Source organism: Streptomyces sp. NPDC000075 (assembly GCF_040301925.1).
In the GTDB taxonomy this organism is placed as follows: Bacteria; Actinomycetota; Actinomycetes; order Streptomycetales; family Streptomycetaceae; genus Streptomyces; species Streptomyces polychromogenes.
On sequence record NZ_JBEPFL010000007.1, the window covers coordinates 54,757 to 109,980 of the forward strand.

The window sequence follows — 55,224 nt, forward strand, 5'->3', positions numbered from 1 at the left end:
GAGCCCACCGACCAGGACTACGGCTCGCGGGACTACATGGCCCGGGACGCCGAGGGCAACGTCTGGAGCTTCGGCACGTACGCCCCCCAGCTGTGAGTCCGCGTCCGTGCCCGCACCCCGGCGGGGCGCGGGCACGGCGCGGCTCAGGCGCCGCCGGTGTGGACCTGGAACGCGGCCCGCCGGACCGCCTTGGCCAGGGCCGGGTCGGGGTGGGCGGCGGCCAGCGCGACCAGGACCTGCACGGTGCGCGGGTGGCCGACGGCGCGGACCTCGTCGAGCAGCCGGGGCACTGTGGTGCGGACCGCGGAGTCGAGGTGGCGGGCGAGCAGCTCGGCCTCGCCGTGGTCGGCGATGGCGGCCGCCGTGTCCACCCAGAGCCAGGTCGACTCCTCGGGCGTGAGGACGTCCTGGGCCTCGTCCGGGTCCACCCCGTCGTGCTCGGCGAGCCAGAGCAGGGCGTAGGGCCGCAGGGCGGGCTCCCGTACGGCCGCGCGCACCTCGGGCTCGGCGGGGGCGCCGACCACGCGCAGGGCCTCGAAGGCGAGGCCCCGCAGGAGGGCGTCCTCGCCCCGGGCGGCGTGCAGCAGCTCACTGACGGCGTGGCCGACGGGCCGGGCGGCGAGCCAGGCCCGGTACTCGGCGCGGGCCGGTCCGGGGGTGAGCCGGGCGCAGCCGTGCAGCATGGCGGCGGCGGACTGCTCGATGTTGCCGGCCGGGCTCTGGGCGGCGACGCAGATCTGCTCCAGCTTGACCCAGACGGCCCAGCTGCCGAGGGGGGTCAGGGTGGCCTGCGCGGGGCCGAGGGTGACGGCGTCGACGGCGGCGAGTCCGCCCAGCGCCCAGCGCAGCAGCCGGGCGAGCGGGAGGGGGCGCGGTTCCGCGGCGGCGGTGGCCTGGGCGGGCTCCGCGTCGTAGGGGACCTCGCAGCGCTCGTCGCGCAGTTCGGTGACCCGCTGCCCCAGGAGGTCCAGCAGGTCCGGCACGGTCACCGGGCCGGCCGACAGCTGGAGCAGGGAGAGCAGCTGGGGCATCGCCTCGACGACCTCGGCGACGGCCGAGGGGGTGATGTCGGCGGGGGCCGGGTGGACGAGGGACCAGGCGTCGAAGAGGGCGACCCACCCGCGCAGCACGGCGGTGTCGTCCCGGTCCCAGGCCCGCAGCCGCCAGCCGGGGCGGGCCTGGCCGCCGTGCACCTCGACGAGGCCGGAGAGCCGGGCGCGGTCCCAGCCGACGCGGATCTGGCCGTGCGTCAGGCCCAGCTCCGCGGAGGCCTTTTCGACGTCGACGGCGGGCAGGGCGCCCGCCGGTGCGGGACGGCCGCCGCCGGCCGCGCCGAGGTTCAGCTCGGCCCAGCGGGCCAGCCGTACGGCGTCGGCCAGGGAGGCGCGGGCGCGGTTCGCCAGGTCCGCCGGGGCGGGGGTGCCCGCCGGGGGCCGGGTGGCCGGCCGGGTTCGCCGGTCGGTCACCGCCTTGCGCGCCGTGGCGACGGAGCGCGGGGAGACGAGTCGGAGTCTGGAGTCGCGAGCCAACTGCTCATCAGGCTTTCGGGACGTCACGGAAGCAGTCTCGCCCGTCACTGGCCGAAAGCCCAAACGGAACGGGTCATTTCCACAGGTCACGGGGTGGAGGAACCGGGACAGACCACCCACCGTGTCCCGTCCGCCACACCGCCTTCACTCCAGCGCCACAAGACGCCTCCCGGAACCCCTTTTCCGTGGAGCCCCGCCCGCCCCTCGCGTTTCACCCGGACGGGCTACATCAGCGGGGTCAGGAAGCGCCGCAGGGCCTCCTCGTAGCGGGCCGGGTCGGCGTTCCACATCGCCCCGTGCGCGGCGTCCCGGACGGTGTGCAGGGTGACCAGGTCGGGCCGGGCGGCGGCGATCCGGCGGGAGGGCTCCCAGGGGGCGAGGGTGTCGTCGGGGCCGTGGAAGATCAGGACGGGGACGCGGAGCCCGCCCGGGTCCGCGAACGGTGCCCGGTGGTCCGCGCGCAGCCCGGCGCGGCCCTCCGCGGCCCGGACGGCGACGGGGAGGAGGGGGGCCGGGGTGCGGCGGGCGGCGGCGAGGTTGCGCAGGGTGGTGTGCCAGTCGAGGACGGGCGAGTCGAGGACCAGGCCGCAGATCCGGCCGGCCAGGGCGGAGCGCTCGGCGGCGCGCACGGCCATGGCGGCCCCGGTGGACCAGCCGTGCAGGACGATGCGCCGGGCCCCGTAGCGCAGGGCGTAGCGGATGGCGGCGTCCAGGTCGCGCCACTCGGACTCGCCGAGGTGGCCGATGCCGTCGGGTGGGGCGGGGGCGCCGAGGTCGCCGCGGTAGGCCAGGGAGAGGACCGGGAGCTTCAGGCGGTTCAGGGAGGGCATGACGACCATCGGGTGTTCCCGGCCGGCGCCGAGGCCGTGGACGGTGATCACCCAGGTCTGGCGGCCCCCGGGGACGAACCAGGCGGGGAGCGGGCCGAGCTCGCCGGGGACGTCCACGTCGGCGTGGTCCAGGCCGAGGGCGGTGCGCGGGTTGCCCGAGTACACCTGCGGGGTGAGGGTGACGCGGGTGCCGGGTTCGAGGGCGCCGTGGCTGACGCGCAGGAGGCGGCGTACGACGGTGGCCGGGTCGTGCGGGACGCCGTCGAGGACGGGGCCGACGGCGGCGTGCACGCCGGGAGCGATCAGCCCGTGGACGCCGGGGCGCAGGGAGGCCAGCGAACGGGTGAGGACGATCCTGCCGTCCGTGGCGGAGTGGACGCTCAGCCGGGCCGCCCCGGGCAGGGGGCGGCCGGGTTCGGGCCGCAGGGCGGCGTCGGCGGCGTACCGGCCGGCCAGGGCCGCGGCCGCTCCGGCGCCGATCAGGGTCGTGGTGACGGCAGCGGCCGTCGCGGTGGCGGTACGCACCGCTCCAGTGTCGTGGCGAGGGGGCGGGGCGGCCACCGGAGGGCTCCGCCGGCTCCGGACCGGCCGCCGACCGGAGTTCGAGTGACGGGCCGTGGCGGGTGGGGCCCCAGGGGGCGGAGTGATCTACCTCTCTTTCACCGCCGCCGGGGGTCCGCGATCGGGCCCCGGGACCCCGTCGACGGGTTCCGTTTACCCGTCCCTGACGTGCATGAATGGCGATAACTACGAAAGAATCGGGACGAAGGCCCTGATGGGAGGCCCACCGGGGACACCACCCCGCCCAAGCCAGTTCATCTTCCGTTCACCCAGGTTGCCTACGGTCGCCGAGCCACTGACGCCAAACAGAAGCCTGGGTAAATGGAGCACATAACGCTTCTCCTCGGGATCGTGATCATCACCGCTCTCGTGTTCGACTTCACGAACGGTTTCCACGACACAGCCAACGCGATGGCGACCACCATCTCGACCGGCGCCCTCAAGCCCAAGGTCGCGGTGGCCATGTCCGCCGTGCTCAACCTCGTCGGCGCGTTCATGTCCGTGGAGGTCGCCAAGACGATCTCCAAGGGGCTCGTCAACGAACAGGGCATCCAGCCCGAAGTGATCTTCGCCGCGCTCGTCGGCGCGATCCTCTGGAACCTGGTCACCTGGCTGGTCGGCCTGCCCTCCAGCTCCTCGCACGCCCTGATGGGCGGCCTGATCGGCGCCGCGGTCGCCTCGGCCGGCCTCGGCGCGGTCAACGGCAGCGTCGTCGTCACCAAGGTCCTCATCCCGGCGGTGGCCGCCCCGATCGTGGCCGGTGTGGCCGCGATGCTGGCGACCAAGGTCACGTACAAGCTGAACGGCAAGATCGGGCAGAAGACCTCCGCCAAGGGCTACAAGGCGGGTCAGATCGCCTCCGCCGGTCTCGTCTCCCTCGCGCACGGCACCAACGACGCGCAGAAGACGATGGGCATCATCACCCTGGCCCTGGTCGCCGGCGGCGCCCTCGCCCCCGGCTCGAACCCCCCGGTCTGGGTCATCGTCTCCGCCGGCATGGCGATCGCGATGGGCACCTACCTGGGCGGCTGGCGCATCATCCGCACCATGGGCAGCGGCCTGACCGACCTGCACCCGCAGCAGGGTTTCGCCGCCCAGACCTCGGCCGCGAGCGTCATCCTGGCCTCCTCCAACCTCGGCTTCTCCCTCTCCACCACCCACGCCTGCTCCGGCGCGGTGATGGGCGCGGGCCTGGGCCGCAAGGGCGGTGTGGTCCGCTGGTCCACCGCCACCCGCATGTTCGTCGCGTGGGGCCTGACCCTGCCGGCCGCCGCCCTGGTCTCCGCCGGCGCCGAGCTGGTCATGCGCACGGGTGACGTCGGCGTCGTCGCCGTCACGGTGTTCCTCGTCGCCTCCTGCGTGGCCATCTGGCTGATCTCGCGCCGCCAGGTCGTCGACCACACCAACGTCAACGAGGCCGCCGCCGACGAGGCCGAGCAGCCCGGCGTGGTCACCACCGCCATCGCGGCCGTGGCCGTCCCCCCGGCCGCCGGCACCACCGCCGCGGTGACCGACGAGGACCTCAAGGCCACCATCCCGGCCGCCACGGCGACCCCGACGGCTCCGGCCGCCGCGGTCTGATCCCGAGAACGACAGAGGTATCGGCAGTATGAAGATCGACTGGGCAGCACTCGGCTCCGTCTTCGGGGTCAGCCTCTCCGCGACCGTCGCCCTCGTGGCCCTGTTCAGCCTGGGCCTGGTGGGCCTCTCCAAGCACGAGGCCGCCACCGAGCAGGGCGGCACCGCCGCCCTGGCCCGCAGCGGCGCCTACGCCTGCTTCGCGCTCTGCGCGGCGGCAGTGGCCTACGCGATCTACCTGATCGTCAGCTGAGACCCACCCCGTCTCCGCGCGGCGACACCGCGTACGAAGACTCCCCCCGGGAATCCCCGGGGGGAGTTTTCGCGTACCCGCCGCGTGCCCGCACCGCACCCGCGGCCCCCGGCCGCCCCCTGGTCGCCCCCCGTCCCACCGCAGGTCAACGGTAAGTTGACGGGCGTTCGCGGGGCGTGGTGGACTGCCCGAGCCAATACGGCGGCATGGAGAGGAAGTCCGGTGCGAATCCGGCGCGGTCCCGCCACTGTCACCGGGGAACGCACGCGGCGCGTGCGCCCCGGGAGCCAGGAACTCTCGCCACCGGACACGTCGAACCAGGGCGCGGACCCTGAGTGAGGACATACCTGCCACCATGCGTGCCGACCGCGTCTTCGCGTACGGCGTCACGGCGGGGCTGATCGGCGACCGGATCCTCGGGGATCCTCGCCGGGGGCACCCCGTGGCCGCCTTCGGACGAGCCGCCGCCGCCGTGGAGCGCGCCCTGTGGCGCGACGACCGCGCCCGGGGCGTCCTGCACACCCTCGTATGCGCCGGCGGGGCCGCCGCCGTCGGAGCGCTGGGCGCGCGCGCCGTGCGCTCCCGGCCCGCGGCCGCCCGCGTCGCCCTGACCGCTGCCGCCACCTGGGCCGTCGTCGGCGGCACCAGCCTCGGCCGGGAGGCCCGCGCCATCGGCGGCGCGCTCACCGCCGGGGACACCGAGGTGGCCCGCGAGCGCCTGCCCCACCTGTGCGGACGCGACCCGCAGGCCCTGGACGGTCAGCAGATGGCCCGGGCCGTCGTGGAGTCCGTCGCGGAGAACACCTCCGACGCCGTGGTCGGGGCCCTGGTGTGGGGGGCCGTCGCCGGGGTGCCCGGGCTGCTGGCCTTCCGCGCCGTGAACACCCTGGACGCCATGGTCGGCCACAAGTCGCCCCGTTACCTGCGCTACGGCTGGGCCTCCGCCCGGCTCGACGACCTCGCCGGCTGGCCCGGGGCCCGGCTCACCGCCCTCGCCGCCGTGGCCGCCGGCCCCGACCGGCGGGGCGCCGTACGGGCCTGGCGCGCCGACGCCGCCGCCCACCCCAGCCCCAACGCCGGCCCCGTCGAGGCCTCCTTCGCCGGTGCGCTCGGCGTCCGGCTGGGCGGCACCCTGTCCTACGCGGGACGGGTCGAGCACCGGGCCGTGCTCAACGGGGAGCGGGGGCGGCCGGTGGAGGTCGCGGACATCGAACGGGCGGTACGGCTCTCGCGACGGGTGACCTGGCTGGCGCTGGGCGCCTGCGTGGTGGTCCGGTGCGCGGTGGCGGCGACGTCGAAGAGGAAGAGGGGTCGGGCATGAGCGGCACGAGGCGCGGCGGCGGACTGCTGGTCGCGGGTACCACCTCCGACGCGGGCAAGAGCGTCGTCACGGCGGGCATCTGCCGCTGGCTGGCCCGCCGGGGGGTGAAGGTGGCCCCGTTCAAGGCGCAGAACATGTCGCTGAACTCGTTCGTGACCCGCGAGGGCGCGGAGATCGGCCGCGCCCAGGCGATGCAGGCCCAGGCCGCCCGGGTGGAGCCGACCGCGCTGATGAACCCGGTCCTGCTCAAGCCGGGTGGCGACCGCAGCAGCCAGGTGGTGCTGCTGGGCAAGCCGGTGGGCGAGATGAGCGCCCGCGGCTACCACGGCGGCCGCCAGGAGCAGTTGCTCGGCGTGGTCACGGACTGCCTGGAGCGGCTGCGGGGCACGTATGACGCCGTGATCTGCGAGGGGGCGGGCAGTCCGGCCGAGATCAACCTGCGCCGGACCGACATCGTGAACATGGGCATCGCGCGGGCCGCGCGGTTCCCGGTGGTGGTGGTCGGCGACATCGACCGGGGCGGGGTCTTCGCCTCCTTCTTCGGGACGACGGCGCTGCTGTCGCCCGAGGACCAGTCGCTGATCGCCGGCTACCTGGTCAACAAGTTCCGCGGGGACGTGTCCCTGCTGGAGCCGGGCATGGAGATGCTGCGGTCCCTCACCGGCCGGGGAACGTACGGCGTCCTCCCGTTCCAGCACGGGCTGGGCATCGACGAGGAGGACGGGCTGAGGGTCTCCCTGCGAGGCGCGGTCCGCGAGTCGGTGGTGGCCCCGCCGGTCGGTGAGGACGTGCTGCGGGTCGCGGTGTGCGCGGTGCCGCTGATGTCGAACTTCACCGACGTCGACGCGCTCGCGGCGGAACCGGGCGTGGTCGTGCGGTTCGTGGACCGGGCCGAGGAACTGGCCGACGCGGACCTGGTCGTCGTCCCCGGCACGCGCGGCACGGTGAAGGCGCTGGCGTGGCTGCGGGAGCGGGGGCTGGCCGACGCGCTGGCCCGGCGCGCCGCCGAGGGGCGTCCGGTCCTCGGCATCTGCGGCGGGTTCCAGGCGCTGGGCGAGCACATCGAGGACGAGGTCGAGTCGAAGGCCGGCTCGGTGGCGGGGCTGGGGCTGCTGCCGGTACGGGTGCGCTTCGCGGTGGAGAAGACCCTGGCGCGGCCGGAGGGTTCGGCGCTGGGCGAGGAGGTCTCGGGCTACGAGATCCACCACGGGGTGGCCGAGGTCCTGGGCGGCGAGCCGTTCCTGGACGGGTGCCGGGTGGGGTCGGTGTGGGGCACGCACTGGCACGGCTCGCTGGAGTCGGACGGCTTCCGCCGCGCGTTCCTGCGCGAGGTGGCCGCGGCTGCGGGGCGCCGCTTCGTCCCGGCGCCGGACACGTCGTTCGCCGCCCTGCGGGAGGAGCAGCTGGACCTGCTGGGCGACCTGATCGAGGAACACGCGGACACGGATGCGCTGCTGCGGCTGATCGAGTCCGGCGCCCCGGCGGGGCTGCCGTTCCTCCCCCCGGGCGCCCCGTGACGGCCCCGGCCCCGCGGGGCTGCTCCCCCGCCCGCCCTTCCACCGTTCACCGGGGCGGAGCCCCGGCTCCCGCCGCCGACCGCACGCACACCCGAGGAGTGAGCAACCCATGAGCACGCCCTACCCGTTCACCGCAGTGGTCGGCCAGGCCGACCTGCGGCTGGCGCTCCTGCTCAACGCCGTGAGCCCGGCGGTCGGCGGTGTGCTCGTGCGCGGTGAGAAGGGCACCGCCAAGTCGACCGCCGTGCGCGCGCTCTCGGCCCTGCTCCCCCACGTGGACGTCGTCCCCGGCTGCCGGTTCTCGTGCGCGCCCGCCGCGCCCGACCCGGCCTGCCCGGACGGCCCGCACGAGCCCGGTCCCGGCGCCGAGCGCCCCGCCCGGATGGTCGAGCTGCCCGTCGGCGCCTCCGAGGACCGGCTCGTCGGCGCCCTCGACATCGAACGCGCCCTCGCCGAGGGCGTGAAGGCCTTCGAGCCCGGCCTGCTGGCCGACGCGCACCGCGGGATCCTCTACGTCGACGAGGTCAACCTCCTCCACGACCACCTGATCGACCTCCTCCTCGACGCGGCCGCGATGGGCGCCTCGTACGTGGAGCGCGAGGGCGTGTCCGTGCGCCACGCGGCCCGTTTCCTCCTCGTCGGCACCATGAACCCCGAGGAGGGCGAGCTGCGCCCGCAGCTGCTCGACCGGTTCGGGCTGACCGTGGAGGTCGCGGCCTCCCGGGAACCCGCCCAGCGCGTCGAGGTGGTGCGCCGCCGTCTCGCGTACGAGGACGACCCGGCGGGCTTCGCCGCCCGCTGGGCCGGGGACGAGAGCGAGATCCGCTCCCGGGTCGTGGCCGCGCGGGCGCTGCTGCCGCAGGTGGCGCTCGGGGACACCGCGCTGCTCCAGATCGCCGCCACCTGCGCCGGCTTCGAGGTCGACGGCATGCGCGCCGACATCGTGATGGCCCGTACGGCGACCGCTCTGGCGGCGTGGGCGGGGCGGACCTCCGTCCTGAAGGAGGACGTCCGGCAGGCGGCCCTGCTGGCGCTGCCGCACCGCCGCCGGCGCAACCCCTTCGACGCGCCCGGACTGGACGAGGACAAGCTCGACGAGATCCTGGACGGCTTCCCCGACGAGGAGCCGGAGCCCGAGCCCGACCCGGAGCCGCAGGGCCCGGACGACAACGGCGGCGGCCCCGACGGCGGCGATGGCGGCGGCGACGGCGGCGGGGACGGCGGCGGGGTGCCCCCGCAGGGGGGCGGCCCCGAGACCGGGCACGCGCCCGACGCGCCGCAGCCGCAGGAGAGCCCGGAGGCCCAGCCCTCCGCCCCGCAGGGCGGGGCCGGAGGGGCCGAGCAGGCCGCCGTGGCGGCCGCCGAGCCCTTCCGCACCAAGATGCTGAGCGTGCCCGGCCTCGGTGAGGGCGCGGCCGGCCGGCGTTCCCGGGCCCGTACCGCGCACGGCCGCACCACCGGCGCCCAGCGCCCCCGGGGGCAGCTGACGAAGCTGCACCTGGCGGCGACCGTGCACGCCGCCGCCCCGCACCAGAAGGCGCGCGGGCGCTCCGGCCCGGGGCTCGTCGTGCGCAAGGACGACCTGCGGCAGGCGACCCGGGAGGGCCGCGAGGGCAACCTGGTGCTGTTCTGCGTCGACGCCTCCGGCTCGATGGCGGCCCGGCAGCGGATGAGCGCCGTCAAGGGCGCGGTGCTCTCCCTGCTGCTCGACGCCTACCAGCGCCGGGACAAGGTCGGCCTGATCACCTTCCGCGGTGCGGGCGCCGAGCTGGCGCTGCCGCCCACCTCCTCGGTGGACGCGGCCGCGGCCCGGCTGGAGAAGCTGCCGACCGGCGGCCGCACCCCCCTCGGCGCGGGGCTGCTCAAGGCGCACGAGGTGCTGCGGATCGAGCGGCTGCGGGACCCCTCGCGCCGCCCGCTGCTGGTGGTCGTCACCGACGGGCGGGCCACCTCGGCCGGGGCCGTCGGCGGCGACCCGCGCGAACTGTCGGGGCGCAGCGCCCGGCTGCTGGCCGCCGAGGGGGTCGCCTCGGTGGTCGTGGACTGCGAGTCCGGGCCGGTGCGGCTGGGCCTCGCGGGGGCGCTGGCCGCCGATCTGGGCGCGCCCGCCGTGACCCTCGACGGGCTGCGGGCCGACTCGCTGGCCGGGCTCGTCAAGAACGTACGTACCGCAGTGACCCACGAGACCCCCAGGAGGGCCGCCTAATGCCGCAGGGACAGCCGACCGTCGTTCCCGACGACGGACTCACGACGCGTCAGCGCCGCAACCGCCCGCTCGTCTTCGTCCACACCGGCCCGGGCAAGGGCAAGTCGACGGCCGCGTTCGGGCTGGCGCTGCGCGCCTGGAACCAGGGCTGGCCGATCGGGGTGTTCCAGTTCGTCAAGTCGGCGAAGTGGAAGGTCGGCGAGGAGAACGCGCTGAAGGTGCTGGGCGCCTCCGGTGAGGGCGGCTCCGTCGTCTGGCACAAGATGGGCGAGGGCTGGTCCTGGGTCCAGCGCGACGCGCAGCTCGACAACGAGCAGGCGGCGAAGGAGGGCTGGGAGCAGGTCAAGCGCGATCTGGCGGCCGAGACGCACCGGCTGTACGTGCTCGACGAGTTCGCGTACCCGATGCACTGGGGCTGGATCGACGTGGACGAGGTGATCGAGGTGCTCCGGGGCCGCCCCGGCACCCAGCACGTGGTCATCACCGGCCGCAACGCCCCCGAGAAGCTGGTGGAGTTCGCGGACCTGGTCACCGAGATGACCAAGGTCAAGCACCCGATGGACGCCGGCCAGAAGGGCCAGAAGGGCATCGAGTGGTGATCTCGTCCACTGTGCCGCGGCTGGTCATCGCCGCGCCGTCCTCCGGCAGCGGCAAGACCACCGTGGCGACGGGCCTGATGGCGGCCTTCGCGGAGCGCGGCCTGGCCGTGTCCCCGCACAAGGCCGGGCCCGACTACATCGACCCCGGCTACCACGCGCTGGCCACGGGCCGGCCGGGGCGCAACCTCGACGCGTTCATGTGCGGGCCGGAGCTGGTGGCCTCGCTGTTCGCGCACGGGGCCGCCGGGTGCGACCTCGCGGTGGTCGAGGGCGTGATGGGGCTCTACGACGGGGCCGCGGGGCGGGGCGAGCTGGCGTCGACGGCGCAGGTGGCGAAGTTGCTGCGGGCGCCGGTGGTGCTGGTGGTCGACGCGTCCTCGCAGTCCCGGTCGGTGGCGGCGCTGGTGCACGGCTTCGCCTCGTTCGACCCGCAGGTGCGGCTCGGCGGGGTGATCCTGAACAAGGTGGGCTCCGACCGGCACGAGGCGATGCTCCGGGAGGCCCTGGAGGAGGCCGGCATGCCGGTCCTCGGCGTCCTGCGGCGGGCTCCGCAGGTGGCGACCCCGTCCCGGCACCTGGGCCTGGTCCCGGTGGCGGAACGGCGCGCCGACGCGCTGGCGGCGGTGGCGGCCCTGGCGGACCAGGTCCGCCAGGGCTGCGACCTGGACGCCCTGCTGGCGCTGGCCCGTACGGCCCCGCCGCTGGCGTGCGAGGCGTGGTCGCCCGGTCCGGCCTCGTCCGGGGGTGCCCCCAACGGGAAGGGGCGGGGTGGGGGGCCTCTCATCGCCGTGGCCGGAGGCCCCGCGTTCACGTTCTCGTACGCCGAGCACGCGGAACTGCTGCGCGCCGCCGGCGCGGAGGTCGTCACGTTCGATCCGCTGAACGACGAGGCGCTCCCGCCCGGCACCGCCGGCCTCGTGATCGGCGGCGGGTTCCCCGAGGTCTACGCCCCGGAGCTGTCGGCCAACGAGCCGCTCCGCGCGGCCGTCGCCGCCTTCGCCGCGGCCGGCGGCCCGGTCGCGGCGGAGTGCGCCGGGCTGCTCTACCTGGCGCGGTCGCTGGACGGGAAGCCCATGTGCGGGGTGCTCGACGCCGACGCCCGGATGTCGGAGCGGCTCACGCTCGGCTACCGGGAGGCGGTGGCGGTGTCGGACAGCCCGCTCGCGGCCACCGGCACCCGGCTGCGGGGCCACGAGTTCCACCGGACGGTGGTCGAGCCGGGCGCCGGGGCCCGTCCGGCCTGGGGGTTCACGCACCCCGAGCGCCGCGTCGAGGGCTTCGTCCAAGGGAACGTGCACGCCAGCTACCTGCACACGCACTGGGCGGCGCAGCCGTCCGTGGCCTCCCGGTTCGCCTCGGCCGCGGCGGACTTCGCGGCGGCCGCAGCGGCCCGCCCGTGACCCCGCAGGGGCCGGTCCGCTCAGTCCGCGAGCCCGACCACCAGCCAGATCCCGGCCACCCCGCCCACCGTGCACATCAGCGTGGACAGGGCGGGGTGCCGGTGGTGCGCCTCGGGCAGGATCTCGGCCGCCGCCAGGTACAGCAGCACCCCGCCGAAGAATCCGAGGTACGCCCCGAGGGGTTCCTCCGGAAGGGTGAACAGCCCGGTGGACGCGGCGCCCACGACGGGGGCCGCGGCGTCGGCGAAGAGCATCATCAGGGCCTTGCGGCGGGCGTTCCCGTACAGCCGGGTGAGGGTGTACGTGTTGAACCCGTCGGCGAAGTCGTGGGTGATGACGGCGAGCGCGACGGCCACGCCCATCCCGCCGCCGACCTGGAAGGCGACGCCGAGGGCGACCCCGTCGGCGAGGCTGTGGCCGACCATCGCCGCGGCGGCGGTGAGCCCGACCTGCGGGACGCGGCCACCGTGGTCGTGCCCGTGACCCGCGCCGTTGCTCCCGCCGTGCGCGGCCTGCCGCACCGCGAGCAGGCGTTCCACGACATGGGCCACGAGGAAGCCGGCCACGAACAGCAGCAGGGCGAGCGGGACGCCGAAGACCTCCCGGCCGGCGGCGTGGAGGGCCTCCGGGAGCAGGTCCAGGCCGACGACGCCGAGCATCAGCCCGCCGGCCAGCCCCAGTACGAGGTGGCGGCGGTCGGTGACGCGCTGGGCCGTCCACCCGCCCGCCAGCGTCATCAGGAACGCGCCCAGAGCCACGATCAGCGCCATGTGCCCCTGGATACCTACTGGCGGCGCCTCGCGCACTTCCGCCGCGCGGGCGGCGGGGGTCACGGTGATGACGACAGACGACAGACGACGGACACCAGTACGGAGGGAGGACCCCGGTGGGCGAGTACGTGACACGGCTGGTGGTCGGGGTCGGCGGACGCGCGGGGGTTTCCGTGGCGGAGGTCTGCGCGCTGATCGAGGAGACCCTGCGCGGGGCCGGGCTGACCGCCGGGGCGGTGACGGCGCTGGCGACGGTGGACTCGAAGACGCCGGAGCCGGGGATCGCGGGCGCGGCGGAACGTTTCGGCGTGCCGTTGGTGGGCTACCCCGCCGAGGAGCTCGCGCGGATCGCCGTCCCGCACCCCTCACCGGCCGTGCGGGAGGCCACCGGGACGGCCTCGGTCGCGGAGGCGGCGGCGCTCGCGGGGGGCGGGGAGCTCCTCGTGCCCAAGCGGCGTTCGATGGCGGCGACCTGCGCGGTGGCCACCGTCGAGGAGCACGACCTGCGCCACCACGGGGACGCGGAGGTGGCCGACGCGGGCGACGGGCTCGTGGACCTCGCGGTGAACGTACGGTCGGACACGCCGCCGGCGTGGCTCAAGGAGCGGATCGCGGCCTCCCTCGGGGACCTCGCGGCGTACCCGGACGGCCGGGCGGCGCGGGCCGCCGTGGCCCGGCGGCACGGGCTGCCGGCCGAGCGGGTGCTGCTGACGGCGGGGGCGGCGGAGGCGTTCGTGCTGATCGCGCGGGCGCTGGACGCGCAGCGGCCGGTGGTGGTGCACCCGCAGTTCACCGAGCCGGAGGCGGCCCTGCGGGACGCCGGGCACCGGGTGGAGCGGGTGGTGCTGCGGGCCGAGGACGGGTTCCGGCTGGACCCGGCGGCGGTGCCGGAGGAGGCGGACCTGGTGGTGGTGGGCAACCCCACCAACCCGACGTCGGTCCTGCACCCGGCGGCGACGCTGGCCGCGCTGGCCCGGCCGGGACGGACCCTGGTCGTGGACGAGGCGTTCATGGACGCGGTGCCGGGCGAGCGGGAGGCTCTGGCCGGACGGATGGACGTGCCGGGGCTGGTGGTGCTGCGGAGCCTGACGAAGACGTGGGGGCTGGCGGGGCTGCGGATCGGCTACGTGCTGGCCGAGCCGGAGGTGATCGCGAAGCTGGCGGCGGCGCAGCCGCTGTGGCCGGTGTCGACGCCGGCGCTGGTGGCGGCGGAGGCCTGTGTGTCGCCCGAGGCGCTGGAGGAGGCGGAGGCGGCGGCCCGGCGGATCGCGGTGGACCGGGCGCACCTGCTGGCGGGGCTGGCGGAGTTCGAGGAGGTCACGGTCTCGGGGGTGGCGGAGGGACCGTTCGTGCTGGTCCGGATCCCCGGCGCGGCGGAGGTCCGCACGCGGCTGCGGGCGCTGGGCTTCGCGGTGCGCAGGGGGGACACGTTCCCGGGGCTGGACGCGTCGTGGCTGCGGCTGGCGGTACGGGACCGGGCGACGACGGGCCGCCTCCTCCAGGCCCTGGACCACGCCCTCGCGCTGGCCGCGCCGTAACGGGGGGCGGGGTTTCCCGGGGGCTCCCCCCCCGGAGGGCGCGCGCGGCGGGCCGCGCCTAGGGCGTCTCTTTCGGATCTTGCCGGTAAAGCCCGCGTCGTTCGGTGCCGTGCATCGGCGCCTTGGCTGGGCGCCGGAGTACTGGACGTACTTGGCGCCCGGCCAAGGCGGCGAGGTGCGGTGCCGGGCGGCGCGGGTCTGGGGGTACCTCCCAGCGGTAGCTGGGGGAGCAAGGTCCGGAAGAGACGGCCTAGCATGGCGGGGCAGGTCGATCGGCAAACGGGGGACGGGACATGAGGGCGGCGACGCGCGTAACCATGGGGCTGCTGGTCGTGGGGGTGGTCGGCGGCGCGGTGTACGCGGTACCCACCCTGCTCGACAAGGGCACGGCCACCACCGAGCAGCGCCTCCAGGGCGAGCGGAACCCGGGCGGGAAGGCCGTCCCGGACGGGAAGCCGTTCACGCTCGTCGCGACCGGCGACATCATCCCGTACCCGTCCATCATCCAGCGGGCCGCGGACGACGCCGGCGGCGACGGGTACGACTTCCGGAAGATACTCGCCGGCGTCAAGCCCCTCGTGTCCGCCGCCGACCTGGCGATATGCCACCACGAGATACCGTACGGAAAGCCCGGCGGCCCCTACACCGGCTACCCCGCCTTCAAGGCCCCCCACCAACTGGCCGACGCCCTCAAGGACGCCGGGTACGACAGTTGTTCCACCGCCTCGAACCACACCCTCGACGACGGTTTCGACGGGCTCTCCCGCACCCTGGACCACCTCGACCGCGTCGGCCTCAAGCACGTGGGGTCGGCCCGCCGGGCCGAGGAGGCCAAGGCCCCGGCGCTGCTCTCCGCCGGCGGGGCGAAGGTCGCCCAGCTGGACTACACGTACGGCACGAACGGGATCCCGCTCCCGGCCGACAAGCCCTGGGCCGTGAACCTCATCGACCAGGGGCGGATCATCGCCGACGCCCGCGCGGCCCGGGCGGCCGGCGCGCACGTCGTCGTCCTCAGCGTCCACTGGGGCACCGAGTGGCAGACCGCGCCCGACCAGCAGCAGAAGGAGCTGGCGCAGGCGCTGACCGCCTCGCGCGGGGCGGACGGCCTCCCCGACGTCGATCTGATCCTCGGCACGCACAACCACGTCCCGCAGCCCTACGAGAAGATCAACGGCACCTGGGTCGTCTACGGCATGGGCGACCAGATCGCCAGCTTCTACGAGACGGAGAAGGCGCGCGGCAACATGTCGTCCGTCCCCCGCTTCACCTTCGCCCCGGCGGCCGCGCATCCGGGCCGCTGGGAGGTGGTCAAGGCCGAATACCTCACCCAGTACTCGGACATGGGGCCGCCGTTCCGCGTCGTCTGCGCCTCCTGTGCGGAGGCGGACGGCGCCGGCGCGCCGGCCGCCAAGCGGGCCGAGTACGCCCGGGTGGACAAGGAGGTCACCTCGGCCGTGACCTCGCGGGGCGCGACCGGTCAGGGACTGACCCGCGCGACCCGCTGACCGGGACCCGCACCGGGCCCGGGGTCCCGTCAGGAGGCGCGGCGCCGACGGGTCAGGACGAGGGCTCCCGCGCCGGCGCCGAGGAGGAGCAGCGCGCCGCCCGCGACCCACGGGGTGAGCGGACCGGCCCCGGTCTCGGCGAGGTTGGCCTGGGTCGAGCCGGAGACGACGGCGGTCTGCGGCTTCACGTCCGGCTTCACGTCCGGCTTCGCCGGGGGCTTGGCGGCGGTCTTCGGGGACACGCAGTGCGCCTCCGCCAGGACGACCTCGCCCTCGACCTGGGCCACGCCCAGGTTCAGCGGGTTCACCGACACCTTCAGGCGGAGCGCGGCCGCGGCGGCGGTGGTGGAGGTGGTCTGCGTACCGGAGAGCTCCAGGGAGACCAGGCCGACGCCCGGGACCTCGACCTTGGTGGGGCCGCCGGCCGTCAGGGTGACCTTCTTGCCGAGCGCGGTGACGGTGCCGAGGACGTCGGAGGTGGCGACCGGCTGCCTGCCGGGCTCGCAGACGGCCTTGGAGGTGACCTTCTCCACCTCGATGAGGGAGAGCAGCGGAAGGCCCGGGACGTGCACCCGGGCGTGGGCGAGGTTGGCCTCGGCCCGGGCGCCGGTCTCGTCGGCGGTGGCCTTGGCGGTGGCGACGTCCGCCTTGAGGACGTTCACCGGCTGTCCCTGCTCGGCTCCGTCGAGGGTCACGGTGAGGGCCGTCTTCTCGGCCGCGGCGGGCGCGCTGACCTCGTTGAGGGTGGCCTTCAGCGGTACGTGCACGGCCTTGTTGAGCAGGCCCACGTCCAGTCCGGTGCGCAGGACGACGGCTCCGGAGCCGCCCCGGTCCGCGCTGCCGCCGTCCGTGGCGAGGGCGGGGGGCGCGGCGAGCAGGGCCACCGCCCCCGTGGCGAGCAGAACGGCCGCGGGCAGGCGGAAGGTGTTGCTGTTCAAGGTGGTGGAACCCCCGGTGAGATGGGTGCCGTCGCGGCGCCAATGGGGGACATCGCGCGGCCGACGGCTTCGACGCTCGAAATCTTTACGCACTGTGAGTGAACGGACAGCCACCTGCCGTGAGTTCACCCCAACGGGTGGTTTCCATGCGTGTATTCGATTTGTCGCGCCTCACACGGCACATGAGTTCCCTCATGTCTCATAACCGCCGTCGCCACCACCGCATTTCGGCCGTCTCCAACGACTGACGGGGCCGTCGCGTCACGGCCCGTCAACCCCGTGCGGCCGGGCCGGTCAGGCGCGGACCGCCCCGTCCACGACCACCCGTTCCGGCCGCGCCAGCACCCGTACGTCCTCGCGCGGGTCGGAGCCGTAGACCACCAGGTCGGCGGGGGCGCCCTCGGCCAGGCCGGGCCGGCCGAGCCAGGCGCGGGCCGCCCAGGCCGTGGCCGAGAGGGCGTCGAGGGCCGGGATCCCGGCCTTCACGAGCTCCTGCACCTCGGCGGCGACCAGGCCGTGCGGCAGCGAACCGCCCGCGTCCGTGCCGACGTAGACCCCGACGCCCGCGTCCCAGGCCGCGCGGACGGTGTCGTAGCGGCGCTCGTGGAGCCTGCGCATGTGCGCCGACCAGCGGGGGAACTTGGCCTCGCCGCCCGCCGCCAGGTTCGGGAAGGTGGCGATGTTGACGAGGGTGGGGACGATCGCGACCCCGCGCTCGGCGAAGAGGGGGATGGTGTCCTCGGTGAGCCCGGTGGCGTGCTCGACGCAGTCGATGCCCGCCTCGACGAGGTCGCGCAGCGAGTCCTCCGCGAAGCAGTGCGCGGTGACCCGGGCGCCCAGCCGGTGCGCCTCGGCGATGGCCGCCTCCACTTCGGCGCGCGGCCAGCAGGCCGTCAGGTCGCCGGCCTCGCGGTCGATCCAGTCGCCGACGAGCTTGACCCAGCCGTCGCCGCGCCGGGCCTCTCGGGCCACGTACTCGACGAGCTGCGGCGGCTCGATCTCGTGGGCGTAGTTGCGGATGTAGCGGCGGGTCCGGGCGATGTGCCGGCCCGCGCGGATGATCTTCGGGAGGTCCTCGCGGTCGTCGATCCAGCGGGTGTCGGAGGGGGAGCCCGCGTCGCGGATGAGGAGGGTGCCGGCGTCCCGGTCGGTGAGGGCCTGCCGCTCGGCCGTCGCGGCGTCGACCGGGCCGTGGGCGTCGAGGCCGACGTGGCAGTGCGCGTCGACCAGTCCCGGCAGGACCCAGCCGGTGACCGTGGTGACCTCGCGGGCGGCGGCCGGCCGCTCGTAGGAGATCCGTCCGCCGACGACCCAGAGCTCGTCGCGGACCTCGTGGGGCCCGACGAGCACGCGTCCCTTCACATGGAGCACACCATCGTGATCACTCATGTCCGCACTGTACGTGCGCGCTGGGTAGGCTCGGCCGGAGACCCCGGACGAAGAGAGCACCGCCGTGACCCACCCCCTGCTGGACCTTCCGCCGCTGACCGCCGAGCGCTTCGCCGCCGTCGAGCGGGGGGTCGCGCGGCTGCTGGACACCCGGCACGACGTGGTGATCACCCAGGGCGAGGCCCTGCTGCCGCTGGAGGGCTGCATCCGCTCGGGGGCGCGGCCCGGTTCGACGGCGCTGAACGTCGTCACCGGCCCGTACGGGACCACGTTCGGCAACTGGCTGCGCGACGCCGGGGCGGAGGTGGTGGACCTGGCGGTGCCCTTCGACACGGCGGTGAGCGGCGAGCAGGTGGCCCGCGCGCTGGCGGAGCACCCGCAGATCGACTTCGTCTCGCTGGTGCACGCCGAGGCGGCCACCGGCAACACCAACCCGGTCGCGGAGATCGGCGAGGCCGTACGGGCCCACGGGGCGCTGTTCATGCTGGACGCGGTGGCCTCGGTGGGTGCCGAGCCGCTGCTGCCGGACGCGTGGGGCGTGGACCTGTGCGTGATCGGCGGGCAGAAGGCCATGGGCGGCCCGGCGGGGGTCTCGGCGGTGTCGGTGAGCGAGCGGGCGTGGGAGCGGTTCGCGGCCAACCCGGCCGCGCCCCGGCGCTCGTACCTCTCCCTGCTGGACTGGAAGGAGCGCTGGATCGACGGGGGCCGCAGGACGCTCCCGCACGCCCCGGCGCAGCTGGAGATGCTGGCGCTGGAGGCCTGCCTGGACCGGATCGCGGAGGAGGGCCTGGCCGGCGTGCACGGCCGGCACGCGGCGGCGGCCCGGGCCACCCGGGCGGGCGCGGCCGCGCTCGGCCTGGCCCCGTGGGTCGGGGATCCGGCGCAGGCCGCCCCGGTGGCGACCACGCTGCGCGTGCCGGACGCCTCGGCCGTGGTGGCCAAGGCCCTGGCGGCGGACGCTTCGGCCCCGCTCGCGGCGGGCGGCGGGGCGCTCGCCCAGGAGATGGTGCGGGTCAACCACTACGGCCCGGCGGCCTCGCGGGAGGCGGTGGCGGCGTCGCTGCGCGCCCTGGCGTCGGCCCTGTCGGCGGACCCCGAGGCGGCGGTGGAGGCGGCCTCGGCGGCCTGGCGGTAGGCCGGTTCCGAAAGGGACGGCCTAGCTCCAGTCGATGTCCGCCAGGCTCTCCAACGGCTGCCGCTCCTCCAGCGACTCCGGGACCACGAGGGTGTCGGCGGCGGTCATCACGGCGGGGAAGCGGATGTGGGCCTGCTTCTGGATCTCGTCGACCTTGACCTGGAACACGCGGAACTCGTCCAGTTCGAGGGACTCGGGGAGGACCAGGTTCTGCGCCAGCAGGAACGCCTTGGCCTTGAACGTGCCCTGTTCGGAGAAGGCGATGACCTTCCAGAACGCGCGGGGGATCCGCACGCCGCGGAACTCCCGGTCGTCGTCCTGGAAGACCGGCCCGCCGAAGACGCTCACCTTGAGGTGGTCGACGTCGACGTCCTCGAACACCGCGTCCTCCAGCCTTCCCCAGAGGCCGTTGCGCTTGCTCTGGTTGAAGTCGTCCATCTGCGGAGTGATGTTGGTGTAGAAGAAGGAGTCGTGGTTGGCCTTCTGGGCCTCGGGCAGCGGACCCCAGCAGAGGTCGGCGCGGCGGGCGATGTGGCCGCGGTCGAGCCGGTTGGCGGCGCCCTTGTACAGGGCGTTGTCGACCTGGTCGCCGGCCGGCACGCGCGGGTCCTTGACGAAGTCGATCCCCTTGCGGTTCAGGGCCTTGAGCGCACCGCCGTCTATGTTCCAGGCCACCCAGATCGCGAAGCGCCGCGGCTTGCTCAGCGCCAGTGAGAAGTGGGTGTACGGGATCACCTCGGAGCCGTCGATCCGTACGGCGGTGTCCTTGATCGAGGGGTTGAGCGAGGGGGTGGGCACCGGCACGGAGAGGAACCCGGGGTCGTACCCGGCGGTCAGGGACTCCGGGGAGGCCACGGCCGGCGGGTCCAGGGTGATCTTCAGCTGTTCGAAGACGGCGCGCGGGAAGCAGGCCAGCGCCCGGTCCACGGGGTCGGACTCGTCCTCGCCGCCGAAGTGCAGGCCGGCCAGTACGTCCGAGGGCCGGCCGGACCGCGTCTTGAACATCCAGGCCGAACCGGAGTCGCCGTGCGTACTGATCTCCCCGCCGGCTGCGGGGTGGCGGGGGTCCGGGCCGATCTCGAAGCACTCGATCTCCTTGGTCCCGATCAGCGGACCGTAGGGGACGCGGACCTTGGCGAACGGGCGGGTGACGATGCCGTGCGTGACGCCGGTGGTACGGCCGGACTTGACGACCTTGTCGTCGATGTGCGGCTCCCCCAGCTGCTTGGGTGTGACGCCGAGGCCGAGGATGCCGGGGTCGACGCCGCGTTCGGTGATGGTCGAGACGGCGCAGTCGCCGGCGGTGCCGAGGTGGGCGCGGCGCAGGACGCCGAGGCGGTTGGCGGCGAACCGGCTGTCGTCGTCCGTTCCCGGCTGGATGACCTCGTCGCCCGTCGTGCCGTCGCGGCCGTTCAGCACGTGCCAGTTGCTGAGCATGCAGGTGGCGCCGTCGTTCTTGTCGAAGACGACGCAGCCTAGGGTGCCCGCGTGCAGGTGGACGCTGCTGACGCTCACTCCGGGGCGGACCGGGTCGACGCGCTTCTGCCGCTCCGGGGTCTGCGCCTCGGGAACGACGAGGAAGTGCGGCTGGTAGCTGCGTTCGATCACGTCGGTGCGCAGGGTCCGGCCGCCGCCGAGGTCGATGACCGGGGGGATCTGCGTGGTGTTCAGGGGGGCCATGCCCTCCGGGGTCACCTTGGCGTCGACGGTGAACTGGAGGGTGAGTTCCTTGGTCCGCCTGCCCTTCGTCTCCCGGTAGCCGATGCCGATCGAGGAGATGTTGGGGTCCTTGAGGAAACCGGACCCGTGGGTGCGGATGTACTGCTTGGCCGAGGCGAGGAGCTGTTCCTGGCCGTCCGCCGTGGCGGCGGCCCCGGAGGCGGCGGACGTGCGCTTTCTGGCGGACATCGGGGTCTCCTTCCGCAAAGGAGTCGTTTCCCCGAGCTGGTTGAAACCGAAGCGAACTGGCGCGCCGCGAACGGGTGGAGGCGCCCGCCCCGCGCGCGCACGTCCAGCCTACGGCCGGGCCGCGCGACGGGCGCGCCGAGCGGGCCGGGCCGTACGGTCACGGCCGCGGGGCGCCCGGTACGGGAGGTACGCGGGCGCCCCGGGGCACGGGCGACGGGTCAGGCCTGCGGGACGGCGCAGGCCCCGTCGGGCTCGCAGGCCTCGGCGCCGGCAGCCAGTTCGGGCAGTTCGCGTCCGGCCCAGGCCTGCTCCAGGGCCTGCGTGAACACCTCGGCGGGCTGGCCGCCGGAGATGCCGTAGCGGCGGTCGAGGACGAAGAACGGGACGGCGTTGGCACCCAGTTCGGCCGCCTCGCGCTCGTCGGCCCGGACCTCGGCGGCGTAGGCGGAGTCGTCGGCGAGGACGGCGCGGGCCTCGGCCTCGTCCAGTCCGGCCTCCACCGCGAGGGCGAGCAGCACCTCCGCGTCGAAGACGGACCGCTCCTCGGCGAAGTTGGCCCGGAAGGCGAGGTCGAGGAGTTCCACCTGCCGGCCCCGGGCGGCGGCCAGGTGCAGGAGGCGGTGGATGTCGAAGGTGTTGCCGTGGTCGCGGCCGTCGGTCCGGTACTCCAGCCCCTCGGCGCGGGCACTGGCGGCGACGTGCTCCTCCATGCCGCGCGCCTCCTCCAGCGTGCGGCCGTACTTGCGGGCGAGCATCTCCAGGACCGGCGCGGTGACGCCCTTGGCGCTGCCCGGGTCGAGCTCGAAGGAGCGGTAGACGACCTCCACCTCGTCGCGGTGCGCGAACTCGGCCAGGCCCTTGGTGAAACGGGCCTTTCCGATGTAGCACCAGGGGCAGGCGATGTCGCTCCAAATCTCGACGCGCATGATCCTTCTTCTCTCCGGGTTCCGGGTGGGGGTGGGGCGGGGTTTCGCCGGGCGAAACGGTTTGTGGTTCAACCATTCACCGGACCGTCTCATTCCCCGGACGCCGCCGATTCTCCGGAGGCCCCTCAATCCCCCGAGGCCTCCCCCACCTCCAGCCACAGCGTGCGGTGGGAGCCGGCGGGGACGGCCGAGGGGTCGGGGCGCCAGCCGTGGGAGGCGTAGAAGGCCTGGGCGCGCAGGTTGTGCTCGTAGACCTCCAGGCGGACCCGCTCCACGCCGGCCCGGCGCCAGGCGGCGAGGCAGGCGGCGTGCAGGGCGGCCCCGGTGCCCCGGCGCCAGTGGGCGGGGTCCACGTGGAGCTGGGTGAGGGTGGTCTCGCCGCCGGCGGTGAGGAAGGCGGCCACCCCGGTGATCTCCCCGTCCCGCTCGGCGCAGAAGACCCGGCCCTCCGTCTCGGACCGGTTCACCGCGCGGGTCCAGCCCTCGCGGGAGCGGGCCAGTTCGGCCTCGCCCGCGTAGGCCTGCTCGGGGATGCGGCCCCGGTAGTAGGTGGCGCGCGCCCGGGTGTGCAGGGCGGCGATGGCGTCCAGGTCTTCGGGGAGTGCGGTCCTGATCATGGGAAGGGGAACGCGCCGGGAACCCCGTCGGTTCCCGGCGCGCGGCGGCCCTTCAGGCGGTGGCTACTTCTTCAGCCACGCCGCCATCATCTTCTGGGCGATGGGAGCGGCGAGCTTGCCGCCGCCGATCTCGGAGCGGTCGGTGTCCGAGTTCTCGATCATGACGGCCACGGCGATCTGCTTGCCGCCCGCCTTTCCGTAGGAGGTGAACCAGGCCAGCGGCGGGATGTTGTTGTTCACACCGCGCTGGGCGGTGCCCGTCTTGCCGCCGACCTCGGCGCCCGCCACCTGCGCGGGCTTGCCGCCGCCGTCGGTGGCGACGGTGCGCATGGCGTCCTGGAGCATCGAGGCGGTCCTGGCGCTCATGACCTGCTGGCTCTTGGGCTCCTTGAAGCTCTCCAGCACGGTGCCGCCCGAGTCGGTCACCTCGGAGACCATGTGCGGGGCGACGAGCTTGCCGCCGTTCTCGATGGCGGAGGTCACCATGGCCATCTGGAGCGGGGTGGCCTGGACGTCGAACTGGCCGATACCCGTCTGCGCGACCTGGTCGACGGAGAGCTTCTTCGTCGGGTACTTGCTCGGCGGGTTGGTGCGGACCGGGGTGTCGATCTGGGTGTTGAAGCCGAGCTTCTCGGCCATGGCCCGCATCTTGTCCTGGCCGAGCTTGGAGGCCAGCTCCGCGAAGACGTTGTTGCAGGACAGCTTGAGGGCGGTGCGGGCGGAGACGTTGTTGCAGGCCTCGTCGCCCGCCTCGCTGGGCAGCTTCGTCCGGGTGCCGGGGATGGTGTAGTTCCCGGGGACCCCGGTCGGCTGGTCGATGCTCGAGACGAGCCCGTTCTCGATCGCCGCGGCCAGGGTCACCAGCTTGAAGGTGGAGCCGGGGGCCTGGGGCTTGCGCAGGGCCACGTTCTCCATGGCCTTGCCCTTGTCGGCGGAGAGCTCGTCCCAGGCGGCCTGGTCGCCGGCGCCCGAGATCCGGCCCGGGTCGTAGGAGGGGTTGTTGACCACGGCGAGGATCTGCCCGGTCGCCGGGTCGATGGCCACGGCGGCCCCCTGCTTGCCGTCGAGGGCGTCGTAGGCGGCCTTCTGCACGTCCTTGTCGATGGTGGTCAGCACGTTGCCCGGGTCGGCCCGCTTGTTGGTGAGGATGTCCATCACCGTCTTCAGCCGGCTGTCGGAGCCGTTGAGGACGTTCTTGTAGACGCCCTCCAGCATGCTCGTGCCGAAGGCCTGGGAGCTGTAGCCGGTGATCGGCGCGTAGAGGGGGCCGTCGGTGTAGGTGCGCTTGTACCCGAAGTCCTTGCCGGCCGTCTTCGTCGATCCGGTGATCGCCGTCCCGCCCACGATGATGTTGCCCAGCGGGTTCTCGTACTGCCCGATGAGGTTGCGGCGGTTGTTCTTGTCGTCTGCGAGGGCCTGGCCTTGGTACGCCTGCACCCAGGTGACCCGCACCAAGAGGGCCAGCACCAGAAGCAGACAGAAGACCGACGCACGCCTGATCGTCTTGTTCATCTCCCGGAAGGACGTCCCGGTGGCCCCGGACGTTCCGCTCTGCCCCGATTGTGGCGGGGTTCTCAGGCTTTCTTCATGAGGAAGCCCCCTTCATAAGCGGCGATGACGGCCTGGGTGCGGTCGCGGGAGCCCGTTTTGGCGAGGACGGCGGCCACGTGCGTCTTGACGGTCTGCGGGCCGACGCCGAGGTGCTCGCTCATCTCGTGGTTGGACAGTCCCGTGGCCATCAGGCGCAGGACGTCGGCCTCCCGGTCGGTGAGCCGGGCCGCCCAGGCGGGGGGCGGCGGGGCGGCCGCGGTGTGGGCGGCGGCCAGGGTACGGACGGCCGCCGGGAAGAGGAGGGAGTCGCCGCGGGCGACGAGCCGGACGGCGCCGATCAGCTCGTCCGGGTCGGCGCGCTTGAGGAGGAAGCCGGCCGCGCCGGCCCGCAGCGCGTCGTAGACGTAGGCGTCGTTCTCGAAGGTGGTGACGACGACGATCCTGGGCGGGCCGGCCATGGTGGCGAGGATCTGCTCGGTGGCCCGGATGCCGTCGATCTCGGGCATCCGCACGTCCATCAGGACGACGTCGGGGGCCAGGGAGCGCACCAGGGAGACGGCTTCGGCGCCGGTGGCGGCCTCGCCGACCACCTCCAGGTCGGCCTCGGCGTCCAGGATGACCCGCAGGGCGGTGCGGACCATCCGCTCGTCGTCGGCGATGACCACGCGCAGCGGCGGCCGGCTCATCGCCCGCCGCCCGTGACCGGGGCGGCGCCCAGCGGCAGGACCGCCCGCAGCCGCCAGTGCTCGCCGTGGGGGCCGGCCTCGACGCGGCCGCCGAGGAGGGCGGCCCGCTCGGCGGCGCCGTGCAGCCCGCGGCCGCCGGTGGTGCGCCGCGCGCCGTCGTGGGCGGGCGGGGGCTGGGCGGGCGGGTTGGTCATGGTGATCTCCAGTTCGCGGTGGCCTTCGGACGTGTGGACGCGGAGCAGCAGGGTGATGGGGCCGGCGCCGTGGCGCAGGGCGTTGCTCAGGCCCTCCTGGACGATCCGGTACGCCTCGCGGGAGGCGATCGCCGGGAGCTGCGTCCAGTCCCCGGAGGGGCCGGGGTCCTGCTCGGCGGTGAGGACGGTGCCGCCGGCCCGGGTGCGGGCCAGCAGTCCGTCGAGGTCGCCGGCCAGGGTCGGGGCGGGCATGGCGTCGGCGCGGGCGGGGTCGCCGTCGCGCAGCAGGCCGAGGACGGCGTCGAGCTCGCCGACGGTGCGCCGGGTGGTCTCCTCGATCGCGGCGAGCGCCTCACGGACGAACTCGGGGTCCCGGTCGAGGACCCGCCGGGCGGCCCCCGCCTGGAGGGTGACGGCGCTCAGGGCGTGCCCCACGGCGTCGTGCAGCTCGCGGGCCAGCCGGTTGCGGACGGCGAGGTCGGCGGCCCGTTCCTCGGCGGCGGCCAGCCGGTCGGCAGCGGTGGGCCCGAGCAGCACGGGTGCGAGCCGGGCCAGCAGGGCCCCCGCCCCGGCGCAGACGGCGGCGAGCGCGGTCAGCAGCGCGGCCCCGATCAGGGGGGAGAGCCAGGGTTCGGCCCAGGCGCCGAACCCGCCCGCGCCCCACACCGAGGCCCGCAGGGCCCCGGAGAACGGCAGGACGATCAGGACCAGCCCCAGGGGCGGCACCGCGAGGGTCATCCCGCTGACCACGGCCCCGATGCCCAGGTGCAGGGTCCACCAGGCCGAGGCCCGCCAGCGGGCCCCCCAGGACCGGGCCGGGCCGTCCGCGAGCAGGTCCCCCGGCACCCCGGTCAGGACCCGTACGGCCGTCACCGACAGCGGCCGGACCAGCCCGAACACCCCGGTCACCGCGATCAGGGGCAGCGAGACCGCGTAGGACAGCAGGGTCAGTGGGAAGGAGGCCAGCACGTTGACCCCGCCGGCCGCCGCGCCCACCCCGACCTGGGCGAGCAGCAGGTACGGCATGAGCAGGGCCCCGCCGAGTATCAGGTGCACCCACCGCAGCCGGGCCCGCGCCCCCACCAGCAGCCCGGTCCCCCGCCGCAGCGACGCCCCCGGCCGCACCGCCCGGACTCCACCGGCCCGGCCCACGGCCGCCCCCTTTCCCCCGTCCATGCCTCCCCCGTCCACGCCTCTCCCCCGTCAGCGCCCCGGCCCCGTCAGCGCCCCGGCTCCGCCGGTCCCCGCGCGGCCTCCCCGGCTCAGCCCTCCGCCCGGGAGCGGAGGTGGCGGACGAGGACGGCCCCGGCCAGCAGCCCGGTGATCATCTGGTCAGCGTAGGCCAGGAAGAAGACGGTGGTGGAAGGTTCGCCCTCGCCGAGGTTCACGCCCAGGACGGCTATCAGGGTCCACGCCCCCCAGGCCAGCGCGGCCGACGAGCCGATCCAGGTGAGGGCCAGCGGCCACCTCGCCCGGCCCGCTCCGCCCCGGGCCAGCAGCACGGCCCCCGTGACGGCGGCGAAGGCGCATATCGCGTGCGCCGCGCTGACCACGCCGGTCTCCGCCGAGTACGCCGCCGCCCGCTCGGCGGGCAGTCCGGCCGTCCCGCCGAAGGCCCAGTACAGCTGGACCGCTCCGGCCACCGCGCCCGCCAGCGCCGCGGCTCCCGCCACCACCCCCGTGGGCGACGGGAGCCCCGGCCCGAGCGCGCCCTGCAGGCGCCTGCCCCAGCGCTCCCGCGCATAAGGGACGAACAGTCCGGCCAGGGCTATCGCCTGGATGATGAAGCCGGTGTAGACGACCGCGAACACCCAGGAGTCGAGGAAGGGTTCCCGGGCCGCCCGGGCCGCCTCGCCGGCGCCCAGGCCCAGGGCCTTGACGACGAGCTGGGCCGGGTAGCCGAGGACGATCGGGGTGAGCAGCCCCGTGGCCGTGAACACCGGCAGCGTCAGCAGCCAGCCGGGCACGCGTCTGCCCCACGGCCGGGTGAGCACCAGCACCAGGAGGATCACGCAGGCGTCCATCGCGAGCGTGATCGCGTTGCCCACGGTCAGGGCCGTCCCGGCCCTCAGCAGGACGCTGCCCTCCGGTATCCCGATCCGGCTCCCGGCCAGCCAGGCCGCCTTGATGGTCAGGTAGGGCAGGGTGGCGGCGAGGGCGGTGGCCCGCAGGACGCGCCGCCCGGTCCCCAGCGGGAGGACCGGCGGCCGCGCCGTGCTCATCGGGTGCGTCGCGTGGACGGCTCGTGTGCTCATGGGTCAACGGTCCCGTGCACGGCTCCGCGCCACCTCCCCCGCGAAGGTGAACCGCCTCCCCCGCGTGGGGGAGGCGCACCCGGCGCGTCACATGCGCCGCGTCACCACCGACAGCCGGTCCCGCGCCTCGAACAGCGCCGCCTTGATCGTCCGCTCGTGGTCCTCCGTCAGCCGGGCCACCGGGACCGAGCAGCTCACCGCGTCCCGGGCCGGCGTCCGGTACGGGACGGCCACCCCGAAGCAGCGCAGTCCGAGGGTGTTCTCCTCCCGGTCCACGGCGTAGCCCTGCTCCCGGACCAGCGCCAGCTCCTCCACCAGCCGCTCCCGGTCGGTGATGGTGTGCTCCGTGACGGCCTCCAGCCGCTTCGGCAGCAGCGCGCGCACCTCGTCGTCGGTGTGCGTGGCCAGCAGTGCCTTGCCCAGGGCGGTCGAGTGGACGGGCAGCCGCCGCCCGACCCGGGTGAAGGGGCGCAGGTAGTGCCGGGAGGGCCGGGTGGCCAGGTAGACGACGCTGGTCCCGTCGAGCCGGGCCAGGTGGATGGTCTCGGTGGTGTCGTCGGAGAGCCGGTCCAGGCTGGGCCGGGCCGCCGCGACGACCTCGTCCCCGTCGATGTAGGAGCTGCCGACGAGCAGGGCCCGGACGCCGATGCCGTAGCGGGTCCCGGTGGCGTCGGTCTCCACCCAGCCCAGGTTCACCAGGGTGCGCAGCAGCATGTAGAGGCTGGACTTGGGCAGGGAGAGGTCGCTCTGGATGTCGGCGAGGCTGTGCAGTCCCGGGTGCGCCGCGAAGTGCTCCAGCAGCAGGACGGTGCGCACGGCCGACTTGACCGGCGGCGCCGTCGGAGGGAGTCCCGGCCCGGCCGGTGCGGGAGGGCCGGCCGTCCCGGCCGTCTCAGCTGTCGTCATGCGCCTGCTTCCCCTCTGGTCGGCTCTGATGCCTCTTGTCACCCGGTGGACGCGGAACCTAGAGTCCGCAGCAGAAGTGATCATTCATCCACCGGAACGGCGTTCAGAATACTGAACGATCCGAGGAGGAGCGGGCCATGACGGCGAATCCAGTCTGGAGTGTGGACCCCCGCACCGGGAAGCAGCGCGAACGGGTTGCGGTGGAAGCCACAGCCTCGGACGTGGACCGGGCCGTGCGGGCGGCCCACGCCGTGCGCGGCGCCCTGGCGGACGCGGGCGCCCGCGCCGCCTTCCTGCGGGCCGCCGCCGATCTGCTCGACGGGGCGGCCGCGCGGGTCGTGGAGGCCGCCGACGCCGAGACGGCGCTGGGCACCGCCCGGCTCACCGGCGAGCTCGCCCGCACCACCGGCCAGCTGCGGTCCTTCGCCGACGTGGTCGAGGAGGGCGCCTACCTCGACGTCCGGATCGACCGGGCCGACCCCTCCCTCACCCCGCCGCGCCCCGAACTGCGCCGCTACAAGGTGCCGCTGGGGGTGGTCGCCGTCTACGCCGCCTCCAACTTCCCGCTGGCCTTCTCGGTGCCCGGCGGGGACACGGCGAGCGCCCTCGCCGCCGGCTGCCCCGTGGTGGTCAAGGCCCACCCCGACCACCCCGCCACCTCCGAGCTGTGCGGTGCGCTGCTGCGCCGGGCGGCCGTGGCGAGCGGGCTGCCGGAGGAGGTGGTGACGGTGGTCCACGGGTTCGGCGCGGGCCTGGAGCTGATCCGCCACCCGCTGGTCGCCGCGGCCGGGTTCACCGGCTCCGTCCGGGGCGGGCGGGCCCTGTTCGACGCGGCCGCCGCCCGTCCGGTGCCCATCCCCTTCCACGGCGAGCTCGGCTCCCTCAACCCCGTCGTGGTCACCCCGGCGGCCGCCGCCGAGCGCGCCGAGGAGATCGGCTCCGGGCTCGCCGCCTCCGTCACGCTGGGCGTCGGACAGTTCTGCGTGAAGCCCGGCCTGGTCCTGGTCCCCGAGGGCGCGGACGGCGACCTGCTCACGGCCGCGCTCGCCAAGGGGCTCGGGCAGACCGGACCGGGGGTGCTGCTCGACCACCGGATGCGGGACGCCTTCGTCGCCGGGGTCCGCGAGCGGGCCGCGCTCCCCGGGGTCACCGCCCCCGTCGTCGCGGGCGCCGCCGGGGAGCACACCGTCCGCGCGGGCCACCTGAGCGTCGCGGCGGCCCGGCTGCTGGAGGGCGGCCCGTACGAGGTGCTCCTGGAGGAGTGCTTCGGCCCGGTGACCGTCGTCGTCCGCTACTCCGGCCCCGACGAGGCCGCCGCCGTGCTGGACCGGCTCGAAGGCAACCTGAGCGCCACGCTCCAGCTGTCGCGGGCCGAGACCGAGGGCGCCCCCGGCCCCGCGGCCGCACTGATCTCGCAGGTCACCCGGCTGGCGGGGCGGATCGTGGTGAACGGCTGGCCCACCGGCGTCGCGGTGGCCCCCGCCCAGCACCACGGCGGCCCCTACCCGGCGGCCACCTCGCACTCCACCTCCGTCGGCGGCACGGCGATCGAGCGCTGGCTGCGCCCGGTGGCGTACCAGTCGGTCCCGGACGCGCTGCTCCCGCCGGAGCTGCGCGAGGCCAACCCGCTGGCCCTCCCCCGCCGGGTCACCGGCGGCTGAGCGGGCCCGCCGGAGGGCGGGGCGGCGGGGGCGGCGCGGGTAATCGCGTTGCCGCCCCCGCCCCCGGCGGGGCAGGCTGGGCCCCATGGGGCGGGCACAGGGATTCTCGTACGGGGTACACGGCGACGGCACGGTCGTCATCACGCACCGGGGCCGCACCGCGGCCACCCTGCGGGGCGGCCGGGCGCAGCGGTTCCTCGCCGAGGCGGAGTCCGGGGACGCCCAGCTGGTGATGGCCCGCTGGACCGGTTCCTACAAGTTCGGCAACGAGCGCACGGCCCGCGAGCACCCGCGCAACCGGCGCTGAAAACACGCCGAGGGTAAGGGAACGGCAAAGCGGCGCCGGTCGTTCTCCCGGCATGACCGCTATGACCCCTGGTTCCAACCTGCCGCTCAACACCACCCGCGTGACGGTGGACGTGGCCGCCCCGGTCCGGCTCGACGTGTCGGGCCTGCTGCTCGCGGCGGACGGCAAGGTGCGCTCCGACGCCGACTTCATCTTCTACAACCAGCCCTCCGGCCCCGGTGTCAGCTACCGGTCCGGCGGCGGGGCGGCGCCGGACTCGATCACCGTGGACACCGCCGCGCTGCCGCCCGGCATCGAGCGGATCGTGGTCACGGCCAGCCCCGACGCGGCCGGGCAGAGCTTCCAGGGCATCGAGCCCACCGCCACCGTGCGGGACGCGGCCGGCGGCGCGGTGATCGCCACCTTCACCCCGCCCCGGCTCGGGACGGAGACGGCCCTGGTGGTCGTCGAGGTGTACCGGCGCGGCGGCGTGTGGAAGGTGCGCGCGGTCGGCCAGGGGTACGCCAACGGGCTCGCGGGCATCGCCACCGACTTCGGGGTCTCCGTCGACGAGGAACCGGCCGCCGCGCCCGTGCCCGCAGCGCCCGTGCCCGCTCCGGTCGCGCCGCCGGCTCCGGCCGCCGTCACCCCGCCTCCCATGCCCCCGGCGCCCCCGGCCGCGCCCTCCGCTCCCCCGGCCACGGGGAAGATCAACCTCGACAAGGGCCGAGTCAGCCTGCGGAAGAACCAGACGGTCTCCCTCGTCAAGGGCGGCCGCCCGCTGCTCTCGCAGGTCAAGATGGGTCTGGGCTGGGAGCCCGCGTTCGGCGGGCGGGACATCGACCTCGACGCGTCGGTCATCGCGTACGGCCCGCAGCGCGACTTCGTCGACGCCTGCTACTTCGGCAAGCTCTCGATCCTGGGCGGCTCGGTCAAGCACTCGGGCGACAACCTCACCGGCGAGGGCGCCGGGGACGACGAGGTGATCGTCGTCGACCTCGGGCGGCTGCCCGCCGAGGTCAGCGGCCTGGTCTTCACGGTCAACTCCTTCTCCGGCCAGAAGTTCACCGAGGTCGCCAAGGCCTACTGCCGGCTCATCGACGCCGCGACCGACGAGGAGCTGGTGCGCTTCGACCTGACCGGCGCCGAGCCCCAGACCGGCGTGATGATGGCCAAGCTGATCAAGCAGTTCTCCGGCGAGTGGGAGATGACGGCCATGGGCGACTTTGTGAAGTCCCGCACAGTGCGCGGGATGGTCAAGCCGGCCTCCCAGGCACTCTGAGCAGGTGGGCGGGCCTGTGCCGCCGCCGGTCACCCGGGCCCGGGCGGCCCGGGTGACCGATGCCACGCGTAATGCGGAGGTGGCTGTCAGTGGCCACCCGTAGCCTTGGGGGCATGCAGACTTCACTCCGCCCCGCGGGTCCCGCCCGCCCGTCCGCCGCCGAGGCGAACGAGGCGATACGGCACCTCGTCGAGACCTGGGCGGACGGGGAGTGGCCCTCGGAGGCGTACGAGTTCCTCCTGGAGGAGTGGGCCGCGGCCTCCCGCGCGGAGATGGCCACGGCCTGGTAGACCCCGCCGGCGCGCTGCCGGCCCCCGTCAGCGCGGGGTGCGCCGCCACGGGCCGGTGATCGCCAGCATGATGCCCGGCTCCTGGATGTTGGCGTACAGGGTGTGCCCGTCCGGGGAGAAGCAGACCCCGGTGAACTCGGAGTACTCCGGCTTCTCCGGCGTGCCGATGTTCAGTTCGTTGCGCGCCAGCGGGTAGACGCGGCCCGACTCGGTGGCCCCGAGCAGGTGTTGCAGCCCGTTCCCGTCCTCGGCGATGACCAGGCCCCCGTACGGGGAGACGGTGATGTTGTCGGGGCCGTCGTAGCCGCCCTCGGCGTCCGGGGTGGCGTTCACCCCGATGAGGACGACGAGCCGGATCGTGCGCCGCTTGGGGTCGTAGAACCACACCTGCCCGTCGTGCGCGGCGCCCGGGCTCTCCTCACGGGCGTAGGAGGAGACGAAGTAGGCGCCGCCGTCGGCCCACCACATGCCCTCCAGCTTGCGCGCCCGGGTCACGGCGCCCGCCGCGAACTGCTTGCGCACCGAGAGGCTGCGGGCGTCGCGGTCGGTGACCTCCACCCAGTCGACCCCGTACACGGTCCCGGTCTTCGTGGCGCGCGAGAGGTCGTCCACGAACTGCCCGGCCTTGTCGAAGCACTTGGCGGCCGCCAGCACCCCGGCGTCCGGCGCGAGGGTGCGCAGCCGCCCCCGGCCGTGCCGGAAGCCCTCCGGCGGGGTCCAGCGGTAGAGCAGCCCGTTGGGGCCCGAGGCGTCCTCGGTCAGGTAGGCGTGGCCGTGGCGCGGGTCGATGACGACGGCCTCGTGGGCGTAGCGCCCGAAGGCCTTGACCGGCCGGGGGTCGCGGCCCGCGCGCCGGTCGTGGGGGTCCACCTCGAAGACGTAGCCGTGGTCCTTGGTCATGCCGTTCTTGCCGGCCAGGTCCTCGGTCTCCTCGCAGGTCAGCCAGGTGCCCCACGGGGTCGCCCCGCCCGCGCAGTTGGTGGAGGTGCCGGCGATGCCCACCCATTCGGCGACCTCGCCGCCGCGCCGGACCTCGACGACGGTGCAGCCGCCGGAGGCGGCCGGGTCGTAGACGAGGCCCTCGGCCAGCGGGACGGGGTGGGCCCAGTTCGCCCGCGGCCCCTTCAGCTCGTGGTTGTTGACGAGGAGGGTGACGCCGCGGGCCCCCTCGAAGGCGGCCGTGCCGTCGTGGTTGGACGGGGTGCTCTCGCCGGAGTCGAGGGTGGTGACACCGCTGTGGGTGATCACCCGGTAGGCGAACCCGGCGGGCAGCGCGAGGAGTCCGTGCGGGTCCGGCAGGAGCGGGCCGTAGCCGGGGGTCTGGGGCCGCCCGTGCCCCTGTGCCGCGTCGGCCGCGCCGGGGCCCGGGTCGTCGGCGGCCAGGGCCCCGGGTGCGGTGGCGAGGGCGCCGACCGTTCCGGTGAGCGCGACGCCCGCGCCGGCGAGGGCCGTGCGGGCGGTGAAGTCTCTGCGGCTGAGGGGCATCGGATCTCCTGGAGTGGGGAGGTGGTGCGCCTGACGTACGGTCGTCGGCGCACACGCTCCCGGCCGTACGTGAACGGCGGCTGACTTCCCCGCGAACACGGACCGGCCCCTTGCCGCCGGACGGAATGGCGAACTCCGCCAGCGGAAAAGGCCTGTTACGACCCCCCTCCGCAGCCGCGCCCCACGCTCTCCCCCGGCGCGTACCGGGTCAGGGCTGCCGGGACCGGGCCTTGAACGCGGCCTTGCGGGCCTCCTTCGCGGCCTTCTTGTCCGGATGCAGCCGGCCCATGGCCTCCAGCACGTAGGCGGTCGCCGGGTGCTCGACCCGCCACACCTGGTCGAAGAAGCCGGTGTGGTGCTCCGTCAGGCTGCGCATGAGCAGCGGCAGCTCCTCGGTCTCCCCGTCGGCGGCGAGCTGAGCCGCGATGGTGTCCACCGTCAGCCAGAACACCATCTCCTGGTCCGGGGCCGGTACGTCCGCCGCCCCGTGCTCCGCCAGCCAGACCCGGGCGAGCCCGCCCAGCTGGGGGTCGTCCAGCACGGCCCGCACCGCCGGCTCGGCCTCCGGCCCGGCGGGGGTGAGGGCCTGCTGGCAGCGCAGCCGGCGCAGCGGGGCGGCCTCGTCGTCGCCCCGGGCCGCGGCCAGCAGCTCGGCGACGGCGACGGGCAGCTCCCGGCCGGCCAGCCACTGCTCGATCTCGGCCTGGGCGGCGTCCTCCGGGTAGAAGGAGACCGCGTCGAGCAGCGCGTCCGCGCCCTTGCCGGCCAGTTCGCCGATGGCGGGGGCCTCGACCCCGGCCTCCAGCATGCGGGCGCGGACGCCGTACAGGCCGAGCGGGGTCAGCCGGACCATCCCGTAGCGGGTGATGTCCTCGTCGTCCTCCGCCTGGCCCGGGCCACCGGCGGCGGCGTCCGCGTCGGCGAGGTCGTCGGCCTCCGCCATCAGCGCCTCGTCGACGGGGTGGTAGTCGACGAGCCCGATCGGCTCCAGCTGCCGGAACTGGTCGTCGAGGCGCATCATCGCGTCCGAGACCTGCTCCAGGACGGCGTCGGAGGGGTCGCCCATGTCGTCCGACATGATCATCGAGGCGGCGAGCACGGGCAGCGGCACCCGGCCGTCGCCCGGGGCGCCCTCGGAGACGCTGAGCAGGTAGAGGTTGGCGAGCACCCCGTCGAGGAAGTCGGCCTCGCGCTGCGGGTTCCAGTCGAGCCGGTCGAAGTCGATCTCGCCGCCCGCGTCCAGGGCGTCGACGAGCTCGTCCAGGTCGGGTACGGCGGCGTCCGCGAGGACGGTGTCCAGGGCCGCCAGCCACAGGTCGAGCACGTCGGCGGGCGCGCCGCCGGCCAGCAGGGGGAGGTCCTCGCCGGGCGCGGCGGTGCCGTACTCGGGCTCGGCGCCGTCCGCGCCGTCGCCGCTGTCCTCCTCCGGTTCCGTCACGTCGACCAGGCCGGTGTCCACGGCGACCCGCCAGGCCTGGCTCGCGTACACCGGCGAGTCCTCGTCGGCGGGGTCGAGGCCGAGCTCCTCGGCGGCCGCGGGCAGCTGGTCGGCGACGAGTTCGCCGCCGACGTCGACCCGGGTGCCGGGTCCGGCCCAGCGGGCGAGGCGTACGGCGCGGGCGAACAGCGGGGCGACGAGGGCGTCGCGGGCCAGCTCCGCATCGGAGTGCAGCCGTACCGGCGGCAGCGTGGAGTGCGGCTCTGCGGACATGGGGTGGTTCTCCTCGGACGGGCGCGCGGGACGGCGGGGCGAATCGGGACGGAGTACAACGGAGCGGAACGGCCGCGGTGGGACCGGAGGCGGTCGCGGAAGGACCGTCAGATCTCTTGCGGCGACCAAGCGTAGACGCATCCGGCGCCGCCCCGTCGGAGCGGAACCGTCAGTTCATCCCACAGTCAGCTGTCGTATTTCCTGGAGACCTTGACAACTTCGCTGGTCAAGCAGGAGATTGACGCGCGTAGACGTTAAGGGACCGTCAAATCCCACCCCCCTCTTCCTCCACACACCGGAGTTCCCTCACATGCGCTCATCGCATCCCCGTTCCGCCGCCGTCGCCGCCGTCGTCGCCGCCGCGCTGGCCTCCGGCCTGCTCGCGGGCACGGCCGACGCGGCGGAAGGCGCCGTGTCCGCCGATCCGGTACGCATCCACGACATCCAGGGCACCACCCGGATATCCCCGCTGAACGGCAAGGCCGTCGCCGACGTCCAGGGCATCGTCACGGGCGTGCGCACCTATGGCTCGCGCGGCTTCTGGATCCAGGACCCCGACGCCGACGACGACCCCGCCACGAGCGAGGGCGTCTTCGTCTTCACCAACTCCGTCCCGACCGTGGCCGTCGGCGACGCCGTGAAGGTCTCGGGCACCGTCGGCGAGTACGTCCCGGGCGGGGCCGCCTCCGGCAACCAGTCGGTCACCCAGATCGCCAAGCCCACCGTGACCGTGGTCTCCTCCGGCAACGCGCTGCCCGAGGCCACCGTCGTCGACGAGTACTCCGTCCCGGCGGAGTACGCCCCGGCCGGCGACCCGGCCGCCGGCGGCAGCATCAACGGCCTGGCCCTGGAGCCCTCGCGCTACGCCCTGGACTACTACGAGTCCCTGGAGGGCATGAACGTCCGGATCGGCAACTCCCGCGTGGTCGGCGCCACCGACCCGCACGCGGAGATGTGGGTGACGGTGAAGGGCTGGGAGAACACCCTCAAGCGCGGCGGCACGCTCTACGGCTCCTACGAGTCCCAGAACACCGGCCGCCTCCAGGTCCAGCAGCTCGCGCCGCTCGCGCAGCAGCCCTTCCCGGTGGCCAACGTCGGCGACCGGCTGACCGGCACCACCGAGGGCCCCCTCGACTTCAACCAGTTCGGCGGCTACACCCTGGTGGCCCGCACCCTCGGCACGGTCAAGGCGGGCACCCTCGCCCCCGAGAAGACCAAGGCCCAGTCGCCCGGCGAGCTCGCGGTGGCCACGTACAACGTCGAGAACCTCGACCCGGGCGACCCGCAGGAGAAGTTCGACAACCTGGCCAAGGCGGTCGTCCAGAACCTGGCCTCGCCCGACATCGTCGCCCTGGAGGAGATCCAGGACGACAACGGCGCCAAGAACGACGGCACCGTCTCGGCCGAGGAGACCGTCAAGAAGTTCACCGCGGCCATCACGGCGGCGGGCGGCCCGGCCTACCAGTGGCGGTACATCAGCCCCGAGAACAACAAGGACGGCGGCGAGCCCGGCGGCAACATCCGCCAGGTGTTCCTCTTCAACCCCGCCCGGGTCTCCTTCACCGACCGCGCGGCCGGCGACGCGCTGACCGCGACCGGTGTGGCCAAGGAGAACGGCAAGGCCGCCCTGACCCACTCCCCCGGCCGGATCGACCCGGCGAACCCGGCGTGGGCCGACAGCCGCAAGCCGCTGGCCGGCGAGTTCGTCTTCCGCGGCCGCACGGTCTTCGTGATCGCCAACCACTTCAGCTCCAAGGGCGGCGACGAGGGCCTGACCTCGCAGCACCAGCCCCCGGTACGCAAGTCCGAGGACAAGCGGCTGCTCCAGGCGCAGGCGGTGAACACCTTCGTCAAGGAGATCCTCGCCACCGACAAGAACGCGGACGTCCTCGCCCTCGGCGACATCAACGACTTCGAGTTCTCCAACACGGCGAAGGCGCTGGAGGACGGCGGGGCGCTGTACTCGGCGATCAAGTCGCTGCCGAAGGCGGAACGGTACTCCTACGTCTACCAGGGCAACGCGCAGGTCCTGGACCAGATCCTGGTGAGCCCTGCGATCAAGAACTACGCCTACGACAGCGTGCACATCAACGCCGAGTTCTCGGTCCAGAACAGCGACCACGACCCGCAGGTGCTGCGCTTCCGCCCGTAACACCCGCCAGGAGGGGCCGGCCGCCGCGACGGCCCGGCCCCTCTGCCACACTCCGGCCATGATCTTCCGCGCCGCCACCCGCCGAGACCTGCCCGCCGTCCTCGCCCTGCTGGCCGACGAGGAGCGGGTCACCGATCCGGCCTCGGTCGTGGTCGGCGAGGCGTACGAGCGGGCGTTCGCCGACATCGAGGCCGACCCGCGCAACGAGGTGCTGGTCCTGGACGACGGGGAGGCGGTCATCGGCTCCCTCCAGCTGACCTACGTCCCGGGCCTGGGGCAGGGCGGCCGGGAGCGGGCGCTGGTGGAGGCCGTGCGGATCCGCGCGGACCGGCGCGGCGGGGGCCTGGGCGCGGAGCTGATGCGGCTGGCCGCCGAGCGGGCCCGCGCGCGGGGCTGCGGGCTGGTCCAGCTGACCAGCGACAAGCGGCGCGAGGAGGCTCACCGCTTCTACGAGCGGCTCGGCTACGTCCGCAGCCACGAGGGATTCAAGCTGCGGCTGGAGCCCTGAGCGGTCCCTTGCCGGGCGGATCGGGGACTTTCGGCCCTGGCGTGACGCTGGACACAACGCCGCCCAAATGGACCGGTTGTGGTGTTGAGTGTCCCCCACGTCCGATCTTGTCCTTCTTGTACCGCCCGCATCCTGGAGGCCGCGTGTTCCCCTCCATCTCCCTCGTCCAGGAAATCGGCCTCGCCGTCCTGCTCGTGGCCGCCCTCGTCTGGGTGCTCGGCCTGGGCCACATCCTGTGGGACAGCCGCTTCCACCACCCGGAGCCGGACGCCTACGAGGGCCTGCCGGTGATCCCGTCCCAGCGCACGGCGTCCGGGCACCCGATGGAGTCGGTGGAGCTGACGCAGGCGGAGCAGGAGGCGTTCGCGGGCCTGGTCCGCACGATCCCGCTGCACTGAAGGCCCCCTGACGCGGCCGCGGCGACCTCGGTTGCGGGGCCGGTCGGGTGCGCCGATAGTGGGAGGGGCAGCCGTAGGCCGCCCCGGTCGACGGCCCGCCGGCAGCCCGCCTTCGCGGGGCCGGAGCGATCCGACCGCCCGCGCCGCGCTGTCCCCCCTCCCCACCTCCTCCGCAGCGCAGGAGGGAGCCCTTCCATGCGCAGGAACACTCCGGTACGCCGCTTCCTGACCTCGTCCGCGGTCTGTGCCGCCGGAGGCCTCATGCTGCTGCCCGCCCCCGCGATCGCGCGGCCGGCGGCGCCCGGCACCCCGGCGGGACCGGTCCAGGGCGTCTTCCAGATCGTCAACCTCCAGACCGACAAGTGCGCCACCGTCGCCGGCGGCACCTCGATCGACAACAACATGCCGCTGGTGCAGTTCGACTGCGACGCGGACCGCTCGCGCCGCTGGCTCATCACCAACTGGGACGGCGAGTCCTACCAGATCGTCAACCGCAAGACGGCGAAGTGCATGACCGTGGCGGGTGGGACCTCCACCGAGAACAACCTGAAGCTCGTCCAGTTCGACTGCGACTCGCACCCCTCGCGCCGCTGGCGCCTCGCCAACTGGGACGGCGAGTCCTACCAGATCGTCAACCAGCAGACCGACAAGTGCGCCACCGTCGCCGGGGGCACCGTCAGCGACAACAACCGCGAACTCGTCCAGTTCACCTGCGACACGCACCCCTCGCGCCGCTGGACCCTGCAGCCCTCGGGCTGAACGCACCCGGACGCACGAGTGCCCTCCCGGCGGACCGGGAGGGCACTCCGCGCTGACGGGCGGCGGGGCCGCCGGCCCCGTGAGGGTCAGTTGTGGCTGTGCAGGACCTCGTTGAGGCCGCCCCAGTTCGCCTTGTACGGGCGGGCCTCGACGGCGCCGGTGACCGAGTTGCGGCGGAAGAGGATGTTGTCGGCGCCGGAGAGCTCCAGGGCCTTGACCACCTGGCCGTCCGGCAGGGTCACCCGGGTGCCGGCGGTGACGTAGAGGCCGGCCTCGACGACGCACTCGTCGCCGAGCGCGATGCCGATGCCCGCCTCGGCGCCGATCAGGGTGCGCTCGCCGATCGAGATGATCTGCTTGCCGCCGCCCGAGAGGGTGCCCATGGTGGACGCGCCGCCGCCGATGTCGGAGCCGTCGCCGACGACGACGCCCGCGGAGATGCGGCCCTCGACCATGGAGGTGCCCAGGGTGCCGGCGTTGAAGTTGACGAAGCCCTCGTGCATGACGGTGGTGCCCTCGGCCAGGTGCGCGCCGAGGCGGACGCGGTCCGCGTCGGCGATGCGCACGCCCTTGGGGGCGACGTAGTCGGTCATGCGGGGGAACTTGTCGATCGAGGTGACCTGGAGGTGCAGGCCCTCGGCGCGCGCGTTCAGCCGGACGGTCTCGACCTGGTCGACGGCGACCGGGCCCAGCGAGGTCCAGGCGACGTTGGCGAGGAGGCCGAAGACGCCGTCCAGGTTCTGGCCGTGCGGCTTGACCAGGCGGTGGCTGAGCAGGTGCAGGCGCAGGTACGCGTCGTGCGCGTCGAGCGGCTTGTCCTCCAGGGAGGCGATCACGGTGCGGACGGCTACGACCTCGACACCGCGGACCGCGTCCGAGCGCAGGGCCTTGGCCGCGGCGGCGCCGAGGAGCTCCACGGCCTGCTCGGCGGTGAGGCGCTCGGTGCCGGCCGGGCCGGGCTCGGCGGAGAGCTCGGGGGCGGGGAACCAGGTGTCGAGGACGGTGCCGTCGGCGGCGAGTGTGGCAAGTCCGGCGGCGACGGCGCCGGTGGTACGCGTAGCAGTCATGCCAGAAACCTAACCGGCGACGGGCCGCGGCCGCGAACCGGTCTCATGTGCCGGGCGCGGCCCGTGTCGCCCCACCCCGTCCCCGGTGGCCCCGGCCGACGCCCCGTCCGGCGCCCCGGACGCGTCCCCGCCGCCGCCCGGGCGTTCGTCCGGGGCCACCGCGGCCGCCCGGCCCTGCCGCATCGACAGCCGGATCAGCACCGCCCCCGCTCCGGCGGCCAGCGCCGCGCACAGCGGCCACAGCAGCCAGGGCGCGGCCGCGTACAGGGCCCCGCCGGCGGGCGGGGCGAGGACGGTCCCGCTGACGGAAACCCCGGCGTACAGGCTCTGGAACCGTCCGACGGCGTGCTCCGGGGCCTGGTCGGCGACGTAAGCGGTGGCGGTGGTCTTGTAGAGGATCTCGCCGAGGCTGACGAGCACCATCATGGCGACGGCGGTGGCCGCGCCCGCGCCGGCGAGCAGCGCCGCGTACCCGGCGCCGACCAGCACCAGTCCGCTGCCGATCACCGCCAGCGGCGGCCGGGCCCGCAGGGCGACGGCGGCGGGCAGCTCCAGCAGCAGGATGACGGCCCCGTTGACGGCGATGGCCAGGCCGAAGGCGCGGACGTCGAGGCCGTGGTCGGCGAGGAAGACGGGGAAGGTGAAGTACTGCTGGCGGTAGACCGTGTCCGCGACGAGGATCGCGCCGAGCAGTACGAGCACCGCGGGCCGTGCCCGCAGTTCGGCCCACACCCCGCCGCGGCCCCGACCCCCGTCCGGGGCCGCGGCGGGGGTGCGGGCCGCGCCGCGCGCCGGGACGACGCGGGCGGTCCAGAGGGCGAAGAAGAGGGTGCCGAGGCCGTCCGCGAGGAAGAGCCAGTCGTACGAGAGCCCCGCCGCGACCAGGGCCCCGAGCGGCGGGCCGAGGGTGAAGCCGCCGTTGGACACGCACCGCACGACGGCGAAGGCCTGCCGGCGGGCGCCCTCGGGGACGGTCACGGCGACCAGCGCGGAGTTGGCCGCCCGCACCACGCCGTTCGCGTACTGGGCCAGCGGCAGCGCCGCGTACAGCAGCGGCGTGGGCAGCGGCGGCAGGGTCATCAGGGTCAGCCCGCCGAGCGCGGAGGCCGCGAGCAGGACCCGGCGGTGGCCGAAGCGGTCGCCGTACCAGCCGCCGGTGAAGTTGCCGGCGACCAGGCCGATGCCGCCGATGCCGGTGACGACGCCGGCCTGGGCGGCGCCCAGGCCGCGCGGGCCGGTCAGGTAGAGGAAGACGAAGACGAACGTGAAGCTGACGACGGCGTTGACGAACACCCCCGCAGCCAGCAGCCACACGACCCTCGGTACGTCCTTGAACCCCTGCAGCACACCCGTGTCCCCCTCATCGCGACCGAGTAAGTTCCTTTTGGGAACGGACTATGTCAGCATGACAGCCTGGGGTCAACGGACAAAGGAGTTCCCATGGCCCAGCGCACGCACCTCGGCGACGCGGACTGCTCCATCGCCCAGGCCCTCGACGTCGTGGGCGACTGGTGGACGCTGCTGATCGTGCGCGACACCGCGCGCGGGCTGTACCGGTTCGAGGAGCTCCAGCGGGAGCTGGGGGTGTCCCGGAAGGTGCTCGCCGAGCGGCTGAAGCTGCTGGTCGAGGCCGGGGTGCTGACGCGCGAGCCGTACCAGGAGCGCCCGGTGCGGCACGAGTACCGGCTGACCCCGCGCGGGCGGGGGCTGCTGCCGGTCCTGGTGGCCCTCCAGGACTGGGGTGACACCTGGGTCCTGGGAGAGGGAGAGATGACCGCCACCACCGAGGAGTCCTCGAAGGAGGCCGCACGGGTCCACGCGCTGCGCGGTACCCGGCTGCCCGGGCTGCTGCTGCCGGACCGGTCCGGCGAGCTCCGCGACCCGGTGGCGGACACCCCGTTCACCGTCCTGTACTGCTTCCCCGGCGCGTACGCCCGCGCCGAGTCCTACCCGCCCGGCTGGGGCGGGATCCCGGGCGCGAGGGGGTGCACGCTGGAGTCCTGCACCTTCCGCGACCAGCTCGCGGAGTTCACGGCGGCCGGCGCCACCGTGCACGGGGTCTCGACTCAGCGGCCGGACGAGCAGCGGGAGTTCGCGGAGGCCGAGCGGCTGCGGTTCCCGCTCCTGTCGGACGCGGACCTCGGCCTGGTCACGGCCCTGCGGCTGCCGACGTTCCGCGCGGCGGGGGTGAGCCGGATCAAGCGGCTGACGCTGGTGCTGGACCGGGAGCGGGTGGTGCGGGAGGTGTTCTACCCGGTCCGGGACATCGAGGCGAGCGTGGCCGCGGCGCTGGCGGCGGTGCGGGCGGCGGCGAGCTCCGCCTAGGCGGGGCGCAGTACCCGGCCGAGGAGGTCCCGGGCGTATGCGGCGTCGTACGGGGTGTCGGTCAGCAGGGTCTGGAGGCTGATGCCGTCCATCACCGCCACCAGCGCCCGCGCCGTCAGCGGATCCGTGTGGTCCGCCAGCGCCGCGACGACGGCCCCGCACCACTCGGCGGCGACCGGCCGCAGCGCGGGCCGGCGCAGGGCCTCCAGGTAGAGCTCGTACTCCAGCTCCGCCCGCCCCCGGCCGGCGGTCAGCAGCTCCCCCAGCAGGCGGGCCAGCGCCCCCGCGAGGTCCTCGCCCGCGCGCGGCACCAGCGCGGGCGCGCACGCCTCGTTCGCCTGCCGCAGGGCCGCCACCAGCAGCTCGTCCAGGGTCTTGAAGTGGTACGTCGTCGAGCCCAGCGGTACGTCCGCCTCCGCCGCCACGCTGCGGTGGCTCAGCCCGGCGATCCCCTTGGCCCCGACCACCCGGATCGCGGCGTCGATGATCCGCTGCCGGCGGTCGGGGTCGTAACGCCGTACCGGCGCGGCCATCAGTGGCTCGCCCCGCCCAGGTTGAGCAGGACCACCCCGGCGATGACCAGCGCGATCCCGGCGATCTTCGCGGCGGTGGCGGCCTCTCCCAGGAACACCATGCCGATCGCGGCGATGGCGGCGGTGCCGACCCCGGCCCAGATCGCGTACGCCGTGCCCACCGACATCGACTTGAGGGTCTGGGCGAGCAGGGTGAAGGCGATGGCGTAGCCCAGCAGGGTGCCCAGCGAGGGCCACAGCCGGGTGAAGCCCTCGCTGTACTTCATGGCGGTGGTGCCCGCGACCTCGGAGGCTATGGCCAGGGCGAGCAGTACGTACGGCATGCGTGCGACTGTACGCATCGATGCGTACACATGTACACACGCAGACCCCGGGACACCGGCGCGCAACGGAGCTACGGTGTCCCCACGCAGGTGACAGGGGGCCGCTCATGGCGATGCATCATGGGACCCATCCGGGCGGCGGCTGGCTGCCCCCGGGACGGCCCGGGCCCGGAGTGGTGCCCCTGCGGCCGCTGGGCACCTCGGACATCCTCGGCGGCGCCCTCGCCGCCCTGCGCCGCTACGGCGGCCCGCTGTGCGGCGCGCTGCTGCTGGGCCAGCTGATGGCCGGGCTGCTGGTCACCGCGGCGGCCGGAGCGGCCACGCTGGCCTCGCTCAGCCCGAGGTCGGGCAGCCGGGTCTTCGTCTGGACCCTGTTCCCGGCGGCGGGGCTGTTCCTGCTGTTCACCTGCGCGCTGGCCACCGCCCTGATCGCCGCCCTGCTGCGCCCGGCGGTGCTCGGCCGCCCCGTGACCGCGCCGGGGCTGCTGCTCGCCGCACTGCCCCGCACCCCGGCCGTACTCGGCGCCCAGCTGCTGGCCCTGCTGCTCGCGGCCGGGCCCCTCGCGGTCCTGCTCGCGCTGGGCGTGCCGCCCCTGGCGGTGCTCCCCCTGACCCCGGTCGCGCTGTGGCTCGGGGTGCTGTCCTCGCTGGCGCCGACCGCCGCCGGATACGAGCGGCTCGGGCCGGTGGCGGCCCTGCGCCGCTCGGCGCACCTGGTGCGCGGAGCGTGGTGGCGGGCGCTGGCGGTGACCGCCCCGGCGGTGGTGTTCACCGGGGCGGCCGGGTACGGACTGCTGCTGTGGTTCGGGCTGCCGGGGGCGCTGTCGGCGCTGGTGCTGCTGCCGGCCTTCCCGCAGCTGCCGGCCGGCCTGCTCTACGTGGACCGGCGGATCCGCCGCGAGCACCTCGCCGAGGCCTTCGCGGCGGACGCCTGATCAGCAGGCGGGTCAGTTCAGCGTGAACCAGGCCGCACGGGACTTCTTGAACTCCGGGTGCGTGAGGTCCTTGGCCTCGACGCCGTCCCCGTAGAGGTCGGCGGAGCCGCTGTCGGTGATCAGCTGGACGCGTGCGCCCGGCGCGGACAGGTCCGGGACCTCGACGATGGCCTCCCAGCCGCCCGGGTCGGTGGTCGGCAGGTCGGCCCGCTTGACCGGGGCGTGTCCGGCGATCCCGTCCCACTGGTAGAGCGCGTAGGGATCGGAGTTGTCGTCGGCGGCCCAGGAACCGGCCAGGATCAGGTACTGGTCCTGCGCGTTCTTGCGGATGTCGCGGACCGACAGCCCGCCGAGGTCCAGCTCGATCGCGGAACCGAAGGTCGCCGCCGACCCGTTGGAGAGGACCTGGTCGAAGTTGGTGACCGGCACCAGCAGCGCCTTGCCGCCCGGGACGGCCGGGGCGAGCGGGGCGCGGAAGCCGACGTAGGCGGTGGTGGTGGAGCCGGGGGCGAACTCCAGGCCCTCCACGTTGAACCCGTCGATCTGCTTGGGCGCCTGGCCCGCCGCCGTGCCGGCCGCGAAGCCGTAGTGGTCGCCGTGCGCCCGGTCCCAGGCGACGAGGTCCTCGCGCAGGTGCTTGTACGAGCGCCCGTACGCGAGCTGCGTGGCGGCGCCGGAGCCGCTGACGGTGGTGGTGAACACCGTGTTGCGGGGCGCCTTGTACTCGCCGTCCTTGTTGTTGCCGAGCGAGCCCGTCCAGTAGACGGTGTCGCCGATCCGGGTGGCGCCCTCGATGTCCACCTCCTTGGTGACCCCGAGCTGGGAGCTGAAGTCCCAGGTGCGCACGGGGGCGTCGGAGCGGGAACGGTCGTACAGGCGCAGCACGTTGTTCTCGTCGTCGGCGACCACGGTGAAGCCGCCGCCCACGTCCACGGCGGCCGAGGAGTCCGAGGCGCCGCTGAAGTAGCGGGCGTCGGCGGGGTTCTGGACGGCGGCGGAGGCGGCGTAGGAGAGGGTCTTGGTGGCGGTCTTGCCGCCGAGCCCGGTGACCTTGATCGTCAGGGTGGTGTAGCCGCGGCCGTGCGCGGTGACCGCCAGCTGCCGCACGGCCCCGGTGCCGGTGACCGTGACGTCGCCGGTGCCGGCGACGGAGGCCTTGGTGGAGGCGGAGGCGCTGACGGTCAGGGCGGAGACGTCGGCGCCGCTCTGCCCGACGGTGACGTTGACGGTCTGGTCGCCGACCCCGGCCACCGACCCCGACAGGTAGCCGGCGGACAGCGAGATGGTGGGGGTCCCGTAGGTGACCGCGTGCGCGGGCATGACCGTCGCGGCGACGATCAGTGCGGCGGTTCCCGCGGCGCCCGCGATACCGAGCTGCTTCTTCAAGGTGGGGTCCTCTCCCTCACGGCGGCGTCACACCGTGACGACCGTCGAGAAGATTCGGCCACCCTGGCCAACTCCCGGTGCACACCGGCCGTCGGCCGGAAGAACCCGGAAGAACGGGCAGGGCCCGCGAAAGCGGGGAGGGCCCCCGGCACGACCGTGCCGGGGGCCCTCCTGCGACCGCGTGGGTCAGACGTTGAAGCCGAGCGCGCGCAGCTGCTCACGGCCGTCGTCCGTGATCTTGTCCGGGCCCCACGGCGGCATCCAGACCCAGTTGATGCGGAGCTCGTTGACGATGCCCTCCGTCGCCGACTTCGCCTGGTCCTCGATGACGTCCGTCAGCGGGCAGGCCGCCGAGGTCAGGGTCATGTCGAGGGTGGCGATGTTCGCGTCGTCGATGTGGATGCCGTAGATCAGGCCCAGGTTGACGACGTCGATGCCCAGCTCGGGGTCGACCACGTCGTAGAGGGCCTCGCGGACCTCCTCCTCGGTGGCCGGCTTGATCGACGCCTCGGGCGTCGCGTTCTCGGTCATGCCGTCTTCCTCTCCGCGTCGCCCAGCACCTGGGCGGTCGCGTCCTTCCACGCCATCCAGCTCAGCAGAGCACACTTCACACGCGCCGGATACTTGGAGACACCGGCGAACGCGACCGCGTCCTCCAGCACCTCCTCCATCTCCTCGTCCGGCTCGATCTTGCCCTTGGACTGCATCAGCTCCAGGAACACGCCCTGGATCTTCTGCGCCTCGGGCAGCTTCTTGCCGACGAGCAGCTCGTTCAGCACGGACGCGCTGGCCTGGCTGATGGAGCAGCCCTGGCCCTCGTAGGAGACGTCCGTGAGCGTCTCGCCGTCGTACTTCACGCGGAGCGTGATCTCGTCGCCGCACGTCGGGTTGACGTGGTGCACCTCGGCGTCACCGTCGCGCAGGCCGCGCCCGTGCGGGTGCTTGTAGTGGTCCAGGATCAGTTCCTGGTACATCGAATCCAGCTTCACAGCGTCCTCGTCCTCATCGCCTTCGTCAGCCGAAGAAGTTCCGTACGTGCTCCAGCCCGTCGATCAGCGCGTCGACGTCGGCGGGAGAGGAGTACAGGTAGAAAGACGCCCGCGTGGTCGCGGGAATTCCGTAGCGCAGGCAGACCGGGCGCGCGCAGTGGTGTCCCACGCGGACCGCGATGCCCTGCTCGTCCAGGACCTGGCCCACGTCGTGCGGGTGGATGTCACCGAGCGTGAACGAGATCGCCGCGCCGCGGTCCTCGGCCGTGGTGGGGCCGATGATGCGCAGGTCGGGAACCTCCTGGAGGCGCTTGACCGCGTACTCGGTGATCGCGTGCTCGTGCGCGGCGATCTTGTCCATGCCGATCGAGGTGAGGTAGTCCACGGCCGCGCCGAGGCCGACGGCCTGGGCGATCGGGGGCGTACCCGCCTCGAACTTGTGGGGAGCCGGGGCGTACGTCGACGAGTGCATCGAGACGGTCTCGATCATCTCGCCGCCGCCGAGGAACGGGGGCAGGTCCTCCAGGAGCTCCTGGCGGCCCCACAGGACGCCGATGCCGGTCGGGCCGCACATCTTGTGGCCGGTGAAGGCCACGAAGTCGGCGCCGAGCGCCTGTACGTCCAGCGGCATGTGCGGAGCGGCCTGCGAGGCGTCGATCAGCACCAGCGCGCCGACCTCCTGCGCCCGCCGGACGATCGCCTCGACCGGGTTGACCGTGCCCAGGATGTTGGAGACCAGGGTGAAGGAGACGATCTTCGTCTTCTCCGTGATGACCTCTTCGATGTTGGACAGGTCGAGCCGGCCGTCGTCGGTGAGGCCGAACCACTTCAGCTTCGCGCCCGTGCGCTGCGCGAGCAGCTGCCACGGCACGATGTTGGAGTGGTGCTCCATCTCCGTGATGGCGATCTCGGTGTCGCGGTCGACCCGGTAGGGCTCGTCGGCCCAGCCGAGCATGTTCGCGACCAGGTTGAGCGACTCCGAGGCGTTCTTGGTGAAGATCACCTCGTCGCGGCTCGGCGCGTTGATGAAGGCGGCGACCTTGTCGCGGGCGCCCTCGTACAGTGCCGTGGCCTCCTCGGCGAGCACGTGCACGCCACGGTGGACGTTGGCGTTGTGCCGCTCGTAGTAGGCGTTCAGCGCGTCGAGCACCTGGCGCGGCTTCTGCGAGGTCGCCGCGTTGTCCAGGTAAACGATCTTCTTCCCGTCGTGGACCACACGATCCAGCAGGGGGAAGTCCTTGCGGATCGCCTCGGTGTCGAGGAGGCCAGGCAGCTGTGTCACGCGGTCGCGCCACCCTTCACGTACTTGTCGTAGCCCTCGTTCTCGAGCTGGTCGGCGAGCTCGGCGCCGCCGGACTCGGCGATGCGGCCGTTCGCGAACACGTGCACGAAGTCGGGCTTGATGTAGCGCAGGATGCGCGTGTAGTGGGTGATCAGCAGGGTGCCGACCTCGCCGGTCTCGCGGACGCGGTTGACGCCCTCGGAGACGATGCGCAGGGCGTCGACGTCGAGGCCGGAGTCGGTCTCGTCGAGGATCGCGATCTTCGGCTTGAGGAGCTCCAGCTGGAGGATCTCGTGGCGCTTCTTCTCACCGCCGGAGAAGCCCTCGTTGACGTTGCGCTCGGCGAAGGCCGGGTCCATCTGGAGCTGCTCCATGGCGGACTTGACCTCCTTCACCCAGGTGCGCAGCTTGGGGGCCTCGCCGCGGATGGCGGTGGCGGAGGTGCGCAGGAAGTTGGAGACCGAGACGCCGGGGACCTCGACCGGGTACTGCATGGCGAGGAAGACGCCGGCGCGGGCGCGCTCGTCGACGGACATCTCCAGGACGTCCTCGCCGTCGAGGGTCACGGTGCCACCGGTGATGGTGTACTTCGGGTGACCGGCGAGCGAGTACGCCAGGGTGGACTTGCCGGAGCCGTTGGGGCCCATGATGGCGTGCGTCTCACCCTGCTTGACCGTCAGGTCGACACCCTTGAGGATCTCGCGGGCGCCGTTCTCGGCCTCGACGGAGACGTGCAGGTCGTGGATTTCAAGCGTAGCCATGGGTACCTCAGGACTCCTGGGTGAGGGAGACGAGCACGTCGTCCCCTTCGATCTTTACGGGGTAAACGGGGACGGGGCGCGTCGCGGGCAGACCGGAGGGCTTGCCGGTGCGCAGGTCGAAGGCCGACCCGTGCAGCCAGCACTCGATCATGCAGTCCTCGACCTCACCCTCCGAGAGCGAGACGTTCGCGTGCGAGCAGATGTCGTTGATCGCGAACACCTCCCCCTCGGTGGAGACGATGGACACCGGCGTGCCGTCGAGTTCCACCCGCTTGGGGGTGTTCTCCTCCAGCTCGCTCAGCGCGCAGGCCTTGACGTACGTCATCAGACGGCCGCCGCCAGTTCGGCCTCGATCTTCGCGATGAGGCGCTCCTCGATGTCCGCGACACCGATCTGCTGGACGAGCTCGGCGAAGAAGCCGCGCACGACCAGGCGGCGGGCCTCGTCGGCCGGGATACCACGGGCCTGGAGGTAGAAGAGCTGCTCGTCGTCGAAGCGGCCGGTGGCCGAGGCGTGGCCGGCGCCGACGATCTCGCCCGTCTCGATCTCCAGGTTCGGCACCGAGTCGACGCGCGCGCCGTCCGTCAGGACGAGGTTGCGGTTCATCTCGTAGGTGTCGGTGCCCTCGGCGGACTTCTCGATGAGGACGTCGCCGATCCAGACCGCGTGGGCGTCCTGGCCCTGGAGCGCACCCTTGTAGACCACGTTGGACTTGCAGTGCGGGGCGTCGTGCGTGACCAGGAGGCGGTGCTCCTGGTGCTGGCCGGCGTCCGTGAAGTACAGGCCGAGCATCTCGGCCTCGCCGCCGGGGCCCGCGTAGGTGACGCGCGGGTGCAGGCGGACGAGGTCGCCGCCGAAGGTCACGACGACGGACTTGAAGCTCGCGTCGCGGCCGATGAGGGCGTTGTGCTGCGAGGTGTGGACCGCGGTGTCGTCCCAGTCCTGGACGGACACGAAGGTCACCTTGGCGCCGTCGCCGACGAGGATGTCGACGTTGGCGGCGCGCACGCCGTCACCGGTGTGGTCGATCACGATGATCGCCTCGGCGAAGGGCTTGATGTCGAAGACGGTGTGCCCGAAGGTCGTGCCGCCCTCGCCGTGCAGGGCGACCCGGATGGGCTCGGCGAGCACGGTCTCCTTGGGCACGGTGACAACCGTGGCCTTGGCGAACGAGGAGAAGGCCTGGGCGGCGACGCGGTCGACGGGGGTGCCGGCCTTGCCGATCCGCTCGTCGTCGCGCTCGACGGACTCGACCGTGACGCCCTCGGGGGCGTCGATCTGGGCCTTCATGGTTCCGTTGGCGACCGCGGTGCCGTCGTGCAGGCCCTTGAGGCGGGCCAGCGGGGTGAACCGCCACTCCTCCTCGCGGCCGTGCGGGACCGGGAAGTCGGCCACGTCGAAGGACGGGGGCGCGCTCATCCGGGTGGCGACGGTGGACTCGGCGGCCACCGCGATCGCGCCGGCGGTCGTGGAACCCGCGGATGGGGGTGCCCCCACTCGAGCGGAGCCGAGAGTGGGGGAGTTCTGAGCCTCAGCCATGGCTGTCGTTCTGCTCTCTTCCTGCGTCAAAGAATGTGCTGCGGAGGGGACGGGACGGCCGGTGCTTAACCGACCGAGCCCTCCATCTGCAGCTCGATCAGCCGGTTCAGCTCCAGCGCGTACTCCATCGGCAGCTCCTTGGCGATCGGCTCGACGAAGCCGCGCACGATCATGGCCATGGCCTCGAACTCGGTGAGGCCGCGCTGCATCAGGTAGAAGAGCTGGTCGTCGGAGACCTTGGAGACGGTGGCCTCGTGGCCCATCGTCACGTCGTCCTCGCGGACGTCGACGTAGGGGTAGGTGTCCGAACGGGAGATGGTGTCGACCAGGAGCGCGTCGCACAGCACGTTGGACTTGGAGCCCGAGGCGCCCTCGCCGATCTCCACCAGGCCGCGGTAGGAGGTGCGGCCGCCGCCGCGCGCCACCGACTTGGAGACGATGTTCGAGGAGGTGTTCGGCGCCATGTGGACCATCTTGGAGCCGGCGTCCTGGTGCTGGCCCTCGCCCGCGAAGGCGATGGACAGGGTCTCGCCCTTGGCGTGCTCGCCCATCAGGTAGACGGCCGGGTACTTCATGGTGACCTTGGAACCGATGTTGCCGTCGATCCACTCCATGGTCGCGCCCTCGTACGCCACGGCGCGCTTGGTGACCAGGTTGTAGACGTTGTTCGACCAGTTCTGGATGGTCGTGTAGCGGCAGCGGCCGCCCTTCTTGACGATGATCTCGACGACGGCGCTGTGCAGCGAGTCCGAGGAGTAGATCGGGGCGGTACAGCCCTCGACGTAGTGGACGTAGGCGTCCTCGTCGACGATGATCAGCGTCCGCTCGAACTGGCCCATGTTCTCCGTGTTGATGCGGAAGTAGGCCTGGAGCGGGATGTCCACGTGGACACCCTTGGGGACGTAGATGAAGGAGCCGCCCGACCACACGGCGGTGTTCAGCGAGGCGAACTTGTTGTCGCCCACCGGGATGACCGTGCCGAAGTACTCCTGGAAGAGCTCCGGGTGCTCCTTGAGCGCGGTGTCGGTGTCGAGGAAGATGACGCCCTGCTGCTCCAGGTCCTCGCGGATCTGGTGGTAGACGACCTCGGACTCGTACTGGGCCGCGACACCGGCGACGAGGCGCTGCTTCTCCGCCTCGGGGATGCCGAGCTTGTCGTACGTGTTCTTGATGTCCTCCGGCAGGTCCTCCCAGGACTCGGCCTGCTTTTCGGTGGACCGGACGAAGTACTTGATGTTGTCGAAGTCGATGCCCGACAGGTCGGAGCCCCACTTCGGCATGGGCTTCTTGCCGAACAGCTTGAGGCCCTTGAGGCGGAGGTTCAGCATCCACTCCGGCTCGGACTTCTTCGCCGAGATGTCGCGGACGACGTCCTCGGACAGACCCCGCTTGGCAGCGGCGCCGGCCGCGTCGGAGTCGGCCCAGCCGTACTCGTAGTTGCCCAGACCCTCGAGCTCAGGGTGAGCAGTCTCCGTGGTCATGCGGGGTTCCTCCCGGCCGTACTTGCAGATGCTGATGTGTCGTGCTGTGCCGCGCTTCGCGGGATGAACGTGGTGCACACCCCGTCGCCGTGGGCGATCGTGGCGAGGCGCTGCACGTGCGTCCCGAGCAGGCGGGAGAAGACCTCGGTCTCCGCCTCGCAGAGCTGCGGAAACTGCTCGGCGACGTGTGCGACCGGGCAGTGGTGCTGACAGAGCTGTTCACCGCTGTGCGGACCGGGAGCGCTCTTCGCCGTAGCAGCGTACCCGTCCGCGGTCAACGCCTTCGCGAGGGCCTCGGTGCGGTCCGCGGGTGCGGCCGCCTCGACGGCCTCCCGGTAGGTCTCCGCCTGTGAGGCCATCCTCGCGCGGGCGAAGGCGGCGACGGCCGCCTCGCCCTTCTCCCCGCCGCCGACGGACTGCGCGATCCAGCGCAGGGCGTCCGCGGCGAGCGTGTCGTAGGACTGGTCGAAGGCGTCGCGCCCGCAGTCGGTGAGCGCGAAGACCTTCGCCGGCCGGCCCCGGGTGCGTGCGCCGTACACACGCTGCTCACGGGGTGCGACCACGTCGTCGGCGACGAGCGTGTCGAGGTGGCGGCGGACGGCGGCCTGGGTGAGGCCGAGACGCTGCGCGAGGTCGGCGACGGTGGAGGGACCGTGGTCCAGGATGGACCTCGCGACCCGGTTGCGGGTTGACCGCTCCCCGGTCGCGAGTTCCCCCTGGGGGGCCTCGCTCATCCGTTCGCCGTATTTCACAACGCCATTGTTGCGTAATTACCGGAGCCCCGACAAGCCGTGACCGACGCCACTGCTGGTGTCCTCCATCACTAAGGGTTACCTAATTTATCGACGGAGAGTTATTCGGAAGGGGACGTTCCGTCTATCGCGGGACCCTTGCGGCCCCCGCGCGCAAGGCCTCCGACCAGCGGGCCTCCAGTGGTTCTCCGGTCCCGGCGGGTAAAGCCGGAGGGGGCGAAAAGATCACCGAAAGCTTCCGGCCGTCCGGGGACGGCGCACGGAAAACCCGTTCCGAAAAGACCCGGCCGGCCCCCGCGGCGTCCCGCCACCCCAGGGCCCGGGCGCCCTTCCGGGGCTCCGTAGACTCGTTGCCCATGAGCAACGACCCCGCCGTGGAGATCCGCGGACTGGTGAAGCGGTACGGATCGAAGACGGCGGTCGACGGCCTGGACCTGACCGTCCCCGCCGCCGCGGTCACCGCGGTCCTGGGCCCCAACGGCGCGGGCAAGACCACCACGATCGAGACCTGCGAGGGCTACCGCCGCCCCGACGCGGGCACCGTCCGCGTCCTCGGCCTGGACCCGGCCGCCGACGCCGGGGCCCTGCGCCCCCGCGTCGGCGTGATGCTCCAGTCCGGCGGGATCTACTCCGGCGCCCGCGCCGTCGAGATGCTGCGCCACATGGCGGCCCTGTACGCCGACCCGCTCGACGTCGACGCCCTGGTCGAGCGGCTCGGCCTCGGCGGCTGCGGCCGCACCCCCTACCGCCGGCTCTCCGGCGGCCAGCAGCAGCGCCTGTCCCTGGCCATGGCCGTCGTCGGCCGCCCCGAGCTGGTCTTCCTGGACGAGCCCACCGCCGGCCTCGACCCGCAGGCCCGCCGCGCGACCTGGGACCTCGTACGGGAGCTGCGCGCCGACGGGGTCTGCGTCGTCCTCACCACCCACCACATGGACGAGGCCGAGCAGCTCGCCGACGAGGTCGCCATCGTGGACGCGGGCAGGGTCATCGCCCACGGCAGCCCCGAGCGGCTGTGCCGCGGCGGCGCCGAGAACACCCTGCGCTTCTCCGGCCGCCCCGCCCTCGACCTCGCCTCCCTCCTGAAGGCCCTGCCCGACGGCACCCAGGCGGCCGAGCTCACCCCCGGCGCCTACCGGGTCACCGGCGAGGTGGACCCCCAGCTGCTGGCCACCGTCACCTCCTGGTGCGCCCAGCACGGGGTGATGCCCAGCAGCCTCACGGTGGAGCGGCACACCCTCGAAGACGTCTTCCTCGAACTGACCGGTAAGGAGCTGCGCGCATGAGCGCCGGCACGTTCACCCCCCGGCCCGGGGCCGCGCCCGTCTCCCGGATGATCCGGGCGCAGACCGCGCTGGAGACCCGGATGCTGCTGCGCAACGGGGAGCAGCTGCTGCTGACGGTGATCATCCCGGCGCTGCTGCTGACCCTGTTCTCCGTCGTCGACATCGTCGACACGGGTGCGGGGAAGTCCGTGGACTTCCTGGCGCCGGGCGTCCTGGCACTCGCGGTGATGTCCACCGCCTTCACCGGGCAGGCCATCGCGACCGGCTTCGACCGCCGCTACGGGGTGCTGAAGCGGCTCGGGGCCTCCCCGCTGCCGCGCTGGGGGCTGATGGCCGCCAAGACCCTGTCGGTGCTGGTCACCGAGGTGCTCCAGGTCGCCCTGCTGTCGTTGATCGCCCTCGCGCTGGGCTGGTCCCCGCACGGGAACCCGCTCTCGGTCGCCGCGCTGCTCCTGCTGGGCACCGCCGCCTTCTCCGGGCTCGGCCTGCTGATGGCGGGCACCCTCAAGGCCGAGGTGACCCTGGCCGCCGCCAACCTGGTGTTCCTGCTGCTGCTGGTCGGCGGCGGGGTGATCGTGCCGCTGGAGAAGTTCCCCGGCGCGGTGCGGGACGCCCTCTCGCTGCTGCCCGTCTCGGCGCTGTCCGACGGGCTGCGCGAGGTGCTCCAGCACGGGGCCGCGCTGCCCTGGGGCGACGTGGCGGTGCTGGCCGGCTGGGCGGTCCTGGGGCTGGGCGCGGCCGCGAAGTGGTTCCGCTGGGAGTAGGCACCGCCACGGCCGTGACGTGACACGGCTCTCCGTCCGGCCCGCCCGCCGGCGGGAGTGAATCGCGGCCGCCGGACGTTGGGCGGGCGGGAGGCCGACCACCTCCACGAACAGCGGAATCGGCGACGCCGGGGGACGACGGGCATGGGGCAGCGAGAGGCCGTACTGCGGCTGGACGGGCAGTGGGCACGGATCCGGTCGGGGGACGCTCAGGCGGAGCCCGGCGAGGCCGAGCGGCTCCTCGGCGAGCTGATCGGGGCGCTGCGCGAGCCCGCCCGGACCGACCCCGAGTGCGCGGCCCGGCTGGGGCTGCGCCTGGGTGACCTCGCCGCGCGCCGGTTCGCCGCCGGGGACCGCGCGGGGGCGCTCGCCGCCATCGAGGAGGGCCTGCGCCACGCCCAGCAGGCCGCCGGGCACTCCCCCGAGTACGCCCGCTGGTACGCCCGGGGCCTGATCAACCAGGGGGTCTGGCTGGCCTGGCCGCTGAGCGACGCCGCCCGGCTGCCCCGGCACCCGCTCGGCGAGGGCGCCGAGGAGGGCCCCAGCGCCATGGAGCGGGCCGCCGGAGAGCGGGCCCGTGACCTGACCCGGGCCGCCGTCGAGGTGTGGGCCGGGCTCGACCAGCACGACCCCGTCAACCGGCGCGGGCTCGCGCAGGCCAAGGTGTTCCTCGGGGACCGCCTCGCGGAGCTGGGCTTCGCCGCCGACGCCGTCGCCTGGGCGGTGGACGCCGAGGGCGGGTTCCGGCGGCTGCTGCTCGCCTCCCCCGGGCCCGAGGAGGCCCAGGAGGCGGAGGAGGCACTGGACCACATCGGCCGCCAGCTGGAGCTGCGGCTACGCTACCTGTCCTTCGACTCCCTGGCCGGCCTGCGCGCGGACGGGCTGCTGCCCGAGCGGCTGCTGCCGCAGGCGGTGGTGGCCGCCCGGATCCAGGGCGTGCCCGAGGAGACGGTCGCCGCCCGGCTGGGGCTGGACGCCGAGCAGGTCGCCACCATGCTGGAGGTCACCCCCTGGCGCGCCGTGTGGCGCGTCGAGGTGCGCGGCGCCGACGGGCTGTGGGCCGTGCAGCCCGCCCCCTGGCAGGGCTCCGCGGAGGTGCGGCAGCGCACGGCCGAGGAGGTGGGCGCGGAGGTGGTGCGGGGGTTCATGGAGTCCCCGCA

51 protein-coding genes, 1 pseudogene and 1 riboswitch (2 of these 53 cut by a window edge) are annotated in these 55,224 nt (G+C 73.8%); of the genes and pseudogenes, 24 read left to right on the top strand and 28 right to left on the bottom strand.

Annotated elements, in window-relative coordinates; genetic code table 11:
* A protein-coding gene (locus tag ABT403_RS10935; RefSeq protein ID WP_344154631.1) for a VOC family protein crosses the window boundary here: on the top strand, window positions 1–96 show its 3' portion. Its footprint begins 300 nt before the window's first position; 96 of the gene's 396 nt are visible here — the last part of the coding sequence; its start codon lies off the left edge, out of view; the stop codon is at window positions 94–96.
* A 47-nt stretch (window positions 97–143) separates the two neighbouring features.
* Here ABT403_RS10935 and ABT403_RS10940 read toward each other — a convergent pair whose 3' ends face one another.
* Together ABT403_RS10940 and ABT403_RS10945 are read right to left on the bottom strand one after the other, a co-directional pair.
* Window positions 144–1,556: a hypothetical protein gene (locus tag ABT403_RS10940; protein ID WP_425580137.1), complete on the bottom strand. Its 1,413-nt coding sequence runs from the start codon at window positions 1,554–1,556 to the stop codon at window positions 144–146.
* Window positions 1,557–1,753: 197 nt separating this feature from the next.
* On the bottom strand, window positions 1,754–2,884 hold the full coding sequence (locus ABT403_RS10945) for an alpha/beta hydrolase family protein (RefSeq protein WP_344154628.1): 1,131 nt from the start codon (window positions 2,882–2,884) through the stop codon (window positions 1,754–1,756).
* 357 nt (window positions 2,885–3,241) lie between these two features.
* Here ABT403_RS10945 and ABT403_RS10950 point away from each other — a divergent pair, with 357 nt between their 5' ends.
* The 7 genes from ABT403_RS10950 to ABT403_RS10980 all read left to right on the top strand — a co-directional run bounded on the left by ABT403_RS10950 (window position 3,242) and on the right by ABT403_RS10980 (window position 11,794).
* Window positions 3,242–4,501 carry an inorganic phosphate transporter gene (locus tag ABT403_RS10950; RefSeq protein WP_344154625.1) on the top strand — a complete coding sequence of 420 codons (1,260 nt, stop codon included), beginning with the start codon at window positions 3,242–3,244 and terminating at the stop codon, window positions 4,499–4,501.
* A 28-nt stretch (window positions 4,502–4,529) separates the two neighbouring features.
* The gene (locus tag ABT403_RS10955; protein ID WP_344154622.1) at window positions 4,530–4,751 is read left to right on the top strand and encodes a hypothetical protein; all 222 of its coding nucleotides are present in this window, start codon (window positions 4,530–4,532) and stop codon (window positions 4,749–4,751) included.
* Window positions 4,752–4,962: 211 nt separating this feature from the next.
* Window positions 4,963–5,048, top strand: a riboswitch (cobalamin riboswitch).
* A 58-nt stretch (window positions 5,049–5,106) separates the two neighbouring features.
* On the top strand, window positions 5,107–6,072 hold the full coding sequence (locus ABT403_RS10960; protein ID WP_344154619.1) for a cobalamin biosynthesis protein: 966 nt from the start codon (window positions 5,107–5,109) through the stop codon (window positions 6,070–6,072).
* Window positions 6,069–7,589 (top strand): cobyric acid synthase, encoded by a 1,521-nt coding sequence (locus ABT403_RS10965; protein ID WP_344154616.1) that lies wholly within the window; start codon window positions 6,069–6,071, stop codon window positions 7,587–7,589. The genes ABT403_RS10960 and ABT403_RS10965 overlap by 4 nt, the downstream gene beginning before the upstream one ends.
* Before the next feature lie 109 nt (window positions 7,590–7,698).
* Window positions 7,699–9,795 carry a putative cobaltochelatase gene (locus ABT403_RS10970; RefSeq protein WP_344154613.1) on the top strand — a complete coding sequence of 699 codons (2,097 nt, stop codon included), beginning with the start codon at window positions 7,699–7,701 and terminating at the stop codon, window positions 9,793–9,795.
* On the top strand, window positions 9,795–10,394 hold the full coding sequence (cobO, locus tag ABT403_RS10975) for a cob(I)yrinic acid a,c-diamide adenosyltransferase (protein ID WP_344154610.1): 600 nt from the start codon (window positions 9,795–9,797) through the stop codon (window positions 10,392–10,394). The genes ABT403_RS10970 and cobO overlap by 1 nt, the downstream gene beginning before the upstream one ends.
* Window positions 10,388–11,794 (top strand): cobyrinic acid a,c-diamide synthase CobB, encoded by a 1,407-nt coding sequence (locus tag ABT403_RS10980; RefSeq protein ID WP_344154607.1) that lies wholly within the window; start codon window positions 10,388–10,390, stop codon window positions 11,792–11,794. The genes cobO and ABT403_RS10980 overlap by 7 nt, the downstream gene beginning before the upstream one ends.
* 20 nt (window positions 11,795–11,814) lie before the next feature.
* On the opposite strand, the gene ABT403_RS10985 is transcribed toward ABT403_RS10980, so the two are convergent.
* The gene (locus ABT403_RS10985; RefSeq protein ID WP_344154604.1) at window positions 11,815–12,564 is read right to left on the bottom strand and encodes a ZIP family metal transporter; all 750 of its coding nucleotides are present in this window, start codon (window positions 12,562–12,564) and stop codon (window positions 11,815–11,817) included.
* 116 nt (window positions 12,565–12,680) lie between these two features.
* Here ABT403_RS10985 and cobC point away from each other — a divergent pair, with 116 nt between their 5' ends.
* Window positions 12,681–14,102 (top strand): Rv2231c family histidinol phosphate aminotransferase CobC, encoded by a 1,422-nt coding sequence (cobC, locus tag ABT403_RS10990; RefSeq protein ID WP_425580136.1) that lies wholly within the window; start codon window positions 12,681–12,683, stop codon window positions 14,100–14,102.
* A 293-nt stretch (window positions 14,103–14,395) separates the two neighbouring features.
* Window positions 14,396–15,607: a CapA family protein gene (locus ABT403_RS10995; RefSeq protein ID WP_344154601.1), complete on the top strand. Its 1,212-nt coding sequence runs from the start codon at window positions 14,396–14,398 to the stop codon at window positions 15,605–15,607.
* Between the two features lie 29 nt (window positions 15,608–15,636).
* Here ABT403_RS10995 and ABT403_RS11000 read toward each other — a convergent pair whose 3' ends face one another.
* Complete coding sequence (locus ABT403_RS11000) at window positions 15,637–16,545, bottom strand: SCO1860 family LAETG-anchored protein (RefSeq protein ID WP_344154598.1); 909 nt, start codon at window positions 16,543–16,545, stop codon at window positions 15,637–15,639.
* Window positions 16,546–16,839: 294 nt separating this feature from the next.
* Window positions 16,840–17,934 carry an amidohydrolase family protein gene (locus ABT403_RS11005; protein ID WP_344154595.1) on the bottom strand — a complete coding sequence of 365 codons (1,095 nt, stop codon included), beginning with the start codon at window positions 17,932–17,934 and terminating at the stop codon, window positions 16,840–16,842.
* Between the two features lie 64 nt (window positions 17,935–17,998).
* Between ABT403_RS11005 and ABT403_RS11010 the strand changes: the two genes are divergently transcribed.
* Window positions 17,999–19,069, top strand: a complete 1,071-nt coding sequence (locus tag ABT403_RS11010; protein ID WP_344154592.1) for a pyridoxal-phosphate-dependent aminotransferase family protein — start codon at window positions 17,999–18,001, stop codon at window positions 19,067–19,069.
* A 21-nt stretch (window positions 19,070–19,090) separates the two neighbouring features.
* Here ABT403_RS11010 and ABT403_RS11015 read toward each other — a convergent pair whose 3' ends face one another.
* The 8 genes and pseudogenes from ABT403_RS11015 to ABT403_RS11050 all read right to left on the bottom strand — a co-directional run bounded on the left by ABT403_RS11015 (window position 19,091) and on the right by ABT403_RS11050 (window position 28,112).
* On the bottom strand, window positions 19,091–20,977 hold the full coding sequence (locus tag ABT403_RS11015) for a DNA/RNA non-specific endonuclease (protein WP_344154589.1): 1,887 nt from the start codon (window positions 20,975–20,977) through the stop codon (window positions 19,091–19,093).
* Window positions 20,978–21,195: 218 nt separating this feature from the next.
* The gene (locus ABT403_RS11020) at window positions 21,196–21,903 is read right to left on the bottom strand and encodes a DsbA family oxidoreductase (RefSeq protein WP_344154586.1); all 708 of its coding nucleotides are present in this window, start codon (window positions 21,901–21,903) and stop codon (window positions 21,196–21,198) included.
* Window positions 21,904–22,028: 125 nt separating this feature from the next.
* A pseudogene (locus ABT403_RS11025) lies at window positions 22,029–22,538 on the bottom strand (GNAT family N-acetyltransferase); the annotation flags it as partial.
* Window positions 22,539–22,583: 45 nt separating this feature from the next.
* Window positions 22,584–24,032 carry a peptidoglycan D,D-transpeptidase FtsI family protein gene (locus ABT403_RS11030; protein ID WP_344154581.1) on the bottom strand — a complete coding sequence of 483 codons (1,449 nt, stop codon included), beginning with the start codon at window positions 24,030–24,032 and terminating at the stop codon, window positions 22,584–22,586.
* Window positions 24,033–24,094: 62 nt separating this feature from the next.
* Window positions 24,095–24,757 carry a response regulator gene (locus tag ABT403_RS11035; RefSeq protein ID WP_344154578.1) on the bottom strand — a complete coding sequence of 221 codons (663 nt, stop codon included), beginning with the start codon at window positions 24,755–24,757 and terminating at the stop codon, window positions 24,095–24,097.
* On the bottom strand, window positions 24,754–26,127 hold the full coding sequence (locus ABT403_RS11040) for a sensor histidine kinase (protein WP_344154575.1): 1,374 nt from the start codon (window positions 26,125–26,127) through the stop codon (window positions 24,754–24,756). The genes ABT403_RS11035 and ABT403_RS11040 overlap by 4 nt, the downstream gene beginning before the upstream one ends.
* An 86-nt stretch (window positions 26,128–26,213) precedes the next feature.
* Entirely contained in the window at window positions 26,214–27,206 is a 993-nt protein-coding gene (locus ABT403_RS11045; RefSeq protein WP_344154572.1) for a hypothetical protein, read from the bottom strand.
* A gap of 87 nt (window positions 27,207–27,293) precedes the next feature.
* Complete coding sequence (locus ABT403_RS11050) at window positions 27,294–28,112, bottom strand: IclR family transcriptional regulator (RefSeq protein WP_344154569.1); 819 nt, start codon at window positions 28,110–28,112, stop codon at window positions 27,294–27,296.
* 137 nt (window positions 28,113–28,249) lie between these two features.
* Here ABT403_RS11050 and ABT403_RS11055 point away from each other — a divergent pair, with 137 nt between their 5' ends.
* The 4 genes from ABT403_RS11055 to ABT403_RS11070 all read left to right on the top strand — a co-directional run bounded on the left by ABT403_RS11055 (window position 28,250) and on the right by ABT403_RS11070 (window position 31,631).
* Window positions 28,250–29,773: an aldehyde dehydrogenase (NADP(+)) gene (locus ABT403_RS11055; RefSeq protein WP_344154566.1), complete on the top strand. Its 1,524-nt coding sequence runs from the start codon at window positions 28,250–28,252 to the stop codon at window positions 29,771–29,773.
* 85 nt (window positions 29,774–29,858) lie between these two features.
* Window positions 29,859–30,080 (top strand): hypothetical protein, encoded by a 222-nt coding sequence (locus ABT403_RS11060; protein WP_344154563.1) that lies wholly within the window; start codon window positions 29,859–29,861, stop codon window positions 30,078–30,080.
* 52 nt (window positions 30,081–30,132) lie between these two features.
* Window positions 30,133–31,341, top strand: coding sequence for a TerD family protein (locus tag ABT403_RS11065; RefSeq protein WP_344154559.1), 1,209 nt, complete (start codon window positions 30,133–30,135; stop codon window positions 31,339–31,341).
* 113 nt (window positions 31,342–31,454) lie between these two features.
* Window positions 31,455–31,631 (top strand): hypothetical protein, encoded by a 177-nt coding sequence (locus ABT403_RS11070; RefSeq protein WP_344154556.1) that lies wholly within the window; start codon window positions 31,455–31,457, stop codon window positions 31,629–31,631.
* Between the two features lie 27 nt (window positions 31,632–31,658).
* Here ABT403_RS11070 and ABT403_RS11075 read toward each other — a convergent pair whose 3' ends face one another.
* Window positions 31,659–33,116: an alkaline phosphatase PhoX gene (locus ABT403_RS11075; protein ID WP_344154553.1), complete on the bottom strand. Its 1,458-nt coding sequence runs from the start codon at window positions 33,114–33,116 to the stop codon at window positions 31,659–31,661.
* A gap of 208 nt (window positions 33,117–33,324) precedes the next feature.
* On the bottom strand, window positions 33,325–34,827 hold the full coding sequence (locus ABT403_RS11080; protein WP_344154550.1) for a hypothetical protein: 1,503 nt from the start codon (window positions 34,825–34,827) through the stop codon (window positions 33,325–33,327).
* Window positions 34,828–35,137: 310 nt separating this feature from the next.
* On the opposite strand from ABT403_RS11080, the gene ABT403_RS11085 reads away from it, so the two are divergent.
* From ABT403_RS11085 to ABT403_RS11100, 4 genes are all read left to right on the top strand, one after another.
* Window positions 35,138–36,979 carry a DUF8508 domain-containing protein gene (locus tag ABT403_RS11085; protein WP_344154547.1) on the top strand — a complete coding sequence of 614 codons (1,842 nt, stop codon included), beginning with the start codon at window positions 35,138–35,140 and terminating at the stop codon, window positions 36,977–36,979.
* A gap of 58 nt (window positions 36,980–37,037) precedes the next feature.
* Complete coding sequence (locus ABT403_RS11090; RefSeq protein WP_344154544.1) at window positions 37,038–37,487, top strand: GNAT family N-acetyltransferase; 450 nt, start codon at window positions 37,038–37,040, stop codon at window positions 37,485–37,487.
* Window positions 37,488–37,630: 143 nt separating this feature from the next.
* Complete coding sequence (locus ABT403_RS11095) at window positions 37,631–37,885, top strand: hypothetical protein (protein WP_344154541.1); 255 nt, start codon at window positions 37,631–37,633, stop codon at window positions 37,883–37,885.
* A gap of 195 nt (window positions 37,886–38,080) precedes the next feature.
* Complete coding sequence (locus ABT403_RS11100) at window positions 38,081–38,644, top strand: RICIN domain-containing protein (protein WP_344154539.1); 564 nt, start codon at window positions 38,081–38,083, stop codon at window positions 38,642–38,644.
* 86 nt (window positions 38,645–38,730) lie between these two features.
* Here ABT403_RS11100 and dapD read toward each other — a convergent pair whose 3' ends face one another.
* Window positions 38,731–39,711, bottom strand: a complete 981-nt coding sequence (gene dapD, locus ABT403_RS11105; RefSeq protein ID WP_344154537.1) for a 2,3,4,5-tetrahydropyridine-2,6-dicarboxylate N-succinyltransferase — start codon at window positions 39,709–39,711, stop codon at window positions 38,731–38,733.
* A 9-nt stretch (window positions 39,712–39,720) separates the two neighbouring features.
* On the bottom strand, window positions 39,721–41,055 hold the full coding sequence (locus tag ABT403_RS11110) for an MFS transporter (protein ID WP_344154903.1): 1,335 nt from the start codon (window positions 41,053–41,055) through the stop codon (window positions 39,721–39,723).
* Between the two features lie 96 nt (window positions 41,056–41,151).
* Between ABT403_RS11110 and ABT403_RS11115 the strand changes: the two genes are divergently transcribed.
* Entirely contained in the window at window positions 41,152–42,036 is an 885-nt protein-coding gene (locus tag ABT403_RS11115; RefSeq protein ID WP_344154534.1) for a winged helix-turn-helix transcriptional regulator, read from the top strand.
* Here the strand turns inward: ABT403_RS11115 and ABT403_RS11120 are convergent.
* Window positions 42,033–42,569, bottom strand: a complete 537-nt coding sequence (locus ABT403_RS11120; protein ID WP_344154531.1) for a TetR/AcrR family transcriptional regulator — start codon at window positions 42,567–42,569, stop codon at window positions 42,033–42,035. The two genes, ABT403_RS11115 and ABT403_RS11120, sit on opposite strands and share 4 nt — an antisense overlap.
* Entirely contained in the window at window positions 42,569–42,892 is a 324-nt protein-coding gene (locus ABT403_RS11125; protein ID WP_344154528.1) for a DMT family transporter, read from the bottom strand. Before ABT403_RS11125 ends, ABT403_RS11120 begins: the two co-directional genes overlap by 1 nt.
* Before the next feature lie 107 nt (window positions 42,893–42,999).
* Here ABT403_RS11125 and ABT403_RS11130 point away from each other — a divergent pair, with 107 nt between their 5' ends.
* The gene (locus ABT403_RS11130) at window positions 43,000–43,827 is read left to right on the top strand and encodes a hypothetical protein (protein ID WP_344154525.1); all 828 of its coding nucleotides are present in this window, start codon (window positions 43,000–43,002) and stop codon (window positions 43,825–43,827) included.
* Between the two features lie 12 nt (window positions 43,828–43,839).
* Here ABT403_RS11130 and ABT403_RS11135 read toward each other — a convergent pair whose 3' ends face one another.
* The 9 genes from ABT403_RS11135 to ABT403_RS11175 form a co-directional block, all read right to left on the bottom strand.
* A complete protein-coding gene (locus ABT403_RS11135) occupies window positions 43,840–45,147 on the bottom strand; it encodes a DUF3616 domain-containing protein (RefSeq protein ID WP_344154900.1) in 1,308 nt (435 codons plus the stop codon).
* Between the two features lie 252 nt (window positions 45,148–45,399).
* Entirely contained in the window at window positions 45,400–45,744 is a 345-nt protein-coding gene (locus ABT403_RS11140; RefSeq protein WP_007263433.1) for a metal-sulfur cluster assembly factor, read from the bottom strand.
* Window positions 45,741–46,202, bottom strand: coding sequence for a Fe-S cluster assembly sulfur transfer protein SufU (sufU, locus tag ABT403_RS11145; RefSeq protein ID WP_344154520.1), 462 nt, complete (start codon window positions 46,200–46,202; stop codon window positions 45,741–45,743). Before sufU ends, ABT403_RS11140 begins: the two co-directional genes overlap by 4 nt.
* Window positions 46,203–46,227: 25 nt before the next feature.
* A complete protein-coding gene (locus ABT403_RS11150; RefSeq protein WP_344154517.1) occupies window positions 46,228–47,484 on the bottom strand; it encodes a cysteine desulfurase in 1,257 nt (418 codons plus the stop codon).
* Window positions 47,481–48,245: a Fe-S cluster assembly ATPase SufC gene (sufC, locus tag ABT403_RS11155; RefSeq protein ID WP_030846240.1), complete on the bottom strand. Its 765-nt coding sequence runs from the start codon at window positions 48,243–48,245 to the stop codon at window positions 47,481–47,483. Before sufC ends, ABT403_RS11150 begins: the two co-directional genes overlap by 4 nt.
* Window positions 48,246–48,252: 7 nt before the next feature.
* Window positions 48,253–48,570 (bottom strand): bifunctional 3-phenylpropionate/cinnamic acid dioxygenase ferredoxin subunit, encoded by a 318-nt coding sequence (locus ABT403_RS11160; protein WP_042820167.1) that lies wholly within the window; start codon window positions 48,568–48,570, stop codon window positions 48,253–48,255.
* The gene (gene sufD / locus ABT403_RS11165; RefSeq protein ID WP_344154509.1) at window positions 48,570–49,784 is read right to left on the bottom strand and encodes a Fe-S cluster assembly protein SufD; all 1,215 of its coding nucleotides are present in this window, start codon (window positions 49,782–49,784) and stop codon (window positions 48,570–48,572) included. Before sufD ends, ABT403_RS11160 begins: the two co-directional genes overlap by 1 nt.
* Window positions 49,785–49,849: 65 nt before the next feature.
* Window positions 49,850–51,265, bottom strand: coding sequence for a Fe-S cluster assembly protein SufB (gene sufB / locus ABT403_RS11170; protein ID WP_344154506.1), 1,416 nt, complete (start codon window positions 51,263–51,265; stop codon window positions 49,850–49,852).
* Window positions 51,262–51,999, bottom strand: a complete 738-nt coding sequence (locus ABT403_RS11175) for a helix-turn-helix transcriptional regulator (RefSeq protein ID WP_344154503.1) — start codon at window positions 51,997–51,999, stop codon at window positions 51,262–51,264. The genes sufB and ABT403_RS11175 overlap by 4 nt, the downstream gene beginning before the upstream one ends.
* A gap of 374 nt (window positions 52,000–52,373) precedes the next feature.
* Between ABT403_RS11175 and ABT403_RS11180 the strand changes: the two genes are divergently transcribed.
* The 3 genes from ABT403_RS11180 to ABT403_RS11190 form a co-directional block, all read left to right on the top strand.
* The gene (locus ABT403_RS11180) at window positions 52,374–53,300 is read left to right on the top strand and encodes an ABC transporter ATP-binding protein (protein WP_344154500.1); all 927 of its coding nucleotides are present in this window, start codon (window positions 52,374–52,376) and stop codon (window positions 53,298–53,300) included.
* The gene (locus ABT403_RS11185; RefSeq protein ID WP_344154497.1) at window positions 53,297–54,064 is read left to right on the top strand and encodes an ABC transporter permease; all 768 of its coding nucleotides are present in this window, start codon (window positions 53,297–53,299) and stop codon (window positions 54,062–54,064) included. The genes ABT403_RS11180 and ABT403_RS11185 overlap by 4 nt, the downstream gene beginning before the upstream one ends.
* A 144-nt stretch (window positions 54,065–54,208) precedes the next feature.
* Window positions 54,209–55,224, top strand: the 5' portion of a protein-coding gene (locus ABT403_RS11190; protein ID WP_344154494.1) for a hypothetical protein. It continues 121 nt past the right edge of the window; 1,016 of the gene's 1,137 nt are visible here — the first part of the coding sequence; it begins with the start codon at window positions 54,209–54,211; the stop codon falls past the right edge of the window.

What these genes read in the sequence shown, in the direction of transcription:
- ABT403_RS11055 (WP_344154566.1), top strand. Translation starts at nt 28,250, where the DNA reads ATGACGGCGAATCCAGTCTGGAGTGTGGACCCCCGCACCGGGAAGCAG.
- ABT403_RS11100 (WP_344154539.1), top strand. Translation starts at nt 38,081, where the DNA reads ATGCGCAGGAACACTCCGGTACGCCGCTTCCTGACCTCGTCCGCGGTC.
- ABT403_RS11135 (WP_344154900.1), bottom strand. Translation starts at nt 45,147, where the DNA reads ATGCCCGCGCACGCGGTCACCTACGGGACCCCCACCATCTCGCTGTCC.
- ABT403_RS11035 (WP_344154578.1), bottom strand. Translation starts at nt 24,757, where the DNA reads ATGAGCCGGCCGCCGCTGCGCGTGGTCATCGCCGACGACGAGCGGATG.
- ABT403_RS11115 (WP_344154534.1), top strand. Translation starts at nt 41,152, where the DNA reads ATGGCCCAGCGCACGCACCTCGGCGACGCGGACTGCTCCATCGCCCAG.
- ABT403_RS11080 (WP_344154550.1), bottom strand. Translation starts at nt 34,827, where the DNA reads ATGTCCGCAGAGCCGCACTCCACGCTGCCGCCGGTACGGCTGCACTCC.
- cobO (WP_344154610.1), top strand. Translation starts at nt 9,795, where the DNA reads ATGCCGCAGGGACAGCCGACCGTCGTTCCCGACGACGGACTCACGACG.
- ABT403_RS11065 (WP_344154559.1), top strand. Translation starts at nt 30,133, where the DNA reads ATGACCGCTATGACCCCTGGTTCCAACCTGCCGCTCAACACCACCCGC.
- dapD (WP_344154537.1), bottom strand. Translation starts at nt 39,711, where the DNA reads ATGACTGCTACGCGTACCACCGGCGCCGTCGCCGCCGGACTTGCCACA.
- ABT403_RS11130 (WP_344154525.1), top strand. Translation starts at nt 43,000, where the DNA reads ATGGCGATGCATCATGGGACCCATCCGGGCGGCGGCTGGCTGCCCCCG.
- ABT403_RS11070 (WP_344154556.1), top strand. Translation starts at nt 31,455, where the DNA reads ATGCAGACTTCACTCCGCCCCGCGGGTCCCGCCCGCCCGTCCGCCGCC.
- ABT403_RS11090 (WP_344154544.1), top strand. Translation starts at nt 37,038, where the DNA reads ATGATCTTCCGCGCCGCCACCCGCCGAGACCTGCCCGCCGTCCTCGCC.
- sufC (WP_030846240.1), bottom strand. Translation starts at nt 48,245, where the DNA reads ATGGCTACGCTTGAAATCCACGACCTGCACGTCTCCGTCGAGGCCGAG.
- ABT403_RS11005 (WP_344154595.1), bottom strand. Translation starts at nt 17,934, where the DNA reads ATGAGTGATCACGATGGTGTGCTCCATGTGAAGGGACGCGTGCTCGTC.
- ABT403_RS11075 (WP_344154553.1), bottom strand. Translation starts at nt 33,116, where the DNA reads ATGCCCCTCAGCCGCAGAGACTTCACCGCCCGCACGGCCCTCGCCGGC.
- sufB (WP_344154506.1), bottom strand. Translation starts at nt 51,265, where the DNA reads ATGACCACGGAGACTGCTCACCCTGAGCTCGAGGGTCTGGGCAACTAC.
- ABT403_RS10960 (WP_344154619.1), top strand. Translation starts at nt 5,107, where the DNA reads ATGCGTGCCGACCGCGTCTTCGCGTACGGCGTCACGGCGGGGCTGATC.
- ABT403_RS11185 (WP_344154497.1), top strand. Translation starts at nt 53,297, where the DNA reads ATGAGCGCCGGCACGTTCACCCCCCGGCCCGGGGCCGCGCCCGTCTCC.
- ABT403_RS10995 (WP_344154601.1), top strand. Translation starts at nt 14,396, where the DNA reads ATGAGGGCGGCGACGCGCGTAACCATGGGGCTGCTGGTCGTGGGGGTG.
- ABT403_RS11015 (WP_344154589.1), bottom strand. Translation starts at nt 20,977, where the DNA reads ATGTCCGCCAGAAAGCGCACGTCCGCCGCCTCCGGGGCCGCCGCCACG.
- ABT403_RS11050 (WP_344154569.1), bottom strand. Translation starts at nt 28,112, where the DNA reads ATGACGACAGCTGAGACGGCCGGGACGGCCGGCCCTCCCGCACCGGCC.
- ABT403_RS11085 (WP_344154547.1), top strand. Translation starts at nt 35,138, where the DNA reads ATGCGCTCATCGCATCCCCGTTCCGCCGCCGTCGCCGCCGTCGTCGCC.
- ABT403_RS10985 (WP_344154604.1), bottom strand. Translation starts at nt 12,564, where the DNA reads ATGGCGCTGATCGTGGCTCTGGGCGCGTTCCTGATGACGCTGGCGGGC.
- ABT403_RS10965 (WP_344154616.1), top strand. Translation starts at nt 6,069, where the DNA reads ATGAGCGGCACGAGGCGCGGCGGCGGACTGCTGGTCGCGGGTACCACC.
- ABT403_RS11045 (WP_344154572.1), bottom strand. Translation starts at nt 27,206, where the DNA reads ATGAGCACACGAGCCGTCCACGCGACGCACCCGATGAGCACGGCGCGG.
- ABT403_RS11040 (WP_344154575.1), bottom strand. Translation starts at nt 26,127, where the DNA reads ATGGACGGGGGAAAGGGGGCGGCCGTGGGCCGGGCCGGTGGAGTCCGG.
- ABT403_RS10955 (WP_344154622.1), top strand. Translation starts at nt 4,530, where the DNA reads ATGAAGATCGACTGGGCAGCACTCGGCTCCGTCTTCGGGGTCAGCCTC.
- ABT403_RS11140 (WP_007263433.1), bottom strand. Translation starts at nt 45,744, where the DNA reads ATGACCGAGAACGCGACGCCCGAGGCGTCGATCAAGCCGGCCACCGAG.
- ABT403_RS11160 (WP_042820167.1), bottom strand. Translation starts at nt 48,570, where the DNA reads ATGACGTACGTCAAGGCCTGCGCGCTGAGCGAGCTGGAGGAGAACACC.
- ABT403_RS11125 (WP_344154528.1), bottom strand. Translation starts at nt 42,892, where the DNA reads ATGCCGTACGTACTGCTCGCCCTGGCCATAGCCTCCGAGGTCGCGGGC.
- ABT403_RS11030 (WP_344154581.1), bottom strand. Translation starts at nt 24,032, where the DNA reads ATGAACAAGACGATCAGGCGTGCGTCGGTCTTCTGTCTGCTTCTGGTG.
- sufD (WP_344154509.1), bottom strand. Translation starts at nt 49,784, where the DNA reads ATGGCTGAGGCTCAGAACTCCCCCACTCTCGGCTCCGCTCGAGTGGGG.
- ABT403_RS10950 (WP_344154625.1), top strand. Translation starts at nt 3,242, where the DNA reads ATGGAGCACATAACGCTTCTCCTCGGGATCGTGATCATCACCGCTCTC.
- ABT403_RS11060 (WP_344154563.1), top strand. Translation starts at nt 29,859, where the DNA reads ATGGGGCGGGCACAGGGATTCTCGTACGGGGTACACGGCGACGGCACG.
- ABT403_RS11175 (WP_344154503.1), bottom strand. Translation starts at nt 51,999, where the DNA reads ATGAGCGAGGCCCCCCAGGGGGAACTCGCGACCGGGGAGCGGTCAACC.
- ABT403_RS11180 (WP_344154500.1), top strand. Translation starts at nt 52,374, where the DNA reads ATGAGCAACGACCCCGCCGTGGAGATCCGCGGACTGGTGAAGCGGTAC.
- ABT403_RS11120 (WP_344154531.1), bottom strand. Translation starts at nt 42,569, where the DNA reads ATGGCCGCGCCGGTACGGCGTTACGACCCCGACCGCCGGCAGCGGATC.
- ABT403_RS11020 (WP_344154586.1), bottom strand. Translation starts at nt 21,903, where the DNA reads ATGCGCGTCGAGATTTGGAGCGACATCGCCTGCCCCTGGTGCTACATC.
- ABT403_RS10970 (WP_344154613.1), top strand. Translation starts at nt 7,699, where the DNA reads ATGAGCACGCCCTACCCGTTCACCGCAGTGGTCGGCCAGGCCGACCTG.